46 protein-coding genes (1 of these 46 running past the window's edge) are annotated in these 48,430 nt (G+C 42.5%); 11 read left to right on the top strand and 35 right to left on the bottom strand.

The genetic code is table 11. From position 1 onward, the window contains the following. From rfbA to rfbB, 4 genes are all read right to left on the bottom strand, one after another. The coding region (gene rfbA / locus ACKI5J_RS01910; RefSeq protein WP_407425948.1) for a glucose-1-phosphate thymidylyltransferase RfbA at window positions 1-704 on the bottom strand (704 nt) is incomplete at its 3' end. Between the two features lie 2 nt (window positions 705-706). Beyond that, window positions 707-1,564, bottom strand: coding sequence for a dTDP-4-dehydrorhamnose reductase (gene rfbD, locus ACKI5J_RS01905; protein ID WP_407425946.1), 858 nt, complete (start codon window positions 1,562-1,564; stop codon window positions 707-709). Continuing rightward, window positions 1,561-2,100, bottom strand: a complete 540-nt coding sequence (gene rfbC, locus ACKI5J_RS01900; RefSeq protein WP_407425944.1) for a dTDP-4-dehydrorhamnose 3,5-epimerase — start codon at window positions 2,098-2,100, stop codon at window positions 1,561-1,563. The genes rfbD and rfbC overlap by 4 nt, the downstream gene beginning before the upstream one ends. A gap of 32 nt (window positions 2,101-2,132) precedes the next feature. Continuing rightward, window positions 2,133-3,185 carry a dTDP-glucose 4,6-dehydratase gene (gene rfbB / locus ACKI5J_RS01895; protein WP_407425942.1) on the bottom strand — a complete coding sequence of 351 codons (1,053 nt, stop codon included), beginning with the start codon at window positions 3,183-3,185 and terminating at the stop codon, window positions 2,133-2,135. Between the two features lie 479 nt (window positions 3,186-3,664). On the opposite strand from rfbB, the gene ACKI5J_RS01890 reads away from it, so the two are divergent. After that, a complete protein-coding gene (locus ACKI5J_RS01890) occupies window positions 3,665-4,030 on the top strand; it encodes a helix-turn-helix domain-containing protein (protein WP_407425952.1) in 366 nt (121 codons plus the stop codon). A gap of 4 nt (window positions 4,031-4,034) precedes the next feature. Here the strand turns inward: ACKI5J_RS01890 and ACKI5J_RS01885 are convergent, their stop codons facing one another. The 9 genes from ACKI5J_RS01885 to ACKI5J_RS01845 all read right to left on the bottom strand — a co-directional run bounded on the left by ACKI5J_RS01885 (window position 4,035) and on the right by ACKI5J_RS01845 (window position 15,203). Beyond that, the gene (locus ACKI5J_RS01885) at window positions 4,035-5,330 is read right to left on the bottom strand and encodes a WcaI family glycosyltransferase (protein ID WP_407425940.1); all 1,296 of its coding nucleotides are present in this window, start codon (window positions 5,328-5,330) and stop codon (window positions 4,035-4,037) included. 38 nt (window positions 5,331-5,368) lie between these two features. Then, entirely contained in the window at window positions 5,369-6,007 is a 639-nt protein-coding gene (locus ACKI5J_RS01880; RefSeq protein ID WP_407425938.1) for a putative colanic acid biosynthesis acetyltransferase, read from the bottom strand. Next, window positions 5,988-7,199 (bottom strand): glycosyltransferase, encoded by a 1,212-nt coding sequence (locus tag ACKI5J_RS01875; RefSeq protein ID WP_407425936.1) that lies wholly within the window; start codon window positions 7,197-7,199, stop codon window positions 5,988-5,990. The genes ACKI5J_RS01880 and ACKI5J_RS01875 overlap by 20 nt, the downstream gene beginning before the upstream one ends. Before the next feature lie 49 nt (window positions 7,200-7,248). Continuing rightward, window positions 7,249-8,619 carry a hypothetical protein gene (locus tag ACKI5J_RS01870; RefSeq protein WP_407425934.1) on the bottom strand — a complete coding sequence of 457 codons (1,371 nt, stop codon included), beginning with the start codon at window positions 8,617-8,619 and terminating at the stop codon, window positions 7,249-7,251. Next, the gene (locus ACKI5J_RS01865) at window positions 8,612-9,877 is read right to left on the bottom strand and encodes a glycosyltransferase family 4 protein (RefSeq protein WP_407425932.1); all 1,266 of its coding nucleotides are present in this window, start codon (window positions 9,875-9,877) and stop codon (window positions 8,612-8,614) included. Before ACKI5J_RS01865 ends, ACKI5J_RS01870 begins: the two co-directional genes overlap by 8 nt. 18 nt (window positions 9,878-9,895) lie before the next feature. Beyond that, window positions 9,896-10,504: a hypothetical protein gene (locus tag ACKI5J_RS01860; protein WP_407425930.1), complete on the bottom strand. Its 609-nt coding sequence runs from the start codon at window positions 10,502-10,504 to the stop codon at window positions 9,896-9,898. Window positions 10,505-10,843: 339 nt separating this feature from the next. Continuing rightward, complete coding sequence (locus ACKI5J_RS01855; protein ID WP_407425928.1) at window positions 10,844-12,130, bottom strand: lipopolysaccharide biosynthesis protein; 1,287 nt, start codon at window positions 12,128-12,130, stop codon at window positions 10,844-10,846. A gap of 9 nt (window positions 12,131-12,139) precedes the next feature. Beyond that, window positions 12,140-14,503, bottom strand: a complete 2,364-nt coding sequence (locus tag ACKI5J_RS01850) for a GumC family protein (protein ID WP_407425926.1) — start codon at window positions 14,501-14,503, stop codon at window positions 12,140-12,142. A 4-nt stretch (window positions 14,504-14,507) separates the two neighbouring features. Next, the gene (locus ACKI5J_RS01845; protein WP_407425924.1) at window positions 14,508-15,203 is read right to left on the bottom strand and encodes a polysaccharide biosynthesis/export family protein; all 696 of its coding nucleotides are present in this window, start codon (window positions 15,201-15,203) and stop codon (window positions 14,508-14,510) included. A 353-nt stretch (window positions 15,204-15,556) separates the two neighbouring features. Here ACKI5J_RS01845 and ACKI5J_RS01840 point away from each other — a divergent pair, with 353 nt between their 5' ends. Both ACKI5J_RS01840 and ACKI5J_RS01835 read left to right on the top strand, forming a co-directional pair. After that, the gene (locus tag ACKI5J_RS01840) at window positions 15,557-16,231 is read left to right on the top strand and encodes a UpxY family transcription antiterminator (protein ID WP_407425922.1); all 675 of its coding nucleotides are present in this window, start codon (window positions 15,557-15,559) and stop codon (window positions 16,229-16,231) included. Between the two features lie 11 nt (window positions 16,232-16,242). Continuing rightward, window positions 16,243-16,635: a helix-turn-helix domain-containing protein gene (locus ACKI5J_RS01835; RefSeq protein ID WP_407425920.1), complete on the top strand. Its 393-nt coding sequence runs from the start codon at window positions 16,243-16,245 to the stop codon at window positions 16,633-16,635. Between the two features lie 55 nt (window positions 16,636-16,690). Here ACKI5J_RS01835 and ACKI5J_RS01830 read toward each other — a convergent pair whose 3' ends face one another. Then, the gene (locus ACKI5J_RS01830) at window positions 16,691-16,996 is read right to left on the bottom strand and encodes a hypothetical protein (protein ID WP_407425918.1); all 306 of its coding nucleotides are present in this window, start codon (window positions 16,994-16,996) and stop codon (window positions 16,691-16,693) included. 142 nt (window positions 16,997-17,138) lie between these two features. Then, entirely contained in the window at window positions 17,139-18,437 is a 1,299-nt protein-coding gene (locus ACKI5J_RS01825) for a nucleotide sugar dehydrogenase (RefSeq protein ID WP_407425916.1), read from the bottom strand. Between the two features lie 42 nt (window positions 18,438-18,479). Here ACKI5J_RS01825 and ACKI5J_RS01820 point away from each other — a divergent pair, with 42 nt between their 5' ends. The 3 genes from ACKI5J_RS01820 (at window position 18,480) to ACKI5J_RS01810 (ending at window position 20,689) form a co-directional block, all read left to right on the top strand. Next, on the top strand, window positions 18,480-19,082 hold the full coding sequence (locus ACKI5J_RS01820; protein WP_407425914.1) for a trimeric intracellular cation channel family protein: 603 nt from the start codon (window positions 18,480-18,482) through the stop codon (window positions 19,080-19,082). A gap of 3 nt (window positions 19,083-19,085) precedes the next feature. Continuing rightward, a complete protein-coding gene (locus ACKI5J_RS01815; RefSeq protein ID WP_407425912.1) occupies window positions 19,086-20,159 on the top strand; it encodes an endonuclease/exonuclease/phosphatase family protein in 1,074 nt (357 codons plus the stop codon). Between the two features lie 65 nt (window positions 20,160-20,224). After that, window positions 20,225-20,689 (top strand): response regulator, encoded by a 465-nt coding sequence (locus ACKI5J_RS01810; protein ID WP_407425910.1) that lies wholly within the window; start codon window positions 20,225-20,227, stop codon window positions 20,687-20,689. A 4-nt stretch (window positions 20,690-20,693) separates the two neighbouring features. Here the strand turns inward: ACKI5J_RS01810 and ACKI5J_RS01805 are convergent, their stop codons facing one another. From ACKI5J_RS01805 to ACKI5J_RS01790, 4 genes are read right to left on the bottom strand one after another with little or no spacing between them, the layout of a single operon-like run. After that, window positions 20,694-21,779 carry a hybrid sensor histidine kinase/response regulator gene (locus ACKI5J_RS01805; RefSeq protein ID WP_407425908.1) on the bottom strand — a complete coding sequence of 362 codons (1,086 nt, stop codon included), beginning with the start codon at window positions 21,777-21,779 and terminating at the stop codon, window positions 20,694-20,696. A 38-nt stretch (window positions 21,780-21,817) separates the two neighbouring features. Beyond that, the gene (locus ACKI5J_RS01800; protein WP_407425906.1) at window positions 21,818-23,947 is read right to left on the bottom strand and encodes a 7TM diverse intracellular signaling domain-containing protein; all 2,130 of its coding nucleotides are present in this window, start codon (window positions 23,945-23,947) and stop codon (window positions 21,818-21,820) included. A 20-nt stretch (window positions 23,948-23,967) separates the two neighbouring features. Then, window positions 23,968-26,265, bottom strand: a complete 2,298-nt coding sequence (locus ACKI5J_RS01795) for an Rv1355c family protein (RefSeq protein ID WP_407425904.1) — start codon at window positions 26,263-26,265, stop codon at window positions 23,968-23,970. A gap of 9 nt (window positions 26,266-26,274) precedes the next feature. Further along, a complete protein-coding gene (locus ACKI5J_RS01790) occupies window positions 26,275-27,084 on the bottom strand; it encodes a hypothetical protein (protein WP_407425902.1) in 810 nt (269 codons plus the stop codon). A 216-nt stretch (window positions 27,085-27,300) separates the two neighbouring features. Here ACKI5J_RS01790 and ACKI5J_RS01785 point away from each other — a divergent pair, with 216 nt between their 5' ends. Continuing rightward, a complete protein-coding gene (locus ACKI5J_RS01785; protein ID WP_407425900.1) occupies window positions 27,301-28,203 on the top strand; it encodes an aldo/keto reductase family oxidoreductase in 903 nt (300 codons plus the stop codon). Between the two features lie 183 nt (window positions 28,204-28,386). Then, on the top strand, window positions 28,387-28,617 hold the full coding sequence (locus ACKI5J_RS01780; RefSeq protein ID WP_407425898.1) for a hypothetical protein: 231 nt from the start codon (window positions 28,387-28,389) through the stop codon (window positions 28,615-28,617). A 498-nt stretch (window positions 28,618-29,115) separates the two neighbouring features. Here ACKI5J_RS01780 and ACKI5J_RS01775 read toward each other — a convergent pair whose 3' ends face one another. From ACKI5J_RS01775 to ACKI5J_RS01765, 3 genes are all read right to left on the bottom strand, one after another. Then, the gene (locus ACKI5J_RS01775) at window positions 29,116-29,862 is read right to left on the bottom strand and encodes a tyrosine-protein phosphatase (RefSeq protein WP_407425896.1); all 747 of its coding nucleotides are present in this window, start codon (window positions 29,860-29,862) and stop codon (window positions 29,116-29,118) included. A gap of 150 nt (window positions 29,863-30,012) precedes the next feature. Next, a complete protein-coding gene (locus tag ACKI5J_RS01770; RefSeq protein WP_407425894.1) occupies window positions 30,013-31,119 on the bottom strand; it encodes a porin in 1,107 nt (368 codons plus the stop codon). Window positions 31,120-31,227: 108 nt separating this feature from the next. Continuing rightward, window positions 31,228-32,628: an ammonium transporter gene (locus tag ACKI5J_RS01765; RefSeq protein WP_407425892.1), complete on the bottom strand. Its 1,401-nt coding sequence runs from the start codon at window positions 32,626-32,628 to the stop codon at window positions 31,228-31,230. 303 nt (window positions 32,629-32,931) lie between these two features. Here ACKI5J_RS01765 and ACKI5J_RS01760 point away from each other — a divergent pair, with 303 nt between their 5' ends. Continuing rightward, entirely contained in the window at window positions 32,932-33,396 is a 465-nt protein-coding gene (locus ACKI5J_RS01760) for an SRPBCC family protein (protein ID WP_407425890.1), read from the top strand. Here the strand turns inward: ACKI5J_RS01760 and ACKI5J_RS01755 are convergent. Beyond that, a complete protein-coding gene (locus ACKI5J_RS01755; protein WP_407425888.1) occupies window positions 33,393-34,358 on the bottom strand; it encodes a TIGR01212 family radical SAM protein in 966 nt (321 codons plus the stop codon). The two genes, ACKI5J_RS01760 and ACKI5J_RS01755, sit on opposite strands and share 4 nt — an antisense overlap. A gap of 39 nt (window positions 34,359-34,397) precedes the next feature. On the opposite strand from ACKI5J_RS01755, the gene corA reads away from it, so the two are divergent. Next, window positions 34,398-35,351 carry a magnesium/cobalt transporter CorA gene (corA, locus tag ACKI5J_RS01750; protein WP_407425886.1) on the top strand — a complete coding sequence of 318 codons (954 nt, stop codon included), beginning with the start codon at window positions 34,398-34,400 and terminating at the stop codon, window positions 35,349-35,351. A gap of 69 nt (window positions 35,352-35,420) precedes the next feature. Continuing rightward, window positions 35,421-35,819 (top strand): response regulator, encoded by a 399-nt coding sequence (locus tag ACKI5J_RS01745; RefSeq protein ID WP_407425884.1) that lies wholly within the window; start codon window positions 35,421-35,423, stop codon window positions 35,817-35,819. Here ACKI5J_RS01745 and ACKI5J_RS01740 read toward each other — a convergent pair. From ACKI5J_RS01740 to dnaE, 12 genes are all read right to left on the bottom strand, one after another. After that, window positions 35,788-36,699: a phosphatase PAP2 family protein gene (locus ACKI5J_RS01740; protein WP_407425882.1), complete on the bottom strand. Its 912-nt coding sequence runs from the start codon at window positions 36,697-36,699 to the stop codon at window positions 35,788-35,790. The two genes, ACKI5J_RS01745 and ACKI5J_RS01740, sit on opposite strands and share 32 nt — an antisense overlap. Then, window positions 36,699-38,015, bottom strand: a complete 1,317-nt coding sequence (locus ACKI5J_RS01735; protein ID WP_407425880.1) for a DUF4833 domain-containing protein — start codon at window positions 38,013-38,015, stop codon at window positions 36,699-36,701. The genes ACKI5J_RS01740 and ACKI5J_RS01735 overlap by 1 nt, the downstream gene beginning before the upstream one ends. Window positions 38,016-38,047: 32 nt before the next feature. Then, on the bottom strand, window positions 38,048-40,609 hold the full coding sequence (locus tag ACKI5J_RS01730; protein ID WP_407425878.1) for a DUF5686 family protein: 2,562 nt from the start codon (window positions 40,607-40,609) through the stop codon (window positions 38,048-38,050). Beyond that, complete coding sequence (locus ACKI5J_RS01725; RefSeq protein WP_407425876.1) at window positions 40,606-40,983, bottom strand: GtrA family protein; 378 nt, start codon at window positions 40,981-40,983, stop codon at window positions 40,606-40,608. The genes ACKI5J_RS01730 and ACKI5J_RS01725 overlap by 4 nt, the downstream gene beginning before the upstream one ends. Window positions 40,984-40,988: 5 nt before the next feature. Beyond that, complete coding sequence (locus ACKI5J_RS01720; protein WP_407425874.1) at window positions 40,989-41,435, bottom strand: phosphatidylglycerophosphatase A; 447 nt, start codon at window positions 41,433-41,435, stop codon at window positions 40,989-40,991. 1 nt (window position 41,436) lies between these two features. Further along, on the bottom strand, window positions 41,437-42,765 hold the full coding sequence (locus tag ACKI5J_RS01715) for an inositol-3-phosphate synthase (protein ID WP_407425872.1): 1,329 nt from the start codon (window positions 42,763-42,765) through the stop codon (window positions 41,437-41,439). A 36-nt stretch (window positions 42,766-42,801) separates the two neighbouring features. After that, a complete protein-coding gene (locus ACKI5J_RS01710; protein WP_407425870.1) occupies window positions 42,802-43,800 on the bottom strand; it encodes an NAD-dependent epimerase/dehydratase family protein in 999 nt (332 codons plus the stop codon). Further along, window positions 43,797-44,918 carry a hypothetical protein gene (locus ACKI5J_RS01705; protein ID WP_407425868.1) on the bottom strand — a complete coding sequence of 374 codons (1,122 nt, stop codon included), beginning with the start codon at window positions 44,916-44,918 and terminating at the stop codon, window positions 43,797-43,799. The genes ACKI5J_RS01710 and ACKI5J_RS01705 overlap by 4 nt, the downstream gene beginning before the upstream one ends. 7 nt (window positions 44,919-44,925) lie before the next feature. Continuing rightward, window positions 44,926-46,128 carry a serine palmitoyltransferase gene (gene spt / locus ACKI5J_RS01700; RefSeq protein ID WP_407425866.1) on the bottom strand — a complete coding sequence of 401 codons (1,203 nt, stop codon included), beginning with the start codon at window positions 46,126-46,128 and terminating at the stop codon, window positions 44,926-44,928. Window positions 46,129-46,405: 277 nt separating this feature from the next. Then, on the bottom strand, window positions 46,406-47,329 hold the full coding sequence (locus ACKI5J_RS01695) for a DUF58 domain-containing protein (protein WP_407425864.1): 924 nt from the start codon (window positions 47,327-47,329) through the stop codon (window positions 46,406-46,408). 80 nt (window positions 47,330-47,409) lie between these two features. After that, window positions 47,410-47,730 (bottom strand): thioredoxin, encoded by a 321-nt coding sequence (gene trxA, locus ACKI5J_RS01690; protein WP_407425862.1) that lies wholly within the window; start codon window positions 47,728-47,730, stop codon window positions 47,410-47,412. A gap of 91 nt (window positions 47,731-47,821) precedes the next feature. After that, window positions 47,822-48,430, bottom strand: the 3' portion of a protein-coding gene (dnaE, locus tag ACKI5J_RS01685; protein WP_407425860.1) for a DNA polymerase III subunit alpha. The gene runs 2,964 nt beyond the window's last position; only the last 609 of its 3,573 coding nucleotides appear in the window; its start codon lies off the right edge, out of view — the gene reads right to left on this strand; it ends in the stop codon at window positions 47,822-47,824.

The following is a 48,430-nucleotide window of genomic DNA, read 5'->3' as shown; positions in this document are numbered from 1 at the left end:
AACTGTCCGGCCTGCATTAGCGAGTTGAAGGTTCCGGTGTCCAGCCAGGCAGTGCCCCTGCTTAACACACCTACTTTCAGCCTGCCCTGCTCCAGGTAGACCTTGTTCACGTCTGTAATCTCGTATTCTCCGCGTGGTGAGGGCTTGATGTTCTTAGCGATCTCCACAACCGAGTTATCATAAAAGTACAGTCCCGGTACGGCATAGTTGGATTTAGGCGCGGCCGGCTTTTCCTCGATCGAGATGGCCTTCTTGTTTGCATCAAACTCCACTACACCATAACGCTCCGGGTCGGATACCGGGTAGGCAAACACCACACCGCCCTGGGGCTCATTGAGCTCCTGCAACAGGTGCGACAGGCCGTCGCCGTAGAAGATATTGTCGCCCAGGATCAGCGCTACGCTGTCCTTGCCGATAAACTCCTCGCCAATAACAAAGGCCTGCGCCAGTCCGTTGGGTTCTTCCTGCACCGCATACGAAAACCTACAGCCCAGTTTGGAACCGTCGCCCAGCAGCTTCTCAAAGCCCGGAAGGTCATGCGGCGTCGAGATGATCAGGATCTCCCGGATCCCGGCCAGCATCAGTATCGACAGCGGGTAATAGATCATCGGCTTGTCGTAAACCGGCATCATCTGCTTGCTGGTGGCCAGCGTCAGGGGATGCAATCTCGTGCCGGAGCCTCCGGCCAGTATTATTCCTTTCATGATTATGCTTTTAATACATTAATACACCGTATCAGGCTGTCCCTCCAGTAAGGGATATCCATCGAAAAGGTGCTCTTGATTTTGCTCTTGTTCATCGCCGAGAAAGCCGGACGCATCGCCCTGGTCGGGTACTGCGCCGTGGTGATGGGATGCACTTTTACCGGCGTGCCGCTGATATCAAAGATCGCCATAGCGAAGTCATACCAGGAGATTGTCCCTTCATTGCTGTAATGGTAGATCCCGTACGCACTCTTGCCCGATTCGATGATGCTCAGAATGGCGTCGGCCAGGTCTATAGCATACGTTGGTGCCCCTACCTGATCGGCAATGATGCTCAGCTCGTCGCGGTCTGCTCCCAGCTTCAGCATGGTCTTGACAAAGTTGTTGCCATATTCGGAATACAGCCAGCTGGTACGCAGGATATAATGCGCCTCCAGCAGATCGGTGATGGCCTGCTCCCCTTCCAGCTTGGTCAGCCCGTATACGCTGATGGGCAGGGCCTCATCTTCTTCGGTGAGCAGCCTGGGGGTATTGCCTTCGAAAACGAAGTCGGTCGAGATATGTACCAGCACCGCACCATGGCTCTTGCACAGGCGGGCCAGGTTCGATGCCCCGTCACGGTTTACCCGGCGGGCCAGGGCCAGCTCGTCTTCGGCTTTGTCTACGGCCGTATAGGCCGCGCAGTTGATGACATATTGAGGAGTATGGGTGGTGAATAAGGCCTCCAGTCCGGCCATATCCAGGATGTTCCCCTGCTCTTCGGTCGGAAAGGCGATATCCTGGATCCCTCTGCGGGTGGATACCATCTTCAGACAGGTGCCCAGCTGACCGGAGGCTCCCAGTACGATTATTTTGCTCATAGTTGATCCAGATGGGGCAAGACCTGGTCCTTCTCGCTCACCAGGAGCTGATCGGTAGGTACCTGCCAGTCAATATTCAGTGCCGGATCTGCATAATGCAGGCCGCCTTCGGATGCTTTGTTATAGTAGTTGTCGCATTTGTAGAAGAACTCAGCCGTCTCGCTGAGTACCACAAAGCCGTGGGCGAAGCCCCGCGGCACGAAGAACTGCAGTTTGTTTTCGGCGCTCAGCAACACGCTGTAGTGCTGACCATAAGTGGCCGAGCCGGCACGCAGGTCGACCGCTACGTCCAGCACCTCGCCGCTGATCACACGGACCAGCTTGGCCTGGGCATGGTCGCCCTGCTGATAGTGCAGGCCGCGCAGCACGCCATAGCCGGAGGCCGACTGGTTGTCCTGCACGAAGTGAACATCCAGGCCCAGCTTCTGGTTAAAGCGCTGCTCATTGAAGCTTTCATAAAAGTATCCCCGCTCATCGGGAAAAACGGCGGGCTTGATGATCACGCAGCCTTCCAGTAGGGTGGTAATGATTTCCATGTTGGGGTGTAGGGTATAAAATATCGTTGCTCTTATCTGTCGTTGTACTGTCCCTGGTAGTAAGACTGGTAGTTGCCCGAGGTGACGTTTTCCAGCCACTCCTGGTTCTCCAGGTACCAGTCTACCGTCTTCTCCAGTCCTTCTTCAAACTGAAGGCTTGGCGTCCAGCCCAGCTCCCGCTGCAGCTTGCTCGAGTCGATCGCGTAACGCAGGTCATGGCCGGCACGGTCGGTGACAAAGGTGATCAGCTTAGCCGACTCTCCTTCGGCACGGCCCAGCTTGCGGTCCATTACCGCGCAGAGCGTGCGGATCAGGTCGATGTTCGTCCATTCGTTATGGCCACCGATGTTATAGGTCTGGCCACTTGCCGATTTGTGGAAGATCACGTCTATGGCACGGGCATGGTCCTCTACCCACAGCCAGTCGCGGATGTTCTCTCCCTTACCGTAGACCGGAACGGGTTTATTATTCTTGATGTTATTGATGGCAAGAGGGATCAGTTTTTCCGGGAAATGGAAAGAACCGTAATTGTTGGAGCAATTGGAGATCACCGTATCCATGCCGTAGGTATCGGCGTAGGCCCGAACGAAATGATCGGAGCTGGCCTTGGAGGCTGAATAAGGGCTGTGCGGGTCATAGGCCGTCTCTTCGGTGAACAGCCCTGTTTCTCCCAGCGTTCCGTATACCTCATCGGTAGAGACATGATAGAAACGACGGCTGCTGTAGTCGTCCTTCCAGCTCTGGCGGGCTGCGTTCAGCAGGTTTACCGTACCCACCACATTGGTCAGTACGAAATCCAGCGGACTGGTGATCGAGCGGTCAACATGGCTCTCGGCGGCCAGGTGGATGACCGCGTCAAAGCCTTCCGTCTCAAACAGGGTTTGTATGAAGGCCCCGTCCACGATATCACCCTTCACAAAGCGGTAGTTCGGCTTGTTTTCTACATCCCGCAGATTTTCCAGGTTCCCTGCGTAAGTAAGCTTATCCAGGTTGACGATCTGATATTCCGGATAGGTGTTGACAAAGCGTCTGACGACGTGAGAGCCGATGAAACCGGCGCCGCCGGTAATGAGTATCTTTTTCATATTACTCTGCATTATTCTAAAAGTCCGCAAGATATTTCATTTTTTTATTTTTTGCGTCTATAAGCCAAATAAACCAGGCAATAATCTTGGAAAGAACTTTCGATGCGGCGGTAAGAAAACAGACTCGATGCTTGTTATGAATAACACGCTAATGGTAACCAATGATGAGTAGCCGAAAATACAGTTTCATTAAAGATTGCTCCGGCACGGAAAGTAAACAGGCTGGAATCTGTGCAAATATGGGAAGTGTTTTATGCGGTATAGATATTGAACTTTTTATTGTGAGGAGGATGGTCGAGCAGCATCACGAAATATGACGGCGCTCAGTTTTCCGAGAAAAATGGAGTAGTAACGCCTATTATATGTGTAATTAAATCCCCACATGTGGAACATAATACACGAAATGCGATTTATAGAAGTGTATAACAAGGTGATATATTATCACAAAAAGCAACAATAACAAAATTAACAAACTCTCAATTATGCAACATCACGGACAAATTATCGAAAAAGTAGTAAGAAGGAACGGACACTCCATCAGCGACGTAGCGCGACTGACAAATGTAAACCGCCGATCCGTTTACAACTGGTTCAATCAGCAACAATTAAAGCCTGAGATCATTTATAGGATCGGTTGCGTGATCAACCATGACTTCTCTGTGGAACTCCCACAGCTTTTTACTTCAGAAGACTTTGAAAGAGGATTTAAGAAAAAGTCGTTTTTGGGAAACAACCTGGCCGATTCAGACGATCCTTACAATAAGTATTACTGGAAAGATAAATATATCGACCTACTGGAACGCTACAATACCTTGCTTTCAAACAAAGTATCGGTAGCGATTTAATCAATCAAGCGTTAGAAAGATCAAGATACTTCAGCGTATTTTGGTCAACCAGGCTCGGTTCTGTTACATATGACATCACATTGCTTAAAATCTGATGTTTATTAAGATACTTTTCTGCATACCAGCGACCCTTCAGGGTTTCGCTGGTATGGTCAGAGATGCAGCAGTCCAGGATAGCATCTCTTAGTGCATCATCATCTTCACTTGGTATTACCACGCCCATTTTGTGGTCAACCACCGCTTGATAAAGGGACGTTCCAGGATCTGCTGTCACGAGCGCCAGACCGCCGGATGATAATATTCCTGTAAGCTTTGAAGGCAACATCAGATCGGCAGCATTCTTTTTCTGCAGAACGAGGTGCACATCAGCCATGTTGAGCAGGTTATTAAATTGATCTAATGGCTGCAAAGGGAGAAAGCTTATATTGGTAAGCTTCGCATCTGCAGCAAGCTTCATTAGCTCCTCCTTATAGGGCCCTATTCCGCAAATTACAAATTTGATAAAACGATAGGCTTCCATGCTTTTTGCGATAGGGACAAGGCTTTGTAAACCCTGTTTTTCACCGATACTTCCTGAATAAAGAATTATTTTATCATCTTCCTGATACCCCCAGCTTCTTTTCAAGCCCCGCCTATTATTCAACGGAAACAACTTCTGGGTATCGACCCAATTAGGAAACATGATGATATCACGTTTAACCTTCTTTTGAACCTTCGCTTTCATCCCGCCGGAAATTGTACTTACATAATCGACACGATTTAAGATATATTTTTCGAATTTCAGAAGAACCTTAAATGCGATATCGGCTTTAATAACCTTCAATTGCCTTGCCGCCTCTATTTGCATATCGTGAATATGATAATCGATCTTGCCTCCTTTAAAAAAACGATAAAATAATCCCAGGAAACCGAGATGAAACGGCGGTGCCATAATGAAAATCTGCTGATGTCCTTTTTTAAACAATAAGTAAAAAATGACAACAAATGAGCTGAGCAAGAAGGTCAATTCTTGCAATACCCTTCTTCCTCCGGAGGGAACAGCCGGAACATACATCGGGCATCTGTAGATACTAAGCTTACCGTCTTTTTCAGTCTCCTTTTTATATGTCCTGCCAGAATATGGTTTCTGTACGCTCCAGTTGGGGTAATAGGGAAAAGATGTTACCATGGTGACGTCATAGTCTTTTTCGACCAGCCAATCGACCATTTCGCCTGTATATTTGCCTATTCCGGTGAGTTCGGGGGCAAAGTTTATTCCTAATATGAGTACTTTCTTTTTCGCGACGATGTCTTTTTTCATATGAGAGTATGATTTATAAGGTTTATGGAGAGAGAGAGTTAGAGAAAGAGTATTTTTTCTGCAGCGGAAGGATAGAGATCTGTAAAATCTTCCCGGATTTCAGAATCCTTGGCTTCTAAAAAATTATTTCGTAACCGAACCGCCCTGGCAGGATTTCCGGCGTAAACCGTCCATGCCTTCAGTTTCTTGCTGCTTAAGGAACCTGCACCAAGGACGCTTCCCTCCTCGCAGTAAGCGCCAGGTAATAAGGTGGCTCTGGCACAAATCCATACATAAGGCTCCAGTTTTATCTCCTTAGTGATATAGGTAAAGTCCTGAGAGTTATAATCATGAGTCGCCCCGCAGATATAGGCTGACTGCGAGATAGTCACATGATGCGACAGATATACACCACCGGGATTGTAAATTTCAGCCCCCGGTCCTATGCGCACCACATCCTCCGTATGCAACAACCAGGGTGCCCAGATCGTTACATCGGGATAAATGGCGTTTTGGCGTCCGATCCTGGCTCCAAAAACTCGCAGAACAAAAGCCCTCCACACATGCAAAGGTCTCGGCGTCCATCTGCAAAGAAGGGCCCATGACACGATCCACAACAAGCGCCTAAGACGGTTTATAAGGGTGAACGTCGGTTGTAAATAGGGATCAACATCTTGTTTACGCTGTAACAGGTCCATGCTTTTTATCTTTTAATTTCAATGCTTCGATTATTCGCTGCATAGCAGGCTCAACGGCGAAGTGCTTTTCATATACATATCTTGCATTTCGCTCCATTCTTCCTTTTACTTCAGCTGACATTTGACTCCAGTATTTGAGGAGCTTATAAGTACCTTGAGGAGTATCATCTGCCACGACTGCAGCCTGTGCAGCCGAGATCTCTCTATGGATGTTTACCTGGTTGGAAATTAAAACAGGCTTACTGCAAGCCAACGCCTCAACTACCGCGATTCCAAAGTTCTCCTGGTGACTGGGAAGTATAAAAGCACCGGCACCGTAATAGGCTGCCCATTTCATATCGCCGGACAGCATGCCCGGAAAGATGATGTAATCTCGCAGTCCGGGAGCATTATCCACCTGTTTAAGAATCTGCCTTCCATAAGGCGTTTCAAGACCAGGACCTGCTATCAAAAGCCTGGGCACTACAGCCCGAGGATCGTTCTCAATGAGCTGCCTTACCATTTCGCGATACCCCTCCACCAGCATATCAACACCTTTTTTCTCGTGTATTCTGCTGAGGAAGAGAATATACTTGTTGTCACGCAATTCAGGATAGCACGCATAAAAAAGATCCATCATTTCACTGCTCTTAACAGGCGGTTGATCCACTCCCAATCCTACCACCACTTCCTTCTTTGGCTTATAAGGGCTGAAAGGCTCAAGTGCAAGTCGTTTCTCTTCTTCACAGGTAAACATCAAGCCATCTGCTGAATTCACCACATGTCTTTCGATAAACTGCCAGTATACCGTATTACGAAGGGCCTTCCAGCGGCGGCCGTTTGACCGTTGAAAATAGGGATCAAGCATTCCGTGCGGCATTACGTAATATTCCACTTTTACTTCTTTTACGGCTTTGAACAATGCGAAACCTGGATATTGCCATAAACCGTGAACAATCACCCGGTCATAGTTTGGTAAATTACCGACCAGCCAGGGGTATAGGGCTTTGTTATAGCACCAGGGACCGGACCCCTTCCCGAGTGCGTGCACGATTATTGAGCTATCTTTTATATATCCGGCAGTTGGTTCATCAAGTGTAACCACATCATTCTGAATATCCTGCGAGTGGAGGCCGGCGACCAGCGTCCTAACTGCCTGTGACATCCCACCGGACTTTGGATCAAGTGATGGTATAACATGTAAAACTTTCATCTTTATTATCTAAAATCGATTAGTTGATAGGTTGGTCAAACGCGTTTTTTTAATGAACATGCAAGCTGGTTAGATGAGAACCGGTCTCAAGGCTACCCGGACTGCGTATTTCAACTCTTTTCAACACCCTAAAGAGCGTTCTCTTCGGTTTTAATGCGGCCAAAGTTAAGCCAGCCATAAGCACGTTGAACCCAAGGTTTGTCGGCTGCGCCCACTGTCCCTGAAGTATTCCAACACAGCTCGAAGCAAACAACATCCAGGGAAGAATATCACCTTTCGAAATTCTTTTTATACTCTTTACGCCGATCTTTACTGCTAGTGTTGTACGTATCAGAATGGCAGTAATGCCAAGTAGAAGCCCCATCTCGCCAATTAGTCTTCCCCATTCACCCTCCGATATTAAGAAGCCAGTTGAATCACCCGTTAGCAGCTGAGTTCCGGCATTTGTACCCATTCCGATTCCGAGTCCAAAGAAAGGCGCATTAGGGGATGCTAAAACCGCATCGTACATACCGCCAAGAAACCTGTCGACGAAAGCGCCCTGCATCCCACCCTCCACTTCAGAAGCGGAAGTAAACCTGGTCAGGAACGCATCAATAGCCGGGCCCAGCAATTCGGTATTGCCCAACAACACAACGAGTGTTGTTAAGATGACCCCTGTTATCAACATTTTCTTGATATACTGCGGATTGCGACCTACTCCAACAAAGGCCGATGCTACTGTAAGACCAAGCATAAATGTTAAGGTTCTGCTAATAGAAAAAGGAATTGCTATTAATATTCCTACAGAGGCCGACAGCAAAAGCAGCTTGTTAACCTTCTCCGCTTTTAGCCAGTGGTAGATACAGAAGATTCCCGCAAAACCGAAGAACTGAGCGGTGCCATTGGTAAAAGAGAAGGTTGCCGGCGGCCTCATAAATCCGTTTGCACCCGAAAATCCCGCACCTTCTTCATTTCCTCCAATACCCCGGTTCACAAAAGCTGATTGGGGACTATAGAATTGCAACACTATCAAGACGGCCATGGGCAATGTAATCCACAGAGTTGCCTCGCCCATTTTAAGCACATCTTCGCGTGTAAAGATTGACCCGATGATAAAAATCAGTGGAAAATGAAGAAGAAAAATCCGTGCACCGTATATTGCAACTGTTAGATTTCCGTGACCTAAGGTAAGTCCCGTAACCATAGCTGCAACGGTTAAGGCCATCATACCATACATCATCAGACTGTTTGGCAACACGCCTTTATACCAGGAATATCCAATCAAGAAGATGGCTATTGGGTCACGAACAACCAAGAGCGGATTGGCCAGCTGCGGAAGCACCCATTTCCTCAAGGCGCCTTCAAACAAGATAAGCAAAAAATACGCCCAAATAGCGCGTTTAAGTGCCTTGTGGGGATCATTCGTAGCTTTAGACATGATTGTAAACACTTGGTAATTTCTTCTCGTTGATCTGTTTAACGATACTTGACCCGTAATTTTGCCAACTATAGGTAGCCGCATGCTGCATTGCCAGATTACCCATCGATGGTATTGCTGATCGGTTGGCAAGGAACCAACTAATTTTTTCCGCTATCGCTTCTGGTGACCGGATCGGCACAAGAAAACCTGTATAACCATCCTGCACCAGATCAGCCCCGCCGGTGTTTTCTGTGATGATAAGCGGCAGCCCCTGGCTCATAGCCTCCTGCATAACCAGAGCCCTTCCTTCGACAATCGATGGCAGACAAAACACATCACATGACCTCATCAATTCCAACACCTGATGGTGTGGCCTGGCCGATTCATGTATAAATGTCGCTAACTGCCCCCTGTAAAATTCCATCGAGGTAAGCGGCAGTCCAAGAATTACCAGTTCGACCTCGTCAGGACCGAACATTTTCACAGCGTTAAATAAGTCACCCAGACCTTTGCGCTGACCCATGCTTCCAACAAAAAGCACCCTGAGCGGCCGGTTTGTATCTTTTCCGATCTTTAAGACGCTACCCCCTCCCTCCGGTGACCCGAATGGAGACATAATTATTTTCTTTTCGAGCGACCATTCAGGCAATGAATTCCTTACAAAACTCCCTGGGCCAACTACCACATCCGCCAACTCCAGTTCTTTTGTTTTTCTTCTCAATTTCTCGGGAGAATCTTCGATCCCTCCACCTAACGTTACAGACCATGCCGGGAGCCTTTCAGATTCTTCAAGCAATAGTCGCCTGCTGGTCTCCCAGTAGGCTATGGGAAGATCATAGATACATTTCAACCCCAAGTGTTTAGCCATTTTGAAAGTTTCATATGCCCCGTCCTCATAAGCATACACAGCTTCAAACGGCTGCTCTTGTAATATATCGGGAAGACTCCTGGCAAAATTCCGATCAAGATCTCTGTAGACGGCATCAATGCCTGCTAAGCTATGTTCTTTTCTTGTGAATGCGCCAAGACCTAACTTAGGTAAAGCCAGCCTGGCGAGTTCCAAGAAGGGTCGGGTTTTAACTTTGGCAGATAGTCCGGGATACGACCTGCGTAACCACTCCTGCTTAAGACTCTTTGGTAGAAATTTCAACCAGGAAGATCCCTCGCTTGCAGCTACCGTTGTATTGAAGCCCGCTAGCATGCCGACTTTGTCTAAACTTTCGAGGACCGCCCTTACATTACGATTACCAGTGGGATGAGATAAAAAAATTTTCATGTGCTTGATAGGTTTATTTTAGCCTTCTTTCATCCAGCTCTTCATATTGAGCTCAACTATTTTCCAGTTTCGCGTTCTCCAAAACCAGTGGTGCAGCTGTTTTTTGCGTTTCTCATATTCCGGAGATACCAGAATGTTGGATTTATTCATTAATTCAGCCGGCTTAAACAGCGCCCGACCGGGGGGGTCCAACAAATTAGACGGGACGTCACAAATTACTGGCAGTGCATGGGCTGCCACGGCCGCGAATAATCCGGATTTTTTCAACGTTTCAGGACTGGATGCAATTAAAGCGGCTTCTGCGCGAAGCAGTTGTGTGGACACTTCATCTGCGGGGAGGGCTCCGAGCTGAAACAATACATTTTCACCCAAGTGTTCATTTGCAAATTTCAGCTCTTGATCTGCATGGCTGTTATTAATCGGACCAATTGCCAAAACACGCTTAATGAGTCCTCTTGCCTTCATCGTTTTAATAAAGATTATATAGGTCTTTAACGTCCACAGACGTGTATGTGCCAGTCCGAATACCACCCAATCTCCCTGCTGTCTCTCACTTGTCAATCCATCCAATTCGTGAGTTGGTAGTATATTGGCGCCGATACGGCCCTTTCGAACGTTTTCAATCATTGTGCTTTGAGTTGTTGTATATTATAAAAATGGATACCGCCAACTGCGATAATTTAAAGACTCAACCAGCAAGCCGACCCCTAAGATGCAGATGAGATAACGGGAAGTACATCGCTCGAAGCTTCCTGAACACCCTTCTGTAATGTTAAGACTCTAAACTTAGTCGTTGCCGCCTCCAGTTCCTATGGAGGACAAATAAGCAGGACCAACACTTAAAGTAATATCCCATTCCGTTAGCAGCACTGTACGGATAGTCGCTCACTAGCATACATGCAACTGCCACTTTCAGGGGGCATTAAACCAGCCTGCAGGTTGAGTTTATCTTCTACTAAGCAAAGCTTAGCCACTTATTTTTTTAATTCTTAAAATGCAATATCCACTATGCATGAGCGCTTCTGAACTCACGATGAACAACTGGAGACTAATCATACCTCTTATTGTTGAAATATCAATTAGCAGTACTCCCAGCCCTATCGTACACAAGCTTATGGCTATTAATAGAGCAGGATTTATTGTCCAACCTCGGTTTGAATACAGCGTGAAAGCACTACCGGCAACCATACCAATGCAGCTTGCAAGAACACTAAGCACCACTTCGCTGTTGAGGCCAGCGTATTGAGGGCCTAAGACCCATAATATTTGTGCTGAAAACATCCAGGCGCTAACCATTATCACCACACAGAGTGCAAAGAGCAACATCATCACCTGAGAAAAGCGTCTGAGCAACAGGTGTTTATTGACAGGCAACCTCGCAAAACGGGGCATTATAAGTGCTCCGAACAGTACCATGAAAAGATTAAATAGCATCGCTATTCTTCCGAGAGCTCCTAGTTGCGCTACAGTCGATGTTGAGCCATATACTGAACTTAACCAGATAGTAATCTGACCAGACAAGCAATAATAGATTGAAGCTGGCATTACCCTGTAAACAATTTTTAAGATGGAGGCCTTGATCTGCTTGTCTGCCTTAGCGCTTAAGTCGGCATACCCTGAAGCGAGAAACCTAAGTTTCATATTCATCCAGATCTGCGGAATTCCTGACGCTAGAATAGCGATAAATGCCCATGGCATAGCAAAGAGACCGATACACAGTAATACGAGCCTGCCAATATTATTCTGCACCTGCAACTTTTGCAATGGTGCTATTTCCTGACTAAGTTTTGGTACAATCTCGAGTAAAGACCCTGATATTGCTGCAAAAAAGGCTGGAATAAGCGAAAGAGTGATCAAACAAGACAATGTCCAGCTAGCATCATGACTTCGCAACATATAGAACAGGACGGGGATCACGATGATTAAACTTGCAATTGCAAATTTCCGGCGAAGCAGAAGTGCGGTATTTAGAACACTCCCCATTCTGCCCTTATCTTGCCAGGCCTTCGCTCCCTCGGACATAGCACCGGTTGTTACTCCTCCATCATTTAAAACTGCCATCGTTCCCAGCACGGCATTAGCAATTGTATACAATGCGTACTCATGAGTAGAAAGCATTCTTAGTATGAATATACCACCGATAAAACTAGAGGCCTGCACCAGGATCTGTGCAGAACCTGCCAGAGAAATAATTCTGAGCCACTCCCTAAGTCTTGTACTTTTTCCGTTTAAGTAAAGTTGTTGCGTAGACACTTGTTAGACTTAAAACCTGCTTGCTAAATTTTTCATGAGTTTACGGGAACTGACCGACTTCGATTTTGAATAGTTATAGTAACTATAATCGTAGCTGTAACCGTAACCCGTGCGATTTCTGTGTATCCCGTTAAAGACTAGATGCATTGCAGGCATCATCTTTTCCTGCTTTAGTTGTTTTATGAACTGCACTTCGGCTTTACTTGTGACACCCTGGCGAACCATATAAACCGTTAGATCGCTCACCCTTCCGAGAATCATCGCATCAGTTACCAGATGCAAAGGAGGAGTATCCAGTAAAATCTCATCATAGTGTTCTCTCAGCGTTCTTATTAATTCAACCAATCTCTCTGACTCCAATAGTTCGGCCGGATCATCTACGATAGGCCCTGCCGCTATAATAGAAAGGTTTGACCTGACTTGAGAGGGTTGGATAATCTGGTCAATCGTAGCATTGCCCCTCAGATAGTCGGTAATACCGGGATTCTCTTTATCGAACTTGAAATACTTAGACATCTGGGGTCTGCGTAAGTCAAGTTCAAGAATTACGGTACGTTTTCCTGACGCAGCTATGGATATAGCCAGGTTATTTGAGATAAAACTCTTTCCTTCTCCGGATACGCTGGATGTAAAAAGTGTTACCCGGCTTACTTGTGTCTTACCATACACATGAAACAGGTTACTCCTAAGGGCACGGAATTGCTCGGCAAGGGCGAATGTGTTTCGATCCAGTACTACAATTGCTGAATCGCCCTCTTCCTGGATTAACTCCGCTAGTACAGGAATCTCTGTCGGCTTAAGCTCAGCTACATCATGTATCTTATTTTTCCATGTCTCGCGAAAGCTAATTAAGCCAACCGGCAGCAGAAACCCGCACATGATTGCGATTGCCAAAGGCACCTCTTTTTTAGATTTAGGCCCTTCGTAGTACGCAGATTCAATGGTATTAATATCACTTAAAGTTGAGGCATATTGGAGACCTATCTCTTCACGCTTCTGTAAAAGGTATACATATAGGTTTTCTTTGATAGCTTGCTGGCGCTTTATACTCAGATATTGTCTTTCCTGACCAGGAATATTCTTTATCGAAGACTCTGCTTTGAAATTGAATCCCTGTAATTGCTTCCGTGTCGCAAGAAGTGATGATCTTATTGCTCTGATATTCCCTTTGATGGCATTCTTGGTGCTTTGAATCTGACTATTAAGAGGCGCGAAGAGGGGATTATCTTCAGGTGTGGTGGCAAGCAATTTATTACGCTCTAAATTAAGTGTTGCTAGTTGGCTAACCAGATTGTTTAGTCCGGGATCTTCAATCCCTAGCGTAGCTGGTGCGTTTCCATTACTTCCTGCAGAGTTGATATACCTTTCGATACCATCAATCACGTTTAGCTGTACATTTACCTTATTTAATTCACCGTCGTTCGCTTGTACGCTTTGCAAGTAGACTTGTGATTGAGAGGAGATATCTGTAAGACCCTGGCTACTTTTATAGCCCTCGACGTCCTTTTCTACACTCGTCAGTTCACCCGTTACATCAGTCAGACGATCATCAATGAATCTTAAAGTGCTTTCGGTCACCTTGTTCTTCTCTTCAATATCCAGCATCTTATAGCTCTTTATCACATGATTTATCACCATAACGCCGCGTTCCGGATCAGTATCGTCTACGTCGATGTCTACTATAGGAGCTGTTTTATTCAACGCAACATTCAATTTTGCAATCCATGCATTGGTAGCATCTTCAGAACTACTTAGCCTTACAACGAGGCTCTTACCGATATAGTCGACAAGATGAGCCGTTGTATCGAGCTTCCAGGTACCAAAAGCATTGGTACTTGTGCTGTTAAAAGGCACCCGAATTTCATTCCCACCCGGTTGAGTCAGGATATAATGGTCTTCGCTCTCAATATATATATTAAAATTCTGCTCCGTGATTGGTCGCTTCTGATCCAGAAGCTTAAATCGTACAGGAGAAGAGGTGTGCACCTCTTCAACACCATATGGATTTTCAACATGGTAAGTAGACCAAAGCTGGAGGTCATGTACAACCCTGCCGATCAATGCCCGGGTCTTGAGTTTTTGAACTTCGCTTTCCATCGCCTTTGGCGATTGAGAAATCGTAATCTCCTGAAGCGCAGTTTTCATATCTCCGGTCTTGGTGTCATCTTTGATCGTCACCTTCGCCCGGATGGTATAGGATGGCGGTTGACTAGCAGCATACCATAATGCCAGACCGACACAAAGTGCCATGATCACTAAAAAGAGCGGCCAATGATAGAGATATTTACCAAGCATTGCTCGCATATCCTTAGTCGATCCTTGTTTAGATTCATCTTCGGTGACAGGAGCAAGATATATTTGTTCTGTTTTCATAGCATTATAATAATTGAGTAGCGATCAGGGTTAGTACCGAAATTGCAGATAGAACAAAACCGATATTACGCGCGGACTGATCTACTGCTGCAGCCTTATTCTTATCAGGAGTGACGTATATGATGTCGTTATTTCGGAGGTAGTAATATTCTGACTGAAACAGACCTGTGCTTGTCAGGTCGACAGGTATATACTTACGTACACCATCCTGCTCCCTAATCAATAGAATGTTCTGACGCATACCTGTTATTTGAAGGTCTCCTGCAAGACTTAAGGCTTCGGTAATCGAAACCTGCTCACTGGATATCGGGTAAACGTTAGGCCGATTGACATCGCCTAGAACAGATATCTTGAAGTTTAGGATGGTTAGATTGACAGCCGGAGATTTCAGATACTTAACGAGCCGTGACTCGATTAACTCACGAGCCTGAACTGTAGTTAGATTTCCAACCTTCACTGATCCGACAAGAGGCAGACTAATATTTCCTCCTTCATCCACCTTATATCCCAAAGCTGTCTCTCCGTTTTTATTTCCATCAGTCCACGCGTCGGGATTCAAACTTCCCACCGTAATTCCGAGTATATCGCCCGGCTGAATTTTAAGCGGAGAGTAGTTTTTAATCTCTTCCTGGGTAATCTTGGTTTTGTCGAGATTTTGGAAGTAAGGAATTGTTTTGTAAGTTGAACATGATGTAAGCATTACAACGGTTAGCAAGAAAATAGTGTGAAAGAAAGATTTGCACATAGGTATTGATTTAATTTTTTGATTTCGATAAAGCTTCGCCATCCCAGTTACATACCAGCAAACCGATGTGGATTAAGCTTTTTCGTTGAGTTAAAATCTTTGACAGCGGGATAATAATGCTGCCTGATTTTTTCATAAAAGTAAGCGGGTTCTTCACATTTTTGAAATAATTCTCCATTATGTACCAAGTCTTGGGAATTTTTGAGAAAGTCTGTATCTCAATGTATTAGCAAAGGAAAATATGCGAAGATGTGTTGTTTTTTGTTTGATTTCGTCCTTTTTCGCCGGGTTTTTCTCATAAGTCTACAATGTATTATACATGGTGGGAAGGTTCCTATCTGAAGGGTCTATTTTTAGCTAATTTCGTAATAACTCCTCCCTGGACGAGCTATAAATACTCTAGTAAAAGAATGATGATCAACCCGTTGTTTAGCAAAAAAAAAGAAGCTTTCGAAAAGACATGGATGGTAATTTACACTCGCTCCAAATGGGAGAAGAAGGTGGACCGTTTACTGAAAGAGAAAGGCGTAGAAAGCTTTTGTCCACTTGTAAAAACAAATAGAAGATGGGCAGATAGAAACATGCTTGTTGAACTACCTCTGTTCACGTCCTATCTGTTCGTCCATATCTCTCCGGCCGAACAGTCGTTAGTAAGAGAGACGATGGGTGTTATCAACTTTATCTATTATAGCGGTAAACCCGCGATTGTGGATAAGGAGGACATCGAGCGAATAAGGACAATCGTTGGAAAATATAAAGATGTTGAGACAATCAGCATCAGGGAGCTGAGTACTGGAGATCGTATCAAGATCACACAAGGAGCATTGGCGAATCTGGAAGGAGAGGTTATAGAAGTAAAAGGCAAATCTGTATTGATCAGTATTCGCCAGCTCGACTGCGTATTAATCGCTAAGGTCGCCGTTAACCAAAATATTATAATTGCAAATCCAGGTGTTGGAACGGCTTTGGCTGTTCGGGCGTAAACTTAAATCAGATGAATGAGAACTTTAAAGATCAGCACTATGGTCAGATTATCGAAAAAGTTATTCGGAGAAATGGCTATAGCATCAGTGAACTTGCACGTTTAACTGACGTGAACCGGAGATCTGTGTATAATTGGTTCAACCAGAAATACCTAAAGCCTGCAATCATACACAAGATTGGAATGGCACTGAAACACGATTTTTCGAACGAGTTCCCTGAACTGTTTATGAAAGCAGAACAACGGGGAGTATCTCATTTGCCAGATGACGCTGTTTATGCAGAAGAGGAAGGAGAAGGTCGTGCAAGATCGGAACAGTATTGGAAAGATAAATACATAGACTTGCTCGAAAAGCATAACCAACTTCTTTTAGCTTATGTAGAAAAGAGTTCTCTTTATTCATAACACCTATTCAACAAGGAGGCACGAACATAGCTCGTGCCAGTGTATTGGGCTGGCACTAATTTTCCTCTACAGGGGTCAGCAGGCCTTTTAGTAAAAAACCAACTTCCCGTAGAAAAAGCAACTGAGGCCTAATTTGTTCCATAGTTACATCTCCCCTGGTAAATTCGATCAAAGAATCGGAAATCTCTTGAGTCATCAACTCAAAATCACTGTTATGATGCAGTGGCATAAATTTCTTACAATGGCTTATGAAAGCCTCAACTTCTTCAATATTGACTGTATATCTGGTATCGTCAATTTTAAGGACTGCCTGACCAACGTATTCCTCCGGCCTTTCTAATTCCATCTCTGTATGATTCATTCTTATTATCTTAATATTTAGCATTTTACGCAAAAAAACACAAAGGGTTCTATATTCCTGCACTTTATTTTAAATAATATGCAAGAATCATGTGATGGCATGCATCTCGACTAGAAACACATTGCAATAAAAAAGCCTCTACTTACAGTCTGGCATCCACGATTTCCCGCCCCAGGCACGCCTTGGTGTCGAAAATAACCCCGTTGTCAGCTTTTAGAAGGCTATAGTCCAACTCTAAAAATTGCTCATGGGCGACCGCAACGATTATAGCATTATATTTTGTGTTTGGTGACAATTGATTTTTGATTTCCAATCCATACTCCTGCTTAACCTCTTCAATATTGGCCCAAGGATCGAATACGTCAACCTCGACACCAAAGTCGACAAGCTCATGATAGATATCTATCACGCGAGTATTCCTTACATCGGGACAGTTTTCCTTAAAAGTCATTCCCAGTATAAGTGCCCTGGAGCCTTTGATCCGCTGATCTTTATGAATCATTAGCTTAACAACTTTATCGGCTACAAAAGCACCCATAGCATCGTTCACTCGCCTGCCCGACAGGATCACCTGGGGATGATATCCCAGGGACTGAGCTTTGTGAGCCAGATAATAGGGATCTACGCCTATACAGTGTCCTCCCACTAAACCGGGTTTATATTTCAGGAAGTTCCACTTCGTACCAGCAGCTTCAATTACATCATTTGTATCTATTCCAATCCTGTCGAAAATAAGGGAAAGTTCATTCACGAAAGAGATGTTAACATCACGTTGCGCGTTTTCAATAGCTTTGGATGCTTCGGCTACTTTTATACTAGGAGCCTTATGCGTTCCAGCAATAATAATAGACCGATATAATTTGTCCACCTCTTCAGCTATATCTGCAGTAGAACCGCTTGTTACTTTCCTGATTTTAGTAAGCGTATTTACTTTATCACCCGGATTTATCCGTTCTGGAGAGTACCCAGCAAAAAAATCCTCATTAAAAACAAGGCCTGAAGCCCTTTCCAAAACAGGAATACAATCTTCCTCCGTACATCCAGGATAAACAGTTGACTCATATATAACAACATCCCCTTTTTTGAGGATGGTTCCCAGCATGTGAGAAGCCTTCAAAAGAGGACGAAGATCGGGTGACTTAAATTCGTCGATCGGAGTCGGCACGGTTACTATAAAAGTATTAAAAGATCTTAGATCCTCCTTGTCCCAGGAAAATTGCAGACTATTATTGTGAATCACTTCAATCAAACTGTCGATATCTGCTTCTTGAGTTCGATCAGTTGCTTTGGCAAGCTCTAATACACGATCCTGATTAATATCGAATCCGAGCACCTGATACTTCTTTGCGAATTCAATGGCTAAAGGGAGACCTACATACCCCAAACCTATTACAGCGATGCGTGCGCTATCGGCACGATATGTGTGTACAATAGAATCCATCGGGTAAAGTTAATATATTTGCCAAATAATGACGATCACTTAATGACGATCACTTACGTCTTAGAACTTCTCGGTTGCGTATCCTTCGCAATCTCCGGCGCTTTTGCTGGCATCCAGAAAAGATTAGATGTCTTCGGGGTGCTGACTATCGCATTCGTCACATCGATCGGAGGAGGAACCGTGCGGGATATTCTGATTGGGGAGTTGCCAGTTAGCTGGATGATAGACAAATACTACTCTGCGGTTATTTTCTTTTCCACTATTGCAGCAATATTATTTTGGAAAAAGTTAAAGTCTTTTAAGCTGCCTCTTTTTATATTTGATACTATCGGGCTGGGACTGTTCACCATTGTGGGCGTTCAAAAAGCGCTGACTGCCGGTTTGAAACCTGAAATTTGTGTTGCTCTAGGAACCATTACCGGCTGCTTCGGTGGTATCACCAGAGACATTTTACTTAACAATATACCACTCATATTCAGGAAGGAAATATATGCTACTGCATGCATTGCGGGAGGACTTGTATACATCACATTTCGTCAGATGGGTATAGACATCAATATCACCCGGCTCTGTGCAGTATCGACAATTTGTTTCATACGCATTGTAGCGGTTAAATACAAGCTAACGCTTCCTCGCATGTACTAAATCATGACTAAATTACTCAAACTCATATCTGTTCTGGCGTGTATAGCACTCCTGCTCTCTACCCTCGGTGCGTATGTAGACCCAAGAAGTTTCTGGCCATTGGCGTTCATAAGCCTGGCGTATGTCCCCATCCTGGCGGGAAATTTCTTAGTATTGATCTACTGGTCGGTCCGATGGTCCCGCTTTGCCTGGGTTCCGTTATGCTGCATTCTAATCAGCTGGCCAATTCTGGCAGGTTCATTTAGTTTGGGAAAGAGACAATCTCTCTCGCCAAAGCAGGAATCAAATGATTCGCTCATAAGGGTGATGACATACAATGTTCATGCATTTGACGAGGCTTTCAGGGAAACTTCTCAGAGCGGTAAAGTTCTGAATCTCATCGAAAGGATTCAACCGGACATTGCTTGTTTACAGGAATACCATGACGTGCCCGGCCGCTTTAACCCTACAGATTCTTTAAAGAGGATTCTTGATACGCAACACTTCCATCATGCAAAATTTAACGGGGGCGGATTGGGCCTGGCAATCTTCTCAAAATATCCTATTGTTAGCACCGGGCTCATTAAGTTTTCTCAGGAAGGTGATGGTAATCACGGGATCTACATTGATGTTTTAAAAAACAACAAAATTTTCCGCGTCTACACCGTGCATCTGGAATCTATCCGACTTAAGCCGGATCAACTCAACTATATGAGCCAGGTCATAAAAGGGAAGACAAAGCAAATACGCCCGTCTAAAAAAATAGGAGGTCAATTGAGAAGAGCCTTTTTTGAGCGTTCCGCCCAGGTTGATATGGTGAAACAGCATATGACTACATGTCCACATCCATACATTGTGTGCGGTGATTTCAATGACCCGCCTTCGTCGTATGCGTTTAATAAAATGGCAGAGGGGATGCAAAGCACTTACAGAGAAAAAGGCAGTGGGTTATATGCGGTTACTTTACACAAAGGCTTTCTTCGCTATCAGATTGATCACATCCTTGTATCAGACAGATTTAATGTATTTTCCCATGTAATCATACCCGAGCAGGCATCTGACCACTACCCTGTGTATGCAGACTTAAAGTTAAATTAGAATAACCTTGGTCAAATATCAATCTTGATGAAACAAAAACGCTAACTTCACCGTAATCATCTATTATGCCCGAGAAAAAGATAACCATCCTCTACGTGGACGACGAAGAGAATAACTTGTACTCTTTTAAGGCTACCTTTCGTATGAAATACAAGGTACTTATCGCCCTGAGTGGTGATGAAGCACTTGAAATTATGAAGGCCAAGCCCGTTCACATTATCATTACAGATCAGAGAATGCCAAATATGACCGGTGTCGAATTTCTTGAAAAAGTAATCGAAATGTTTCCTGATCCTATCCGCATACTTTTGACGGGCTATGCCGACATGGGCGCTGTTGTCGATGCTGTTAACAAAGGGAAGATATTTCACTATCTGGCAAAACCTTGGAATGAGGAGGAGCTTGACCTGACCATTACCCGCGCGTTTGAGAAATATGAAGAGAAGGCCGAGATAACATCGATGAACGCTAAGCTGGCCACTTCGAACGACCAGCTTGAATTTCTTTTAAGACAGAAATTACTCGATTAACGGGTTATTTTCCAGGGATTATTACTCGAAATGTGGTACCCTGGTGCAAGACAGAGTTCACCTCAATATGTCCGTTAAGCTTAAGAATAGCACTTTTCACATTGTAGAGTCCAAATCCTGAACCTGACGATTGAGAAGTAGCACGATAGAAGAGATTGAAGATCTCATTTATGTGGTTTCGAAGAATTCCTATCCCATTATCACTGATCTCAAATGTCGCTGAACCATTCTTTATCTCTATTTTTAATTTAACAATCTTATTCGCGTTTCCTTCTTCCTGATATTTAAAAGCGTTCGAGATTAGATTGTTCAGGATAAGCATTATTGGAGCTTCGTCGTTAAAAAAGGGTTCGTTTTGATCTATATCAACTTGGAATGAAATATTATTAACTTCGGCCGTCATTCCGAAGATATCTTTAAGGGTGCCGGCAATAGTGACGAAGTCTATTTTTTTAATCTTCAGCTCACCTCTCTGGAGACTGTAATATTCATGCATATTTACTATGTACATATCCAGCGTCTTCAATGATTTCTTCATCATCGACAAGACTTCCTTCATCTCAACTGGGTCATCAGTATCCTGCGCAAGGTTAATCGCACCCATTATTCCGGACAAAGGGCCTCGTATATCATGGCTTACGCTGTAAGCAAATTTGTCGAGCTCGCTATATGCCCTTTGCAACTCGTCATGCTTTACTGCCAACATAGAATTGCTTATATGGAATTTATTAGCTTCTTCAATAGCGGATATAATATCAATTTCAGTCCATGGCTTTTTAACGAACCTGAATATATGCCCTCTATTGATCGCATCAATCACAGACTCCACATCTGTGTAAGCGGTAAGAAGTATTCTAACTGCCGATGGGTATAAAGATCTTACTTCATCAAAAAATTCGACACCTGTTTGCCTGGGCATTCTTTGGTCACAAAATATAATCCGTATGTCGGGATGCTTTTCCAGATGAGCGTATGCAGCCGGAATATCCTGGGCGATAAAAATTTGATAATCAAACCGAAATGATGCTTTAAACCCTACCAGATTATCAGCTTCATCATCAACATACAGAATCTTAAGTTTTTCTGTCATAGGACTAATTGGTACCAAATTGATTGTCGGAAAGGATATTAATCATTGCTAAAAGATATTGGAATGCGCAACGTGAAAACTGAACCTTCACCCGGTGAAGAATAAACGTTTATATCTCCCTTATGTTTTTTGATCGTATTGTAGGCTATCGACATTCCCAATCCCGTTCCCTCGCCAACATCTTTTGTAGTAAAAAATGGCTCAAAAATTTTCTTTTGAGTTTCTACGCTCATTCCTGTACCGTTATCTTTGATGGACAAATATACATTTTCTTCATCAGCATAAGTTTTGATATTAAGCTCACCACCGGGTTTTTCGCCAAATTTTTCATGAATAGCATGAATGCCGTTACTTATAATATTCAGGAACACCTGATTTAGCTTACCTGCATAGCATTCCACCTTTGGTAAGTCCCCTTGGTCCATAGCCACTTGAATATTATTATTGAGCAGATTATTCGCTATGATCATAGTGGAATTAAGTCCTTCGTTTATATCTGCTTTCTTAAGATCATCTTCGTCTACTCTCGAGAAAATTCGCAGGCCCTTGACTATTTCTGCAGTACGAGAAGCACCTTCATTTATCCCTTTCATAAGTTGATCAATCTCAATCTTTAGGTAATCAAAATCGAGATCTTCTTTATACTCCTCAATCATTTGCTTCTTTTCATGAGTTGGCCGATCTGAAAGGCCGACCATCTCTATCTCATCCAGGGCTTCAAGCAGCATATCAACGTCCCTTTTAAGCGGGTTAATATTCGACGTGACAAAATTTATTGGATTGTTGATTTCATGTGCAATTCCCGCCGTTAACTGGCCGAGCGAAGCCATCTTTTCAGATTCAACAAGCTGACTCTGTGTCTGCTTAAGGTCTTCCAGCGTATTATTTAGCTCCGCTGTCCGTTCCGTTACTCTTGCTTCAAGGACAACATTCTGCTCCCTGATGATACGTTCATTTTCACGCAAAACATGCATGGTTTCCATCTGTGATTGTTCCTTTTCAGATTTAAGAATGTTGATTTTGTCGGCTAAGGCAAATGATAATAGTACCGCTTCGAACGCTGAACCGATGAGAAGGGCGAAGTTGGTAATGTTGTTGTAAGGGAATATGAGGTTTAAATCTTTAAGAACATAGACCACCACACATAAAATAAAACCACCCCATGCAATTAAAAAGAACTTCGCTGATCGCAGCCCCTTTATTTGAATAACCACTGCCATGTATAATACATAGATTGCGCTAAACATGGCAAGCATTAGCATCAACGTATAACTCCAATTGAAATAGCCAAGTAAGGCCAGCAGAATCTGAACGCCATACAAGGCGTAGAACACATAAGAGAAACGATGAAGTTTAGGAGTATAAGTTTTGGTTGAAAGAAAATGTTTCGAAAACTCAATTGCCGCTATTCCAATCAATGCAGTGCTGAAATATATAAACATATCAGCGATCTCCGGATATTCGGGTAAGATTAGGCGAAAGACGTAACCTTGCATTGATGCCTGCGTTAGCAGAACAACTACAAGGTAGATCACATAATACAGGTAATTTCGATCTCTTACTGTACTGTACAGGAAAAGATTATACAAGATCATTACCATGATAATGCCTACATATACACCAAACAGCATATCTATAACAAGGCTATTCTCGATAACACGTTCTATGGTACCTAGATACACCGGAAGAATTAATTGTTTCCCACTTTGCACACGAAAATAGATCGTGCGTATATCACCGCCTTGAAAAGGTATTTGATATATGAATGTCTGGTTTTTTAAGTAGCGATTGTTGAACGGTCGTTTATGTCCCGTGAAGTTTGCACGTTTGACAGTGTCACCATGAAGCTCGTAGAAATCCAGATAGTCCATCATCGCTTGAGTCAACTGGATGCCCGCTGTCTTGCCTGCTGTGACGTTCTTCAACGAGAACCGCACCCAATAAGAGTATGGTTTGGTTCCAAGATTAGGAAACTCTTCAGTTGATCTCCTGAATTCAGTTGATTTCATCGCTTCTTTGAGCGAAATAGTGGAGTTTGAATCTGTAAGAATTTCAAGCTTGTTTCCAATTGGTTCGAAACTACCATCAAATAAAATGACCTGTTGGGCAAATGCAGTTTCTGCTATTAAGCAGCTTAAGAGAAAAAGAACCAGTCTAATGTAATACATAATTTTCATTTGTACAGATCTCAATCTCGACTAAACAATTCAGCTTTATGCTTTCTCAAAGACCTACTATCTGCATCGGGAGCAATACCAACCTTCATGACGAAAACCTCATACTGACTATTTTTTTCATGCTGTAGGCCTGGCGATAGAACTTTCAGGAAACGCTGTCTCAATAAACTCAGCTTATCAGCGACATGTTGAGGAAGATCCTGGCCCTTGCCATGCGTCAAACGGCCAAAGAAGAAAGCAGTTGACAACATGGGATGAACAGCTATCTGCTGCTGATTCGCAAATATCCAGGCTCGCTCCGCAGCCCTTCCCGCTTGTATTAGGGCGGGGTGGTTGAACTCTGGTATCGTAAGGACGACAATTCCAGACGCACACCTAATTCCATCCAGCGACATTTTCTTAAACGCATCTCCCTTATCCCACTGAGCAAGTAACTTTACAGCATTCCAGTCTTGTGCTACCTTAAAACCCGCCTTTTCACTGGCGGTAATATCTACGGAATCCAGCTCGACACCATTTCTGGTTTTATCAGCATCTGCTTTATTCCAACGAATCTCATGATAAAACTCCTCATGTCCTAGTTCGTTAAGCAACCTCACCTTGTCACACTCAGCAATAATATCAGCGAGCTCATCTAGTTCCTCTTCATCCTGGGTAAAATACAATTTTACGGGATCAAAGAGGCTTACCACACGACTCATTTCACTATAGAACGACTCATCTAACTGAATCCGCTTTGCCAGTTTACGATTTGTGTTACGCACAAAGATATATCTGGCCAGATCAAGCGTCGACTGCTGTACTGGCTTCGTTCCGGGGGAAAACCGCACTGCAGCAATCATTGCTGAATTATGCTCAAGCGGAAAAACTGTTTCTTGTGCCGAGAGTCCTAACGCTTCGGCCTGCAGACGTACGTTTTCGAGTGCTGAACCAAGGGACATATGAGATCCCATTTCATAATAGTCACCCCAAGACCATGACTGAATTTTATCATGAAAAAGAAACAAGACCCCATTCCGATAATACCATTTCCAAGGTTGATTATTACCTGCCGATGGCGCGGCGATACCGGCGTCTACAAGGGCATTTAAGTGATGATCAGAAATTCCATTAGCTTCAGCTTCATACCTTTCAAAAAATTCATCTACTGCACTTCTAATATCCGGCCACTCAAGTGCTGAATAAGGGTTGACTAATTGAGCGGCCGGAACCGACGCAGCTTCTGATTTCGTTTTGCTATCTCCAACTAGCTCTTCCAAATCGACATAATATCTGCCCGACTCGTGGTATTGATCCAGCAATATACGTCTGCAAACATCAGTGGTAAGAGCCCCGCCTAATGTTACGGACGACGCAAGTTGCGGCCAGGTATTTATTGACTGCTCCACTTCAAGCATGGATGCCTTCATCCTGGTTGAAATGGTATCCGCACCAATTAATCGCAACACATAAGGAACCTTCTCTTCGTTTGTCAGTCCTTTTACGTTTTTAGGATCAAGCCCATCAGCAAGACCATGAAGAATGTCTCTGTCTGGCTCGAGGTCGAAACGCTCCACATCAAGCATTCCTCTGTCATTTGTGTCCATCACAACGGGGATCTGTAACTCCCTGGCTTTATAACGGCTCTCGATCTTGATGTCTAAACCGTCACATACCTCTACAAAAAGATCCAGCTTCCCGTCAAAAGTAAAGAAGTGATCCATATTTTCCTGATTAAGGCCATCATTGTAGATTCTGATCTTGATGAATGGATCTATCTCAAGAATTTCCCTAGCAGCTATCAATGTTTTACTTATTCCGAGATTCTGCACACCCGTTCTAATCCTATTCAAATTGCTCAGTTCAGCAGTGTCAAAATCAGCGAGACGAAGTTCCCCACAGGTGCGCTCCATCGCCAAGGTCAAAGCGATCGACTGCCCTACAGACAAACCCACAATACCTATCTTCCTACGTCGAAGAGCATTTTGCTCTTCTCTTGTTATTTTATATCGGTTACGATTCGTCCTGACTTCTATAAACTCCTCCTCATCCAGTAGGTGAACAAGACGTTTACTCCAGGGGTAAAACACCCAGACACCATACTCTTTGATACTTCGTTCTCCAAGACGCTGACTAATCAATGTTGAATAATCTTCGGGCTTTAATTTTACCGATGGATGTTCTGATTTCACCAGTTCCTGCAACTGGCCATATATTTCGTCGTGTATAAACCACGCTTCCTTCCCTTCTATTAACGCATCAAATGCTCTTTTGTCCGTCTCGCGGTAAATCCTTAATAATTGAGGGCTGAAATTGTAATTGGTATCCATTGGTTTATTTTAAAAAAAGTTAAGGTCGTTTTCATTCAACTGACCTTTCATGAAGTTCAGTTTCGCATTCGAGATGATACTCTCAAGATTCCACTTGTCAAGATTAGGAATTTGGGTTTCGTAATGAATTTTGATTGTTTTTCTTCTTAGTTCCTCCAGCCTGATCACATTTAGAGACTCCCGAATTTTGAAGATTGCATCTTGATCATCCTGATGAGCTTTGATAAGTGTAGGAACATCTTTTAACAACATAGTCGTTGCCAGCAGATCTAGCTTAGGATAATAAAAAGTCCCATTATTTCCGATACTTTCCTCTCGTTCCATTCCAACGGACTCACATGGCTTTATGGTGTAAGGTGCGCACAACGCAAAAAGCGATTCCAGTCCAATCTGCGTTGAAATCGCAACTGCAGCACGAATAAGAAAAATACACCCTATACCGTAGCCTGATATTTCTCTTGAGTTCCAAAGACCACAAAGCTCACCAGTACCTTTTCGCGAATATTCCCATACCAGTTTAAATATCTGCGAATCCATCGCTCCTGTAGCCTGCTCTATTGGAAGAGGCTCAGAGCCGCCCGCGACATGGACCCTTGCTCCTCCATAGACCTTCTTCTTGTCAAGAGACTCCACCACGATAACAAATGCGCCAGGATTCTCTATCCACCCATTCTTAGAGGAAGTAACCTTAGTAACTCCTATACTCGTTAAAACATGGGTATGTCCCTCAACAAATAATTCGCATGTCTCCGGCTCATCAATCGCCCTAAATGCTCTAAGCCGTACTTCCGGATTTTCTTTGTTTAAGGTACCCTCCATCGTTTAGTCAAATTTCACATCAAATCTACAATATCAAAGATACATTTTGTACCGCCCGACGATTATGTTTGATCACTAACATCAGTTACCGGCAAAAAAACGCATGATTATGCGTTTTTACGCAATATTATAACATGCTCTGCCTGCATTTCCACACTTAAAAATATTTCTTTTGTGAATCTTATTTGGATAATATTGCAAATCAAGATTAAGATTATGGAAAAAACCTATCTGAGTGACGCGGGGCCGAAAGTATCATCGGCTGTTTACGGATTTTATCGATGGAATGATGAGGCAAGCAACGTCTCGGCAGACATGGAACGCATAGTCAACCTGTGCCTGGAACTGGGGATTAACACCTTTGATCATGGTGATTCCTATGGATCTTATCAATGCGAAGAGTTGTTTGGAAAAGTTATTAGTCAAAAGTCCTTCAAAAGGGAAGATCTGGTAATTTTTACGAAATGCGGACTCAGGGTACCTCACAGCAGCCAACCAGGTATACGTATAAAACATTACGACACCTCCAGCAAACACATTATCGAATCAGTTGAAAGCTCGTTGCGTAAGTTGCGTACCGATTACATTGATATCTTCCTGCTAAACCACCTCGACCCAATATCTAATATTGAAGAAACTGCGCTAACGCTTATGCAACTGAAGAATTCGGGAAAAGTTAAGAACATTGGTATCACCAATTTCTCTGTATTTCAACATCAGTTACTTGCGTCGTTCCTCAGCACGCCTATTGTAACTAATCATATCGAACTCAATCTGTTGAATACATCAGCTCTGGACAACGGACAGATAGACTATATCAAACAGCGCTATATGAAACCTCTTGCATCAGCTCCACTCGCTGATGGTCGGATTGCACATGGAAAGGACGACCTTGCCATCAAGGTCAGGAATAAACTCCAAAAGATAGCTATAAAATATGGTGTAGAAATCGAGTCGGTAGCTGTTGCCTGGCTTATTAAACTAGGAGCTCTTCCACTCATCGGAACCAGAGAAGAACAGAGAATCAGAAATATCGTTAAAGCTTTTAATATAGATCTGGATCATCAGGATTGGTATGAGCTATACGCAACATCGAGAGAAGACATCTATCTTAAATAAAGGTTCGGACAGGGGGTCCGAACCAGTTCCTTTCAATAATAATTTATGCACAAAAATAAGCCTAACAGGCCGATCAAAAAATGACGACCGTCATCCTTTAGAATTTTTTCTTAAAATGATTAGTTTGAAAAAACAATTTCGCTTTAAAACACTTATTGATCATTAAAGTCTAATACATATCCTATGACAACGAAAAAAGCAAAAGAGGAATCAGAAGGCATTACCGCTTATTCTGTTAAGACGAAGACCAAGAATGTTCCAATGGTCGACCCAGTTATCGATATTAAATCGGGAAGATACATAGCAACTGGAAAGGACAAAGACGGAAATAAAATGGCAGCCATACTTGGGAAAGCAAAAGCTGAGGAGCATATAAAAGCGGGAAACGCAAAAAAAGGATCAGGCTGGGAGTAACTCTCTGACTGATCCTTAAGGATACAAGGCAACCCATTTCTTGTTTCAAGATAAACGTACTTCATTAGAAAGCGACTACTGAAAAAGATCAATACTTTACCTTAGTAGTCGCTACATTTCTTTCGCCAAGATATATAATATTAGGGGGGCAACGAAGGCAATCAGTGCCACTGCATTCCCAATAATAAACGCCATTATCGTTATTTTCCGGGATTCTTCAGGCCCTTGAAATATCTCGTTTGCTTTCATAATTCCGATTTGATTTATATGTAAATAAACGAGAAATTTTGATACGAGTTTCCTATTACGAAACTTTTAAGAATTTGTTAAGATTTCAGAAACTTCATTGAATAATCATTTAGCAGCGGATGGATTTGTAACTATTATTATCAACACTCATCTGATATAAAGGCCGGTTAAATACAATTGGGATACTTTTAACGCTCCAAGAGGTCCTTGAATAAAACACAAAACGCATACAAGAGTATGTATCTCGGATCAACGGAATAGCTCTTTATTTCTCATAGGATAATCAGCCAGTAGCTTTGCAGCACTACCACTTTTGACGAACTTGGTTATATACTCCAGATGCTTGACGTGATGAAGGTCAGTCCCTACAACATCAATCAATTTTTCTTTCAACAGGTTTAAGGCGATTTGCTTCACTGCTTTACCATAATAGCCAGCAAGCGATAGCATATTGACCTGAAGAATACATCCATGCTCCTTCATCTTACGATATTGTTCAAAATTATTATGATAATAGATATACCTCTCCGGATGGGCCAGAACAGGCTGATATCCCTTAATGTTTAGATCGAAAATAAATTGATCGACATTCCTTGTTTCAACTTGATAAGACATCTCGACTAGAACATATTTACCATGTAATGGAAGTATATCGTCATTTTTTAGAAGTTCCACAAAATCCAGATCCATCATATATTCTGCTGCAGCCTCTACCTGCACATCCATCCGTTGGCGTTTAAGCTCGGAACGAAGCCGTTCAAGTACCGGAAGAATCGTTTGCTTGCTATTCGGATAAACCTCCGTAAATATATGAGGCGTACAGATGAATTTTTCAATGCCTAACTCACTTAGACCTCTGATAAAATTCACAGAACTACCAAGATCCCTGGATCCATCATCAATTCCCGGCAAAATATGCGAATGCATATCGACACCCATCCATTCAAGAGTTACTGTTTTTGGCCGTTTAAAGAAGAAGTTTAATGAAGAAAACATAGATGACAAATCTAACGAAATAAAAAGAGGGAAAGCATATAGCTTATCCCTCTCTAACAACACTAAACCAACATTAATCTTTATTGTTTGATTGTAAAGTTTCCTTATAGTAGTAAATTAGGTTTATTGAACAGTATTGCGACGATTAAACTAAAATGAAAAGACTGCTGCCAATGAGAATTGAGAGGCATTCTTAGTAAAGTCACCGCTTTTCTTAAAAAACGTATCTGCATCGGAAGTTCTGTCGAATCGTACTTCCGGAATAAATGTCAACCCGCCGGCTTTAAGATTGGCCGATACAGTCAGTGCGGTTATCGAACCACCCTCGACTCCGTCTACATCTTTCGACTTGAAATATTCGCCCCGAAGTCCTATAAGAAAACTCTCAGAAACAGCGTATTGAGGGTATAGAGCTACGCCACTGTAACCCAAGCCACCTGCATTGTCATTAGGCATGGAGTAATCGGCCGCATTTAAACCTAGTTTAAATGCTTCACTGATCTGGTAGGATGTCGTGAGATCAACAATAGTACCAGATCCTAGTTGTTCCGATCCTGGATAAGTAACCGTGCCAAGCACCTCGTCTGTCACAGTTACATTCGCGGAACGGCCAGTCAGTACATTCAAATAGGCTGTCCAGCCTTCGACCGGAGACAACGACAATTGCGCTCCAAAATGCGACACTCCGTTAAAGTCCCGATATGTATTCCAGTCGTTGAATACACCAACCATTAAACCGACCTTGTCACTAACAGCATAATTTGCCCTTATACCTGCGTTCTGGAAGGGACCCGCGCCAAACAGGTAGGAAGTGGAATAATTGAAATTGGCAGAGGGGGATATCACCTCATATCCAATAAATGTACCCATGAATCCTCCTGTTAACGAAAACTTATCAGTAAATGCATAAGACATATACAGATTTTGGATATGAAAACTATTGTTATCTGCACCATCACCGTTCAAGATCGACTGATATTGACCCCGTGGACCGAAGGACAATTCGCCTACGAAACTCGCCTTACCTGTCGTTTTCTTCAGCATCAAATCAACCATTCCCAGGGATACAGAGTTATTATCACTGTTGAAATATGTCGGAATATTTCCAGCACCTCCTTTCAGACCAGCGAAATCGTATTTATAATACGCATCAACCGAGCCGGAAATCTCCAAAGGAGAAACACTGGAACTGTCTTGTGCAAGGGCAGTATCTGCCACCGCTGCTAAAATCATAGCAGCTAATAGTTTTTTTAGCATGTTAGTAATTAATTAATTGTTTAAGGTTCAAGAGATTTTCCGCGGGACCAAGAGGCCTCACTGGTCCCGCGGAATAGAAGATTTAGGACTTTTTCGTTGAAAGAATGATTACAGAACTTCCGATTCTTGCACATCCTCGTCTGTTAGAACACCGTTCTTGGTAACAAGCAAGGTTCCTTGCATATATTTTTCGTTATGCTGTGTCGAATCCAGACCAAGTTCCTCTTCTTCACTAGTCACACGCATTGGCTGTATAAGGTTAATCAATTTGAAGATCAGATATGACACCGTAAAACTATACACAACAGCGACTGTCATTGCTTTAAGCTGTGTGAAGAAGAACTCAGGATTCCCGTAGAACCATCCGTCGGCCCCTCCGCCATTTACTGCAGTGGTTGCAAATAGACCAGTCAAAAGCATTCCTACCATACCACCAACTCCATGACAGGCAAAAACATCCAGAGTGTCATCAATTCGCGAGTTGCTAATTTTATGAGCGACGATGTTTGAGATAATTGCGGCTGCAAACCCAATAAAAATACTCTGTGGAATAGCTACAAATCCGGCTCCTGGGGTTATTGCTACAAGGCCCACAACAGCACCTATGCAAAATCCAAGAACCGACGGTTTCTTTCCCCTTAAAACGTCGAAGAACATCCACGCTAAGCCTGCAGCACCTGCCGCAACATTCGTGGTAGCGAATGCAGATACAGCAAGTGAATTCGCACCCAACGCGGAGCCTGCATTGAACCCAAACCATCCGAACCAGAGCAATCCTGTACCAATTAACACATACGGTATATTAGCTGGCGGCACCTCCTTTTTCTCAATATGTGCTTTACGTCTCTTTAAGACCAATGCTCCGGCCAGAGCGGCACATCCTGCCGAAATATGAACTACTGTACCTCCAGCAAAGTCTAGAGCTCCCATTTGGAAAAGAAATCCTTCGGGATGCCAGCTCCAATGGGCTAGCGGAGCATAAACGAACAGCATAAACAAAGCGATGAAGCTTATATAGGAAATAAAACGAATGCGTCCCGCCACAGCGCCCACAACCAAACCCGGTGTTATTATTGCGAACATTAGCTGAAAAACAGAAAATAACGTCAATGGAATTGTCGGACCACCTGCCCAGGGAGCTCCAGAACTAACACCTTTAAAAAAGAGGAATGTCGAAGGATTTCCAATTATACCATTAATAGAATCGCCAAAACAAAGGCTGAATCCTACGATGACCCATAATACAGAAACAATTCCTGCTGAGACTACGCTTTTGATCATTGTTGATAATACGTTCTTCCGATGTACCATTCCCCCATAAAATAGGGCAAGTCCGGGCGTCATAAGGAATACCAATGCAGTGGCGGTTAGTACCCATGCAATGTCTGCTCCATTATAAATCTTCCCCCCATCATCAAAGTTGGGTAGCGATGGAATAAATACGGAACCTATCGCTGCTAACAGCAACAGCATAAAGGGGATTGTTTGCTTAACGACACTTTTACTCATTTTTTTGTTGGTTTGAGGTTAAAAATTCAGTTTTTTGTCTAAAAATTAACTTGATTTGATGTTTATGTGTTGATTTTAAAATAAAAATAGGAAAAATTTAGACTATTCGTAATTAATTTGATGTTTTTTATAAAAAATTAGAACAAAAGACCAGTAAATATCGACGATAGCATTAAAAAACACCCTAAGACCGCATATTTTACGACAATCAAAACAAACAAAAAAAGAAATATATAAAAACATCACATTTCTAATCAAGAGAAATATGCCAGAACGATTACAAGTGTTGATTGTTACTTGGAAATGAAAGTTTATACACTGACATTTAGTCAAAATCTTCCGATATCAATAGAAAAAACATGGGACTTCTTCTCGTCCCCGCGAAATCTGGCGACTATAACCCCGTCTATGGGATTTAAAATAACGAGCGAGTTGAGTGGTAGAGAAAAAATCTATCCCGGAATTTTGATCGGATATGAAATCACACCTCTGTTTGGGATTCGAATGAATTGGTTGACGGAAATCACCTATATAGAACCCTACAAATACTTTGTAGATGAACAGCGTTCGGGACCCTTTGCCTTTTGGCACCACCAGCACCATTTCCGAATAACAGATCTCGGAGTTGAAATGATTGATATTCTCAACTATGCCGTACCTTTGGGTCCGGTCGGCAGAATAGCAAATAGTTTAATAGTAAAGAAGCGTATCCTAGAAATATTCAGCTTCCGGCATGGCAAAATCCAGGAAATCTTTGGAGAATATTAATTATCAGGAGTATATAACGCTCCTTGTGCGACATTTTTACTTTCCAAGTGTTTATCAATAAACGTCTGAATTCCCGATTTCTTCAATCCCCAATTCGGCGCGATAAGCAACTCAAGGTCAGAAATACCAAACAGTCGTTGAATTACAATATCCGGCCGAAGCAAAGGAATAAACTCAGCAAGGAAATCAGCATATTCTTCAAGCGAAAACAGTTTAAACGGTTCTCTTTTATACTGGACACCCATAATAGACCCTTCTACCACATATAACTGATGCAACTTAACAAACTTGATCTGCGGAAATCGATTAATTTCGTCTGCATATCGAAGCATCATTTCCTTTGTTTCCCAAGGAAATCCAAAAACGGTATGAACACATATATCAAGAGGAGAATCTTTTACCAAATCAAGTGCGCTCTCCAGCTCCTCGTGAGTACAACCACGATTAATTCGACTTAGCGTGGAATTATAAATGGATTCCATTCCCATTTCGAGATCGACATGCAAGCCCCTGGCCACATAACTCTCTAACAACGCAACCTTTTCTGCGTCTATACAATCAGGACGGGTGCCTATCGAAAGACCTACTACCTTGCCAGGAGGGCAGGCATCCAACGCTTCGTCATACATCATCTTAAGATAATGGGCAGGAGCATAAGTGTTCGTATTAGGTTGAAAATAGACAATGAACTTGTCAGCTTTATAGCCAGTCACGGCCCTCTCAATATTATTTTCTATCTGCTTACGTATCCCTGGGGATTTCCTTGTTGTTTCAGGGGTGAAGGAATCGACGTTACAATAGGAGCAGCCACCGTATCCCTTGCTTCCGTCCCGATTCGGACAAGTGAATCCCCCGTCTACTATAATCTTCACTACCTTTTCACCCGCATATTTCTTTTTAAGATATGCTCCATATGAATTATAGTTCTTAAATCCGTAATCTACCGTCTTCAGCTTGTCCATCGGTACAAAGATAATGAATATGATATTGTAACTTTGACTATGCTGCGTATCTACTACAAAAAAGACAAAAGACTGGTAAAAGAGACAGACCTGGAGGATCTGCGAGATATCTCAATGAATAGTATGGTATGGGTCGATCTTCAGAACCCGACCATTGAAGAAAAAGTGACAGTCGAAACCTATTTTGACATAAAATATTCGTCTGAAGAAGAATCTCAAGAAATAGAGAGTTCCTCGCGATTTAGTGAGGTTCAGGACGAATTGGTGATCAATAGCAATTTTCTTTCCATAAAACCGACCGGATACGAATACTGTCCTGTCTCCATTATTGTAGAGAAAGGCATTCTGTTTACTTATCGGTATGATGACCTTAAGGCATTCAGCGATTCGGTGAAGAAAATCAAGAGTAGTCCGGTGCCTTTTACAAACGGATATCAGGTTCTCTTAACTCTTCTTGAGTCGTCTATAGATCATGACGCAGATCTAATCGAAGGACTTGCACGCAAAATTGCCAATCTAAATCAGGAAATGATATTGAGACAAAAGAAGTCTGATGAAGAAGTCCTGATTCAAATTTCCTCTTTTCAAAATGAGTCTATGTCTTTAAGGGAAAACATCATCGACAAACAGCGCCTCACGTCTGCGCTGCTAAAAAGCAGCACGTTTCCTGAGGAATATATGGCCGTACTCCGCATTATGATTAAGGATATAAGTTCAATCCTCGAGCATAACAAGTTCGCTTTTGAAAGGCTGGAATATCTGCAAGACACGTTTATGGGTTTTGTAAACATTGAACAAAACCGCATCATTAAAATATTTACTGTTGCGACAGTTGCCTTCATGCCTCCAACACTTATAGCCAGCATTTACGGAATGAACTTCCAGTTTATGCCAGAACTCTCGTGGCGATGGGGTTATGTAATTGCTATTTTACTGATGATCGCATCATCTTTGTTTACCCTTATCTACTTTAAAAAGAAAAACTGGCTTTAATTTCGTAGAATCGTATAACAATTTCTTTGAACCTACGTTGCTAATATCTAGACTGCTTAACACCTTATCGTGAAAGAAATAATTTTAATTGACGACGAACCATTAGTAAATAGGATTCATACCGTCCTGATCCGATCAGCAAAGCCAGATCAGCTACTTACCGCTTTCACAGATCCGGTTAAAGCCTTTGACTACGTAAAGGATCATACAACGAACAAACTTGTACTTTTGGATATTAATATGCCAGTCATGAATGCCTGGGACTTTCTGAGTGGATTGAAAGAAAATCATGTCAGCATAGATATAATCATCCTCTCCTCATCAATTAATCCTGAGGACAAAATGACGGCACAGTCTTACGAGAACGTAAAAGCGTTTTTGAACAAACCTCTGTCTAAGGAAAATATCAGGAAACTTATAGCTACAGAAGATGTCCCTATTGAGTGGCCCGCAACAGGCTCTGAATAAACCGCTGAACGACCCTGAGCTTTAACAAACAGCTAAACATCGCTATGCCTGCCATCGCACAAACTACACCTGCCAGAACGTCAAGAACGTAGTGATGCCCTGAATACACAGCGGCGAACCAAATACCCATCATTATAAATCCAAATAGGATATTTATGGCCCCTAGTTTGTTTTTAACTCCATAAAATACTACAAGTACCGGGTAGGATGAATGCAAGGATGGCATTGCAGCAAAAACGTTTGAGCTCTTAGCGTAAATAGACTTGAAAATATCCACACCAAAATAGCTGTCAAAACGTGCTAAGCCGGCAGTATTTCCAAGCGTCACTGGATTGAATTCGAACCCAAACTCCTGAACATACCAGGGCGGTGCAGCAGGGTGAATATAATAAACAACAAATCCAAGAATATTGATTAATAGAAAAGTCAAAGAAAAGTGGAGAAACTGCTCCCTATTATTGAAAAAAAGATAAAGTGCAAAAAGCAATGGAACCGGCACCCAAGTCAAATAGAATATCCCTGAAAGAATGTCCAGAAATGTCCGTCTTTCTATATAGAAAAATTCATTCGGACTTAACAGATTTCCATGATAATTCACACCAAACAGCTTTCTCTCCAAATGGTATATCCCCGCAATATCTACATCATTAAAAAGATAGTTCGGAAATGCCTTCATATAATCAAATATAATCCAGTAGACGATAAAAATAGAAAACCCGAGTATAACCCGCCTGCTGAGATCAGATATATAAAACATCATATTAAACAGAACTACCAAAAAAACCTGTTCAGATTTAAAACCTATAAGACAGTAAGAGAGGATGAGGTAGAACAGTGACAAACCCGACACCGTCAGGTTATGTTTTCGTAAATCGATCATTATACTTTAATGCGCTCCGTCAACTGTTCCCCCGTATCAGGATCAGTTGCTTTAAACTCAACATAAACAATATTTGGCACCCAGAACGTACCTCCATCTATATGCACATAGATACTGTTCAAAATCGCTTGCCTATTCGCAACCTTAGAAAATACGTGATATTTTTTATCCTTGCCCCTCATGAGATACATCGGGTACTTACCGTATGAAACAAACTTTAACTCATGTTTGTCTGCGCTGATCTGCTTGGATGTCATCCCGTATGCAAACTTCCGCTGAACAAAGTTTAGCTCAGTACGCTTACCTCCCTCCGCATAACGAATCCAAAAAACATTTATGGGAGTCTTTTGGTTCGGCTTACCTTCGCTGTCAAGATTCAGCTGACATACTATAGTATTTGCATTAGGATCGCGTTGAAGATAGAAAAGTTGATTACTGACGTTTGGCACCGGGAAACCTGGTGTAGAAGTCTCAACAACCTCCGGACGCTCATTCGTTGTTGATCTAACGGAAGATAATACTACGGAAGGAAACGCAAAGGACGCAAATAAAACAAATACGATTCCCAATGCTGCCCTCGAATTATCTTTTCCCGCAACTTTAGCCTGAGCATCCATCAGATCAAGGGCCTTCTTGGAGTCGGCCAACCTTCGGAAGGCGGTAAGGTTAGTCATAATAGCCATCACGGTAATAGGAACAGTAAAAATCGATATGGTCTCAAATACCTGTAATGGGAAGCCTGGAATATAAAGCTTGTAATCGCCTCCAATAAAATTCGAACTGATGCCGCACACAATCGCACTCACTCCTATAAGCACAACTCTTTCCGGTCGTTGCATCACTCCGCCCTTACACTCAACACCTAAACCTTCTGCCCTCGCACGTGTATAACTTACCATCATGGAGCCTATCATCGCGATAAACGCAAACAAAGAGCTTAAGAAGTAATGGTGAGATATCAGATAATAACAGATTCCCAGAAAAAGTATTAGCTCACTATAACGGTCAAGAACCGAATCGTACATCGCTCCAAACGTCGACTTCATATTTCCAAGGCGGGCAACTTGTCCGTCCAGCATATCAAAAACACCTGCAAACAAAACCAGAGCACCGGCCCATCCAACGAAATGCAAATCTCCACGATTACCTTTTTCTGCTCCCAAAATGAAAATCACCGCTACCCCGATGTTAAGGGCCAAACCGATCGTTGTTACAGCATTAGGAGTCAATCCCAACTTGATCAGTAACCTGACAAAAGGATTGATCACTTTATAAATCCCCATTTGGAGGCTCGTCCTGACAGACTCAAAAGACATATTTCTTAATATTTAGTAACGCAAATGTAAGCTTAGAAATCCAATTTAAAGCGTGTTCTTATTCCCCATTCTGAAACATCCGGATTATCAAGATAATTAAAACGCTTCACAAGATCCACTCTTAAAACCTTGAAGATATTCGACAGCCCTACGCTACCTTCAATATAAGGCCGCTTTTCAAGTGTATAGGTAGTTCTTACCGCACTTTCGTTGGTTGGAAAAGTCATCAGCGATTGATTAAGGTATGGATCATTTTCATCTCTTAACCCACCGTAAAGACCTTTAAAGCTTACAACCTCACGTAACTTAAGCTTTCTAATAAGCGGGATTTTATTTAGGAAGAATCCGTTAAAGCTATGGTCAATGTTTAGACTGGCATAGTGGTCGCTCACAAACTCCAAAAAGTTCATCAGGTTGTAAGAATTAAGTTGATAAGCATACGTTTGATTCGCCCTATGGATAGCTAGTAAAGGAAAAGGAACCTGACCAAATATATGGCCACCTTCCAGGGTGACATCTGAATAACCCACTTGAGACAGATAGAAACGTTTAGATACATTTCCAAGTAGGTTATGATAGTTGTACTGGCCGTCGAAAAGGCCTTTTATTCCGGCAGTATAACGTGCAGTAAACACAGGTTCAGGGCCTGGAACCGGCACGCGATACAGTTTCCCTTGGTAAAACTTCTCGTTCGGCGCCCACCGGAGTTCCAGCATCAATTCACTGGTGTTAAGATCCTTCAAAGGACGTAGCAGTCCGTCTTCAAACGTTTCAAAGCGCAACGAACCGGCCGGCTTTTGGTTCCACTTTCTAAAACCGACAGTATAAGAGAAATGATTCTCGAATTCCTTTACATAATCCAATTTGAATATATCGTTATATAACCACTTGTCATTTTCACCCCGCTTGAAAGACAATAGAAAGTTATCTTCCTGCACAAACTGTAATTCCTGTCCTGGAATCTTGGTATCGCGTTGAAAACTAGCTCTAAGATAATTCTGAGGAAACTGATAAATAGACTTGTTATTAAGTGAATAAGTAGCACTCAGAAAATACTTCCACTTTTCATCTTTGAAGCCATATGCTCCGTAACCTTCGAAATAATAACGCTTACTAAGCTCCGTAGTAGTTCGTCCACCAAGTCTTAACCTGAACCCTTCCACCGGGTTAAAGCTATAAAAGGTATTTGCCGGTCCAATTTCTACTGGCCCAAGCGACTTATAACCTGCCAGGAGTAGTGTCGCTATTTCAGCCGTCCTCTTAAAAGACTTCATGTTTTGCAAACTGTCAATATTGCGATATATACCTTGCTCACTCTCCGCCAGCTGCTCATGCCGCTTCTCTTGCCAGAATTGATCCGGGTTGCCCGGTGCCTGCTGCACAATCTCTTCCATAGGGCCATCAAACACACTATCGTCGATTGGCCTGTTTAACACATAATCTTTAAAAGATACCGTGCGCTCGCCGTATACCCCCGTACCCTTATTCTTTGAAATACCAAAATTAATCTTCAGATTAGTCTTACTTAAATAATACAAACCCTTCTGATCCTTATCAAAATCAAGGTTAGACTCAAAATCTCGTATAAAATTTAGATTGATATTCTTATGGACGCTGATCTGCGCATTTTTTACTGCATATTTTCCGTCCTGCGTAATATATAACTTACCCTGAAAAAGCATATCTCCCTTATTACGCGGAGCAAAACTCAGTTCGATCAGCTGTTGATTATCCTTATAAATAGTGTCCGTTATAAAATACAGGTAAAAAGATGGCGCACTTGGAGCGATCGGACTCAGAAACTGGTTACTCACAACGAAAACGTTGTTATCATAAATATCAATATCCTGATACATCCGGTTCATATAAGCACTTACACCTTGCGCATCGATATATTTCGGATCGAAGTCAACCTTCTTAGTGGCGAGCACCTTGGTCTTCGTTCTTGATGGATTCCTTTTATAGTAGTTCTTTGATAGCTTTTCTTCCATATATAATGGCAGTATGCTTTCTCCCCCTATAGCTGTAGAATCTTGCTTTTGAAATAAAAACTGGTAGTTCTTAAAAAATTTCTTCTCCTTAAACCTATCTGAGAGGTCACTGAGGGCAAATGTTAGCTTTTCATACTTTTCGTATTCTGCATAATCGTAACCTTCAACACGGTTCTTATCCTTGTTTGCAATAACCTTTTCGATGAGCTCAACAGCTGGATTATTTTTATTCCTGTACTTCTTCCGTCTCCCGGATTTCACAACTACTTCCGACAACACATTCGCATCTGCCTTCAACAAGACTTTTACCGTCTGCGGAACCCCTGGAGTGATGACCCTGGTTTGCGAAACATACCCAACATAGGTAATTACTATCCGCTGAAAGTTACCATTCAGCTTTAGAAAAAAATTACCGTCTACATCTGTTGTAGTACCCAGTTTCGTCCCGGGAACAGTTATACTGACAAAAGGTAAGGTTTCTTTCGTTCTTGCATCTATTACAGTGCCTTTTACTTCAGTGGTCTGGGCAAAAGATTTGTATCCGAGAAACACAAGCAGGAAAGTTAAAAAGCTGATTTGGATTGACCCGATGTTTAAATTCACGATTGTTTAAAAACAAAATATTTTTGTAAAAAATAGTTCCAGCCAATGCCTACTACTACTGATACAATAACTTTGCTATATATATATGAAAGGCTCATAAAATGAGTCAAAGCAAATACACCGGAAGTATTCAGTGCAATGTTTCCTATCCAAACTATTATATATTTAAAAGCTTGTAAATGTACCTTTTCGCCACGGGCCTGAAACACCCATATCCTACCCAATGCAAAATTCGTTATACCTCCCAATACGTTTCCGGCGATGTTCGCCGTTACATACCAGAGATTAAAAAGTTCCACACTGACTATTGTGGTTAAAAAGTCAATTGCTGTGCCAGTTAATGAGGCAACCTGAGCTTTTATTAATTTGAACATTGATTTTACAGAAGACTTACAAATATAGCTACTTGGAGGGCAAGATTGGCGTAAACCCCTGCCAGAACGTCATCCATCATCACTCCGATTCCACCTGGCAGTTTTTCTAGCCTTCGGATAAAAAAGGGCTTCAAGATATCAAAAAGACGAAAAAGAAGAAATCCTGCGATTATAGTAGAGACAGATATGGGTATAAACATCATGGTGATGTACATGCCAGCTATTTCATCAATTACAACCCGATAATTATCTTTTCCCCAATATTGCTCCACCTTGCCGGCAGAGTAAACCCCAACAGCAAAAAGAGCAAGCGCTATCAATATAGATATCCAAGGGGTATTAATTCCACAAGCCCGCGTATAATATATACAGAGACAACAAAAAGCCGATGCTATTGTACCACCACCTTTAATGTATCCGATACCCAGACTTGTGGAAATTAATTTATGCATTTTACTGAATAGAATCCACTAAGTCCTGATAGTAATCAAGCCCAAGATGAGTAATAAGATCCTCTCCCATCATATGACGAAGTGTATTCTGTAACTTAATTAACTGCTTAAAGATATCATGTTCTGCACGAAGACCTTCAGCTGTCTGAGGCGACTTCAAATAAAATGATAGCCATTCCTGAATTCCTGTCATGCCGGCACGTTTGGACAGATCCATGAACAATGCCAGGTCAAGCACAATCGGAGCAGCCAAGATAGAATCCCTGCACAGGAAATTGATCTTGATCTGCATAGGATAGCCTAACCATCCGAAGATATCGATATTGTCCCAGCTCTCCTTATTGTCTCCGTGTGGAGGATAGTAGTTAATACGAACCTTGTGGTACATATCAGCATATAGTTCCGGATTATTCTCTGGTCTAAAGATCTCATCCAACACGCTCAGCTTAGAAACTTCCTTCGTTTTGAAGTTATCCGGATCGTCCAATACAAGACCATCCCTGTTGCCCAAAATGTTAGTTGAGAACCAGCCGCGAACGCCAAGAGCTCTTGCACTTAATCCTGGAGCTACTATGGTTTTCATCAATGTCTGCCCAGTTTTAAAATCCTTTCCGGCAATAGGCGTTTCAGTCAGCGCTGCAAGTTCCAGTAAAGCCGGAGTATCAACAGTCAGATTTGGAGCTCCGTTAGCATAAGGCACACCTTCTTTCAAAGCTGCATAGGCATAGATCATGCTCGGAGAAATATCGGGATGATTCGCAAGAAGCCCCGCTTCGAAAGCTTCCAGAGTCTGATGAACGTCAGTAACTTCCTGGAAGATCTCAGTAGAACCGCACCAAACCATCACTAAGCGTTCACAATTATTTTCAGCTTTGAAGTTTCTAATGTCTTCTATGACTTGTTGAGCCAAATCCGCTTTAGTAGTGAAAGATTTGATGTGCGTCCCGTCCAAATTTTTCACAAAACGCTTGTCAAAGGCCGCTTTCATCGGAATCAGGGCTTCCAGCTCAGGCTTGATTGCGTTTAACAAATCGGCGTCAAGAACCTTAGCCTTAGACGCCGCTACGTATACGTTATCTTCGTATACATCCCAGCCACCAAAAGCAATATCATTAAGATCCGCCAAAGGGACGAAATCTTTGATCTTTGGATTCTTGTTCTCAGTTCTTTTTCCAATGCGAATGTTGCCCATCTGGGTGAGCGATCCGATAGGTTGTGCGATGCCTTTTTTTACCGCCTCAACACCAGCAATAAAAGTAGTCGCCACTGCTCCTAAGCCTGGAATCAGAATTCCAAGCTTTCCGTTCGCAGGTTTTACTTGTTCTTTCATTTTTTGTGATTTAATTATTGTTAAAGTAGATTCATTTTAAGTCAGCCACTTATTCTCCTTGTACCAATTTATCGTTTCCGCTAGTCCTCGTGCAAGTGGATAATCTGCTATAAATCCAAGATCTTGTTCCAATTCTTTTATTGAACATGCCCAGTTTTCCGCATTAAGTTCGTTAATTTTCTCCTTGTTCAAAGCGGGACTGTCCGTGCGAAAAGAGTAAACCAGTTCCAATAGTGATGCGATTACACTAACCAGCGGAATCGGAATATGAAATTTGTAAGTCCTTCTCCGCGTGATGCCTTTCATAATTTCGGCAAGCTCATACTTTGAATATACCTGTCCATCTGATGCATTATATTCGCGGCCAGGGGCAACCTCATCGCGTAGCACCGATAGAAGAACCTTGACTAGGTCCTTAACATATATAAAGCTGAGCTTCTGAGGCTTTCTGCCGATATATGGTTCTAATCCGGAATTTATCGTCTTAAGAATAATAAAAATATCTTTCTCACGCGGACCGTAGACAGCCGTTGGGCGCACAATGACCAATGGGAGCCCCTCTATTTTCCTTAAATAGTGCTCCGCCAACAATTTACTCTTTCCATATCCAGTTACTGGCGCTGCCGGATGATCCGCACTTATAGAATGAGGCTCAGCATAAGCTATGGGCCCCAAAGCTGCAAGACTACTTACAAAAACGAACTTCTTCAAAGCTATTCCAGAATCTAGCGCAGCTGTTGCGAGATTACGCGACAATTCAGCATTCACATAATTATAATCACCTTCCGTCTTTGCCTTAGTCGATCCGGCACAATGAATGATAAAGTCATAACGCTGTTCTGCCAGTTCGTCCGTAAGCTTCTTCACATCAGACATACTGAGAGTAACCCAGGTTACCGGCAAAGATTCCAGATGCTTAATGTTACTGGAAGACCTGATAGCTGCAAAAACATCAAAGCCTTCTTTCACTGCAGCTTCTACAAGATGAGAACCAACAAAACCCGACGCTCCCGTGATTAGGATCTTCTTTTTCATATCGTTTTTTGAAAAAGCCGGTATCTCTTTGAAACAGTGCCATTAATTGCTTCAATGGCATTATTCATCAGGTAGTTATCTTCAAGCATCCACGAACATTCAGCTCCCTTCACGTTGTTAGCTACTGAATTCTTTATTATAAGGCCATAGAGACATGCCTCAATACCGAGTTTTCGGTAATCGCTGATCACACCGAGCGTAAGTACACGAAGCCAGTCTATCTTCTTCAGGCCAAATAAAATTTTAAATATTCCAAAAGGTAACAAGCGTCCTCTTTTAACTTTTCTGAGGACCTGGTTTAGATCTGGCAAGCCAAGTACAAAGCCCACAAATTTATCCCCTTGCTCCGCAACAAGGCAGAATTCCGGATTCAAAACAAGCTTTAAGTCCTTTGCCATATGATCAAATTCCCTCTCTGTCATAGGAACAAAACCCAGGTTCTCGTCCCATGCCGCATTATATACCTCGCGGAGCTTCGCTGCCTCGTTTTTAAAATCTTTTACGTTAATTTTCCGGATAATAATATCACTTCTTCTTAGCCTCTCCTGTAGGGTATCGAGAAGCCTGACTGAGCGATCATTATGCGTCGCATAGGGAACGTCGTAAGCAAGAAGATCTACTTTTTTACCATATCCGGCTCCAATGATCAAATCAAGATAATAAGGAAAATTGTATGGCATCATTACAACGGGAGGCGAATCGAACCCCGATATCAGAAGACCACACGTCTCATTTGTAGAAAAGTTGACGGGACCAATTGCTGTGTTTGCCCCTTGGTCCTTAAGCCATTTCTCGGCTGCTGCAAACAAGGAGTCAGCTACTGACTGTTTATTCACACAGTCAAAAAAGCCAAAAAAACCGTCGGTGGATTGATTATATGCGTTATGGTTGTTATTTAAAATAGCCGCAATTCTTCCACAGACCTTATCATTATCGTCATAAGCCAGAAATAACTGGACTTTCGAATGTTCATGAAAAGGATGCTTACCCGGCGTCAGCATATCTCGTTGAGCAATATAAAGTTCAGGAACGTAATTGCGGTCCTCCCTATAAAGGTCATGTGGAAAGTCTATAAAAGTTCCTAGGTTCTTCTGACCTTCCAGCGCGAGCACTTTCATTTGTATCCTAGCTTTTTAAGTCCGCAAAAATGTCTCGCTTCTTAAATGCGCGCGTTAACTTTTCTACTGCCTCATCAATCTGATCAAACGTATGAGAAGACATAAGCGAAAATCTCAAAAGAGATGAATCCGAAGGAACAGCTGGAGATACAACGGGATTAACAAAAACACCATCCTGTAAAAGATCGTTGGTTACCTGGAACGTCTTATCATTGTCCCGCACAAAAATCGGAAGAATAGGACTTTCCGTTGGCCCCAGGTCAAAGCCTGCGTCCAACAGCAATTTCTTTGCATAATGTGTGTTATCCCAAAGTTTATCGATAATCTGTGGCTCACTTTCTATAATATCAAGCGCAGCTATCACACTGGCTACAGAGGCTGGAGTCATGCTCGCGCTGAACAAGAGCGAACGTGCCCGATGCTTTATATAGTCAATTGTATCTTCATCCGCGGCAATAAATCCGCCCAGAGAAGCCAAAGATTTACTAAATGTACCCATGATCAGATCAACCTCATTCGTCAGGTTGAAGTGCGAAGCCGTACCTGCACCTTTTACGCCGATAACGCCCAAACTATGCGCATCATCAACAAAGATGTTCGCACCAAACTCATTGGCAAGATCAACTATTTCAGGCAACTTCACGATATCACCTTCCATACTGAAAATACCATCAACAGCAATAACTTTTGCTGCTTCTTCAGGCAACAAGCTCAGCTTGGCTCTCAAGTCGTTCATATCATTATGAGCATACTTAATCGTCCTTGAAAAGGATAACCTGCTCCCGTCGATAATCGAGGCATGATCGTACTCGTCCAAAATGAGATAATCATTTCGGTTTGTGACACACGATAGTACTCCCAAATTGACCTGGAAACCTGTACTGAAAATCACAGCAGACTCCTTTCCCACATAAGACGCCAGACGACGCTCTAACTCAAGATGAATATCAAGAGTTCCGTTGAGAAAACGGGAACCGGCACACCCTGTGCCGTATTTATCAATTGCTTCCTTTGCAGCCTCTTTGATTTTAGGATGATTTGTCAGACCCAGATATGAATTGGAACCGAACATCAGAACTTCCCTACCATCTATAAACACCATTGTATCCTGGCCGGATTCAATAGGCCTAAAATATGGATACAACCCCTTTCTTTTAATCTCTAATGCTTCTGTAAAAGAAAGAACCCGATCATGTAATTTTTTACGCATTAAGGTGAAGTTAATTTTTTGTAAAAGTAAAATTCATTTATGTGATTATTCTATTTTATTTCGTATTTTTTGTCATTCTTGACTATATACATTAAAAGGTCAAATTTACGTTAAATCGACTGATTAATCATACATTGGAAGAAATTCGTCCGCACGCTAGGCCGAAAGCAGGGCAAAATACACAATATGTTACAATATATATCCATATTATATTGAAAACCAGTATTATACCAAATATCATACCGAAGTAAAATATCGCTATTCTAATAATCAGAAGCTAACGCGCTATCTTATTTCGTTTAATAAAGTAGTTTTGGAGTACTTGACTAAAATCGACATTACAATCTGCCTCAACAAAGTCAATCGCATATTGAGCGCATTTTAGTTTAAGTTCTCTTTGCAGTTCTCCCATTGACTTTTTAAAAGTATCCTTTACCTGCGAAGGATTTAACTTCAGCTCCTCCCCCGTTTCGATATCCATAAATTGATACGGCCGTTCATCAAACTGAAAATCTAATTCCGTGCGGTGGTCGAGCACATTATATAAGATAATCTCGTGCTTGTTATGTTTCAGATGATGCAAAGCAGCGAATAAAGCTGCATGATTTCCTGGTTCCGTATAAGACTCGAAAATGTCGGTGAAAATTATCACCAAAGATCGCTTATGCAACTTTTCTGCCAATTCATGAAGGGCCGAGACGAGCGACGTTCGTTTTGCGGGTCTGTCACGCATGATGAGTTTCTGTAACTCAGCAAGTAAAAAGCTCTGATGGGCAGAGGTTGAAGCTGCCGCAGACGAAAACTCCAAATTTTCCGAGAAATAACTTAAACCAAACGCATCCCTCTGCTTCCTGAAAAGTTCCATGAGTATTGCTGCCGAACAAGCCGAGAACATCAGTTTATTCATTCCTTCAACCGGAAAATACATAGAAGACGACACATCTAGTACCAATTGACAGCGAAGGTTGGTTTCTTCCTCGAACCGCTTTACAAAAAGCCTGTCAGTTCGTCCATAGAGTTTCCAATCAATATTCTTGACCGAATCGCCATTGTTATACAATCGGTGCTCGGCAAACTCAACAGAAAATCCATGAAAGGGGCTTTTATGAAGCCCAGTAATAAAACCCTCGACAACCTGCCGCGCAAGAAGTTGAAGATTTACCAAACCTTCCGAACCAATCTCGTCGATTTTAAGCCTCATCTTATCTGATTTCTCTGTAAAACAAAAAAAACCGGCTGTTGAAAGCCGGTCTTTTTATATGTTGTGTTTCAATATTTAAATTAAGCCAATTGCTTAACCAACTTCTCCGCCAATACAGACTTTGGAACTGCGCCGATCTGCTTGTCTACAATTTCGCCGTTCTTAAAGAAAAGCAAAGCAGGGATATTACGTATACCAAATTTGGTAGAAATCGCAGGGTTATTGTCAACGTTTACTTTACCAATTACTGCCTGACCTTCGTATTCCTTCGACAATTCTTCTACAACCGGACCCACCATACGGCAAGGACCACACCATTCTGCCCAAAAGTCAACTAATACGGGTTTATCAGATTTCAGAACTACTTCATCAAAGTTTGCGTCTGTTATTTCTATAGCCATTGTTTATTTATTTACAGGTTCTATTATCAAATTTACTTATACAATTATCTTACCACAAATTAAAAAAGACATTGTGACATGCAGATGTTTATCAATTTAAGCGGTAAGATATCTTTCGGTCACTAAGGGCATCCAAAAACTCATTACTTGGAAATATCCGGAAATTTTTAGATGGCATCTCAACAGATATAGCCTGTTCTTCTGCATCATAAATCGCGAATTTCAACTGACAATTCCGGCTGGGATTGTTCTCCATGTTCTGGTTCAGCAACTCGTCTATTTGCTCAATGAAGCTTGAAGAAAGCTCATGAAGGGGGACTTGAATGGTAAGACACTTCGACATCTTGTCCCTCAGGTCAGATAATAGAGAGACTTGGGTGATCTTAAACTCCCAGTTATCTTTCTGCCTGAAACGCTCAGAAACAGTTCCCTTAACTTGAAGGAAATAACCATCACTAAAGAACATCTTTTGCTTAACGTACTCTTCGCCAAAAAGCACTATTTCCGCAGATTCACTATAGTCTTCCAACATCATCGAGCCGAAAGGCTTACCGTTTTTTGTATAGCGATGTTGGGCATTTGAAACCAGCCCTCCTATGCAAATTTCCCGATTCTTTATCTTATTAAACTCTTCAGTATCAATCTCATTCATCTCGCCACTTCTCGCCTTAACAATGAGGTTCAAGTGCTTAACCTGATG

The sequence above is a fragment of the Arcticibacter sp. genome, assembly GCF_045629565.1.
GTDB lineage: Bacteria > Bacteroidota > Bacteroidia > Sphingobacteriales > Sphingobacteriaceae > Arcticibacter.
Note: the sequence above shows the minus strand (reverse complement) of the source record. Positions and strands in the feature narration are given on the sequence as shown.

What these genes read in the sequence shown, in the direction of transcription:
- corA (WP_407425886.1), top strand. Translation starts at nt 34,398, where the DNA reads ATGCTGCGTATCTACTACAAAAAAGACAAAAGACTGGTAAAAGAGACA.
- ACKI5J_RS01875 (WP_407425936.1), bottom strand. Translation starts at nt 7,199, where the DNA reads ATGAAAGTTTTACATGTTATACCATCACTTGATCCAAAGTCCGGTGGG.
- ACKI5J_RS01710 (WP_407425870.1), bottom strand. Translation starts at nt 43,800, where the DNA reads ATGAAAAAGAAGATCCTAATCACGGGAGCGTCGGGTTTTGTTGGTTCT.
- ACKI5J_RS01765 (WP_407425892.1), bottom strand. Translation starts at nt 32,628, where the DNA reads ATGAGTAAAAGTGTCGTTAAGCAAACAATCCCCTTTATGCTGTTGCTG.
- ACKI5J_RS01825 (WP_407425916.1), bottom strand. Translation starts at nt 18,437, where the DNA reads ATGGATTCTATTGTACACACATATCGTGCCGATAGCGCACGCATCGCT.
- ACKI5J_RS01820 (WP_407425914.1), top strand. Translation starts at nt 18,480, where the DNA reads ATGACGATCACTTACGTCTTAGAACTTCTCGGTTGCGTATCCTTCGCA.
- ACKI5J_RS01870 (WP_407425934.1), bottom strand. Translation starts at nt 8,619, where the DNA reads ATGTCTAAAGCTACGAATGATCCCCACAAGGCACTTAAACGCGCTATT.
- ACKI5J_RS01845 (WP_407425924.1), bottom strand. Translation starts at nt 15,203, where the DNA reads ATGCTTACATCATGTTCAACTTACAAAACAATTCCTTACTTCCAAAAT.
- ACKI5J_RS01720 (WP_407425874.1), bottom strand. Translation starts at nt 41,435, where the DNA reads ATGCATAAATTAATTTCCACAAGTCTGGGTATCGGATACATTAAAGGT.
- rfbD (WP_407425946.1), bottom strand. Translation starts at nt 1,564, where the DNA reads ATGAGCAAAATAATCGTACTGGGAGCCTCCGGTCAGCTGGGCACCTGT.
- ACKI5J_RS01740 (WP_407425882.1), bottom strand. Translation starts at nt 36,699, where the DNA reads ATGATCGATTTACGAAAACATAACCTGACGGTGTCGGGTTTGTCACTG.
- ACKI5J_RS01715 (WP_407425872.1), bottom strand. Translation starts at nt 42,765, where the DNA reads ATGAAAGAACAAGTAAAACCTGCGAACGGAAAGCTTGGAATTCTGATT.
- ACKI5J_RS01755 (WP_407425888.1), bottom strand. Translation starts at nt 34,358, where the DNA reads ATGGACAAGCTGAAGACGGTAGATTACGGATTTAAGAACTATAATTCA.
- ACKI5J_RS01800 (WP_407425906.1), bottom strand. Translation starts at nt 23,947, where the DNA reads ATGTATTACATTAGACTGGTTCTTTTTCTCTTAAGCTGCTTAATAGCA.
- ACKI5J_RS01885 (WP_407425940.1), bottom strand. Translation starts at nt 5,330, where the DNA reads ATGAAAAAAGACATCGTCGCGAAAAAGAAAGTACTCATATTAGGAATA.
- trxA (WP_407425862.1), bottom strand. Translation starts at nt 47,730, where the DNA reads ATGGCTATAGAAATAACAGACGCAAACTTTGATGAAGTAGTTCTGAAA.
- ACKI5J_RS01790 (WP_407425902.1), bottom strand. Translation starts at nt 27,084, where the DNA reads ATGGAGGGTACCTTAAACAAAGAAAATCCGGAAGTACGGCTTAGAGCA.
- ACKI5J_RS01785 (WP_407425900.1), top strand. Translation starts at nt 27,301, where the DNA reads ATGGAAAAAACCTATCTGAGTGACGCGGGGCCGAAAGTATCATCGGCT.
- spt (WP_407425866.1), bottom strand. Translation starts at nt 46,128, where the DNA reads ATGCGTAAAAAATTACATGATCGGGTTCTTTCTTTTACAGAAGCATTA.
- rfbB (WP_407425942.1), bottom strand. Translation starts at nt 3,185, where the DNA reads ATGAAAAAGATACTCATTACCGGCGGCGCCGGTTTCATCGGCTCTCAC.
- rfbC (WP_407425944.1), bottom strand. Translation starts at nt 2,100, where the DNA reads ATGGAAATCATTACCACCCTACTGGAAGGCTGCGTGATCATCAAGCCC.
- ACKI5J_RS01805 (WP_407425908.1), bottom strand. Translation starts at nt 21,779, where the DNA reads ATGACAGAAAAACTTAAGATTCTGTATGTTGATGATGAAGCTGATAAT.
- ACKI5J_RS01830 (WP_407425918.1), bottom strand. Translation starts at nt 16,996, where the DNA reads ATGAATCATACAGAGATGGAATTAGAAAGGCCGGAGGAATACGTTGGT.
- ACKI5J_RS01815 (WP_407425912.1), top strand. Translation starts at nt 19,086, where the DNA reads ATGACTAAATTACTCAAACTCATATCTGTTCTGGCGTGTATAGCACTC.
- ACKI5J_RS01760 (WP_407425890.1), top strand. Translation starts at nt 32,932, where the DNA reads ATGAAAGTTTATACACTGACATTTAGTCAAAATCTTCCGATATCAATA.
- ACKI5J_RS01770 (WP_407425894.1), bottom strand. Translation starts at nt 31,119, where the DNA reads ATGCTAAAAAAACTATTAGCTGCTATGATTTTAGCAGCGGTGGCAGAT.
- ACKI5J_RS01840 (WP_407425922.1), top strand. Translation starts at nt 15,557, where the DNA reads ATGTATTATACATGGTGGGAAGGTTCCTATCTGAAGGGTCTATTTTTA.
- ACKI5J_RS01810 (WP_407425910.1), top strand. Translation starts at nt 20,225, where the DNA reads ATGCCCGAGAAAAAGATAACCATCCTCTACGTGGACGACGAAGAGAAT.
- ACKI5J_RS01735 (WP_407425880.1), bottom strand. Translation starts at nt 38,015, where the DNA reads ATGTCTTTTGAGTCTGTCAGGACGAGCCTCCAAATGGGGATTTATAAA.
- ACKI5J_RS01705 (WP_407425868.1), bottom strand. Translation starts at nt 44,918, where the DNA reads ATGAAAGTGCTCGCGCTGGAAGGTCAGAAGAACCTAGGAACTTTTATA.
- ACKI5J_RS01775 (WP_407425896.1), bottom strand. Translation starts at nt 29,862, where the DNA reads ATGTTTTCTTCATTAAACTTCTTCTTTAAACGGCCAAAAACAGTAACT.
- ACKI5J_RS01780 (WP_407425898.1), top strand. Translation starts at nt 28,387, where the DNA reads ATGACAACGAAAAAAGCAAAAGAGGAATCAGAAGGCATTACCGCTTAT.
- ACKI5J_RS01850 (WP_407425926.1), bottom strand. Translation starts at nt 14,503, where the DNA reads ATGAAAACAGAACAAATATATCTTGCTCCTGTCACCGAAGATGAATCT.
- ACKI5J_RS01860 (WP_407425930.1), bottom strand. Translation starts at nt 10,504, where the DNA reads ATGATTGAAAACGTTCGAAAGGGCCGTATCGGCGCCAATATACTACCA.
- ACKI5J_RS01865 (WP_407425932.1), bottom strand. Translation starts at nt 9,877, where the DNA reads ATGAAAATTTTTTTATCTCATCCCACTGGTAATCGTAATGTAAGGGCG.
- ACKI5J_RS01695 (WP_407425864.1), bottom strand. Translation starts at nt 47,329, where the DNA reads ATGAGGCTTAAAATCGACGAGATTGGTTCGGAAGGTTTGGTAAATCTT.
- ACKI5J_RS01725 (WP_407425876.1), bottom strand. Translation starts at nt 40,983, where the DNA reads ATGTTCAAATTAATAAAAGCTCAGGTTGCCTCATTAACTGGCACAGCA.
- ACKI5J_RS01880 (WP_407425938.1), bottom strand. Translation starts at nt 6,007, where the DNA reads ATGGACCTGTTACAGCGTAAACAAGATGTTGATCCCTATTTACAACCG.
- ACKI5J_RS01795 (WP_407425904.1), bottom strand. Translation starts at nt 26,265, where the DNA reads ATGGATACCAATTACAATTTCAGCCCTCAATTATTAAGGATTTACCGC.
- ACKI5J_RS01835 (WP_407425920.1), top strand. Translation starts at nt 16,243, where the DNA reads ATGAATGAGAACTTTAAAGATCAGCACTATGGTCAGATTATCGAAAAA.